The 57,287-nt window shown below is 72.2% G+C and carries 44 protein-coding genes, 1 pseudogene and 1 riboswitch (2 of these 46 only partly in view); of the genes and pseudogenes, 31 read left to right on the top strand and 14 right to left on the bottom strand.

Annotated elements, in window-relative coordinates; translation table 11 throughout:
- From ACIA8D_RS01435 to ACIA8D_RS01405, 7 genes are all read left to right on the top strand, one after another.
- Window positions 1-2,093: the 3' portion of a serine/threonine protein kinase gene (locus ACIA8D_RS01435; protein ID WP_399227877.1), read on the top strand. It extends 25 nt beyond the left edge of the window; 2,093 of the gene's 2,118 nt are visible here — the last part of the coding sequence; its start codon lies beyond the left edge, outside the window; its stop codon occupies window positions 2,091-2,093.
- A 112-nt stretch (window positions 2,094-2,205) separates the two neighbouring features.
- The gene (locus ACIA8D_RS01430) at window positions 2,206-3,858 is read left to right on the top strand and encodes a serine/threonine-protein kinase (RefSeq protein ID WP_399228053.1); all 1,653 of its coding nucleotides are present in this window, start codon (window positions 2,206-2,208) and stop codon (window positions 3,856-3,858) included.
- A 306-nt stretch (window positions 3,859-4,164) separates the two neighbouring features.
- Window positions 4,165-4,290, top strand: coding sequence for a hypothetical protein (locus tag ACIA8D_RS01425; RefSeq protein WP_399227876.1), 126 nt, complete (start codon window positions 4,165-4,167; stop codon window positions 4,288-4,290).
- A gap of 58 nt (window positions 4,291-4,348) precedes the next feature.
- Window positions 4,349-5,941: a serine/threonine-protein kinase gene (locus tag ACIA8D_RS01420; protein WP_399227875.1), complete on the top strand. Its 1,593-nt coding sequence runs from the start codon at window positions 4,349-4,351 to the stop codon at window positions 5,939-5,941.
- Between the two features lie 78 nt (window positions 5,942-6,019).
- A complete protein-coding gene (locus ACIA8D_RS01415) occupies window positions 6,020-7,702 on the top strand; it encodes a serine/threonine-protein kinase (protein WP_399227874.1) in 1,683 nt (560 codons plus the stop codon).
- A 132-nt stretch (window positions 7,703-7,834) separates the two neighbouring features.
- Window positions 7,835-9,463 (top strand): succinic semialdehyde dehydrogenase, encoded by a 1,629-nt coding sequence (locus ACIA8D_RS01410; RefSeq protein ID WP_399227873.1) that lies wholly within the window; start codon window positions 7,835-7,837, stop codon window positions 9,461-9,463.
- A 28-nt stretch (window positions 9,464-9,491) separates the two neighbouring features.
- Complete coding sequence (locus ACIA8D_RS01405) at window positions 9,492-11,285, top strand: GMC family oxidoreductase N-terminal domain-containing protein (RefSeq protein ID WP_399227872.1); 1,794 nt, start codon at window positions 9,492-9,494, stop codon at window positions 11,283-11,285.
- A 79-nt stretch (window positions 11,286-11,364) separates the two neighbouring features.
- Here ACIA8D_RS01405 and ACIA8D_RS01400 read toward each other — a convergent pair whose 3' ends face one another.
- Window positions 11,365-12,363, bottom strand: a complete 999-nt coding sequence (locus tag ACIA8D_RS01400) for a peptidase (protein ID WP_399227871.1) — start codon at window positions 12,361-12,363, stop codon at window positions 11,365-11,367.
- A 327-nt stretch (window positions 12,364-12,690) separates the two neighbouring features.
- Window positions 12,691-12,957, bottom strand: a complete 267-nt coding sequence (locus ACIA8D_RS01395) for a chorismate mutase (protein WP_399227870.1) — start codon at window positions 12,955-12,957, stop codon at window positions 12,691-12,693.
- Between the two features lie 323 nt (window positions 12,958-13,280).
- On the opposite strand from ACIA8D_RS01395, the gene guaA reads away from it, so the two are divergent.
- Entirely contained in the window at window positions 13,281-14,861 is a 1,581-nt protein-coding gene (guaA, locus tag ACIA8D_RS01390; protein ID WP_399227869.1) for a glutamine-hydrolyzing GMP synthase, read from the top strand.
- Between the two features lie 72 nt (window positions 14,862-14,933).
- Here the strand turns inward: guaA and ACIA8D_RS01385 are convergent.
- Window positions 14,934-15,312: pseudogene (locus ACIA8D_RS01385) on the bottom strand (pyridoxamine 5'-phosphate oxidase family protein).
- A gap of 118 nt (window positions 15,313-15,430) precedes the next feature.
- Between ACIA8D_RS01385 and ACIA8D_RS01380 the strand changes: the two are divergent.
- Complete coding sequence (locus tag ACIA8D_RS01380; protein ID WP_399227868.1) at window positions 15,431-16,222, top strand: class II aldolase/adducin family protein; 792 nt, start codon at window positions 15,431-15,433, stop codon at window positions 16,220-16,222.
- Between the two features lie 11 nt (window positions 16,223-16,233).
- Here the strand turns inward: ACIA8D_RS01380 and ACIA8D_RS01375 are convergent, their stop codons facing one another.
- Window positions 16,234-17,094, bottom strand: coding sequence for a DUF4429 domain-containing protein (locus ACIA8D_RS01375; RefSeq protein WP_399227867.1), 861 nt, complete (start codon window positions 17,092-17,094; stop codon window positions 16,234-16,236).
- Window positions 17,095-17,244: 150 nt separating this feature from the next.
- Between ACIA8D_RS01375 and ACIA8D_RS01370 the strand changes: the two genes are divergently transcribed.
- Together ACIA8D_RS01370 and ACIA8D_RS01365 are read left to right on the top strand one after the other, a co-directional pair.
- Entirely contained in the window at window positions 17,245-18,516 is a 1,272-nt protein-coding gene (locus tag ACIA8D_RS01370; protein ID WP_399227866.1) for a hypothetical protein, read from the top strand.
- Window positions 18,517-18,607: 91 nt separating this feature from the next.
- Entirely contained in the window at window positions 18,608-19,132 is a 525-nt protein-coding gene (locus ACIA8D_RS01365; RefSeq protein ID WP_399227865.1) for a DoxX family protein, read from the top strand.
- A gap of 351 nt (window positions 19,133-19,483) precedes the next feature.
- Here ACIA8D_RS01365 and ACIA8D_RS01360 read toward each other — a convergent pair whose 3' ends face one another.
- Window positions 19,484-20,797, bottom strand: a complete 1,314-nt coding sequence (locus ACIA8D_RS01360; protein WP_399227864.1) for a PspC domain-containing protein — start codon at window positions 20,795-20,797, stop codon at window positions 19,484-19,486.
- Between the two features lie 179 nt (window positions 20,798-20,976).
- Here ACIA8D_RS01360 and ACIA8D_RS01355 point away from each other — a divergent pair, with 179 nt between their 5' ends.
- From ACIA8D_RS01355 to ACIA8D_RS01340, 4 genes are all read left to right on the top strand, one after another.
- Complete coding sequence (locus ACIA8D_RS01355; RefSeq protein WP_399227863.1) at window positions 20,977-22,284, top strand: PspC domain-containing protein; 1,308 nt, start codon at window positions 20,977-20,979, stop codon at window positions 22,282-22,284.
- Window positions 22,281-22,964, top strand: a complete 684-nt coding sequence (locus tag ACIA8D_RS01350; protein WP_385755997.1) for a LuxR C-terminal-related transcriptional regulator — start codon at window positions 22,281-22,283, stop codon at window positions 22,962-22,964. The genes ACIA8D_RS01355 and ACIA8D_RS01350 overlap by 4 nt, the downstream gene beginning before the upstream one ends.
- A gap of 63 nt (window positions 22,965-23,027) precedes the next feature.
- Window positions 23,028-23,675: a LysE family translocator gene (locus ACIA8D_RS01345; RefSeq protein ID WP_399228052.1), complete on the top strand. Its 648-nt coding sequence runs from the start codon at window positions 23,028-23,030 to the stop codon at window positions 23,673-23,675.
- Entirely contained in the window at window positions 23,675-24,556 is an 882-nt protein-coding gene (locus tag ACIA8D_RS01340; protein ID WP_399227862.1) for an alpha/beta fold hydrolase, read from the top strand. Before ACIA8D_RS01345 ends, ACIA8D_RS01340 begins: the two co-directional genes overlap by 1 nt.
- Window positions 24,557-24,565: 9 nt before the next feature.
- On the opposite strand, the gene ACIA8D_RS01335 is transcribed toward ACIA8D_RS01340, so the two are convergent.
- Window positions 24,566-25,606, bottom strand: a complete 1,041-nt coding sequence (locus ACIA8D_RS01335) for an NlpC/P60 family protein (RefSeq protein WP_399227861.1) — start codon at window positions 25,604-25,606, stop codon at window positions 24,566-24,568.
- A 295-nt stretch (window positions 25,607-25,901) separates the two neighbouring features.
- Here ACIA8D_RS01335 and ACIA8D_RS01330 point away from each other — a divergent pair, with 295 nt between their 5' ends.
- Window positions 25,902-26,255, top strand: a complete 354-nt coding sequence (locus tag ACIA8D_RS01330; RefSeq protein ID WP_399227860.1) for a hypothetical protein — start codon at window positions 25,902-25,904, stop codon at window positions 26,253-26,255.
- Between the two features lie 31 nt (window positions 26,256-26,286).
- Here ACIA8D_RS01330 and ACIA8D_RS01325 read toward each other — a convergent pair whose 3' ends face one another.
- A complete protein-coding gene (locus ACIA8D_RS01325) occupies window positions 26,287-27,477 on the bottom strand; it encodes an NlpC/P60 family protein (RefSeq protein ID WP_399227859.1) in 1,191 nt (396 codons plus the stop codon).
- Between the two features lie 7 nt (window positions 27,478-27,484).
- Window positions 27,485-27,637: riboswitch (cyclic di-AMP (ydaO/yuaA leader) on the bottom strand.
- Window positions 27,638-27,823: 186 nt separating this feature from the next.
- Here ACIA8D_RS01325 and pcrA point away from each other — a divergent pair.
- Window positions 27,824-30,325: a DNA helicase PcrA gene (pcrA, locus tag ACIA8D_RS01320; RefSeq protein ID WP_399227858.1), complete on the top strand. Its 2,502-nt coding sequence runs from the start codon at window positions 27,824-27,826 to the stop codon at window positions 30,323-30,325.
- Window positions 30,326-30,375: 50 nt separating this feature from the next.
- On the opposite strand, the gene ACIA8D_RS01315 is transcribed toward pcrA, so the two are convergent.
- Window positions 30,376-31,947: a M23 family metallopeptidase gene (locus ACIA8D_RS01315; RefSeq protein ID WP_399227857.1), complete on the bottom strand. Its 1,572-nt coding sequence runs from the start codon at window positions 31,945-31,947 to the stop codon at window positions 30,376-30,378.
- A gap of 335 nt (window positions 31,948-32,282) precedes the next feature.
- A complete protein-coding gene (locus ACIA8D_RS01310; RefSeq protein ID WP_399227856.1) occupies window positions 32,283-33,290 on the bottom strand; it encodes a lipase family alpha/beta hydrolase in 1,008 nt (335 codons plus the stop codon).
- Window positions 33,291-33,693: 403 nt separating this feature from the next.
- Here ACIA8D_RS01310 and ACIA8D_RS01305 point away from each other — a divergent pair, with 403 nt between their 5' ends.
- The gene (locus tag ACIA8D_RS01305) at window positions 33,694-34,116 is read left to right on the top strand and encodes a cobalamin B12-binding domain-containing protein (RefSeq protein ID WP_399227855.1); all 423 of its coding nucleotides are present in this window, start codon (window positions 33,694-33,696) and stop codon (window positions 34,114-34,116) included.
- Window positions 34,117-34,235: 119 nt separating this feature from the next.
- On the opposite strand, the gene ACIA8D_RS01300 is transcribed toward ACIA8D_RS01305, so the two are convergent.
- A complete protein-coding gene (locus tag ACIA8D_RS01300) occupies window positions 34,236-35,801 on the bottom strand; it encodes a DUF5691 domain-containing protein (RefSeq protein WP_399227854.1) in 1,566 nt (521 codons plus the stop codon).
- Between the two features lie 149 nt (window positions 35,802-35,950).
- Window positions 35,951-37,360: an SWIM zinc finger family protein gene (locus ACIA8D_RS01295; protein WP_399227853.1), complete on the bottom strand. Its 1,410-nt coding sequence runs from the start codon at window positions 37,358-37,360 to the stop codon at window positions 35,951-35,953.
- Between the two features lie 178 nt (window positions 37,361-37,538).
- Between ACIA8D_RS01295 and ACIA8D_RS01290 the strand changes: the two genes are divergently transcribed.
- The 7 genes from ACIA8D_RS01290 (at window position 37,539) to sucD (ending at window position 47,556) form a co-directional block, all read left to right on the top strand.
- Window positions 37,539-38,696 (top strand): AAA family ATPase, encoded by a 1,158-nt coding sequence (locus tag ACIA8D_RS01290; protein WP_399227852.1) that lies wholly within the window; start codon window positions 37,539-37,541, stop codon window positions 38,694-38,696.
- Window positions 38,693-41,086, top strand: a complete 2,394-nt coding sequence (locus tag ACIA8D_RS01285) for a DUF5682 family protein (RefSeq protein WP_399227851.1) — start codon at window positions 38,693-38,695, stop codon at window positions 41,084-41,086. Before ACIA8D_RS01290 ends, ACIA8D_RS01285 begins: the two co-directional genes overlap by 4 nt.
- Entirely contained in the window at window positions 41,083-42,372 is a 1,290-nt protein-coding gene (locus tag ACIA8D_RS01280; RefSeq protein WP_399227850.1) for a vWA domain-containing protein, read from the top strand. The genes ACIA8D_RS01285 and ACIA8D_RS01280 overlap by 4 nt, the downstream gene beginning before the upstream one ends.
- Window positions 42,373-42,455: 83 nt before the next feature.
- Window positions 42,456-43,709, top strand: a complete 1,254-nt coding sequence (locus tag ACIA8D_RS01275; protein WP_399227849.1) for a hypothetical protein — start codon at window positions 42,456-42,458, stop codon at window positions 43,707-43,709.
- Between the two features lie 96 nt (window positions 43,710-43,805).
- A complete protein-coding gene (locus ACIA8D_RS01270) occupies window positions 43,806-45,044 on the top strand; it encodes a hypothetical protein (protein ID WP_399227848.1) in 1,239 nt (412 codons plus the stop codon).
- 430 nt (window positions 45,045-45,474) lie between these two features.
- A complete protein-coding gene (gene sucC / locus ACIA8D_RS01265; RefSeq protein WP_399227847.1) occupies window positions 45,475-46,653 on the top strand; it encodes an ADP-forming succinate--CoA ligase subunit beta in 1,179 nt (392 codons plus the stop codon).
- A gap of 21 nt (window positions 46,654-46,674) precedes the next feature.
- Window positions 46,675-47,556 carry a succinate--CoA ligase subunit alpha gene (gene sucD, locus ACIA8D_RS01260; RefSeq protein ID WP_385756027.1) on the top strand — a complete coding sequence of 294 codons (882 nt, stop codon included), beginning with the start codon at window positions 46,675-46,677 and terminating at the stop codon, window positions 47,554-47,556.
- Between the two features lie 82 nt (window positions 47,557-47,638).
- Here the strand turns inward: sucD and ACIA8D_RS01255 are convergent, their stop codons facing one another.
- A complete protein-coding gene (locus ACIA8D_RS01255) occupies window positions 47,639-48,808 on the bottom strand; it encodes a helix-turn-helix domain-containing protein (protein ID WP_399227846.1) in 1,170 nt (389 codons plus the stop codon).
- Window positions 48,809-48,930: 122 nt separating this feature from the next.
- Here ACIA8D_RS01255 and ACIA8D_RS01250 point away from each other — a divergent pair, with 122 nt between their 5' ends.
- Window positions 48,931-50,265, top strand: a complete 1,335-nt coding sequence (locus ACIA8D_RS01250) for a DUF6350 family protein (protein WP_399227845.1) — start codon at window positions 48,931-48,933, stop codon at window positions 50,263-50,265.
- 106 nt (window positions 50,266-50,371) lie between these two features.
- Here the strand turns inward: ACIA8D_RS01250 and ACIA8D_RS01245 are convergent, their stop codons facing one another.
- Entirely contained in the window at window positions 50,372-51,169 is a 798-nt protein-coding gene (locus ACIA8D_RS01245; RefSeq protein WP_399227844.1) for a hypothetical protein, read from the bottom strand.
- Window positions 51,170-51,424: 255 nt separating this feature from the next.
- Between ACIA8D_RS01245 and purN the strand changes: the two genes are divergently transcribed.
- Both purN and purH read left to right on the top strand, forming a co-directional pair.
- Window positions 51,425-52,099 carry a phosphoribosylglycinamide formyltransferase gene (gene purN, locus ACIA8D_RS01240; protein ID WP_399227843.1) on the top strand — a complete coding sequence of 225 codons (675 nt, stop codon included), beginning with the start codon at window positions 51,425-51,427 and terminating at the stop codon, window positions 52,097-52,099.
- On the top strand, window positions 52,096-53,655 hold the full coding sequence (gene purH / locus ACIA8D_RS01235; RefSeq protein ID WP_399227842.1) for a bifunctional phosphoribosylaminoimidazolecarboxamide formyltransferase/IMP cyclohydrolase: 1,560 nt from the start codon (window positions 52,096-52,098) through the stop codon (window positions 53,653-53,655). Before purN ends, purH begins: the two co-directional genes overlap by 4 nt.
- A gap of 66 nt (window positions 53,656-53,721) precedes the next feature.
- Here purH and ACIA8D_RS01230 read toward each other — a convergent pair whose 3' ends face one another.
- Window positions 53,722-54,468 (bottom strand): RDD family protein, encoded by a 747-nt coding sequence (locus ACIA8D_RS01230; RefSeq protein WP_399227841.1) that lies wholly within the window; start codon window positions 54,466-54,468, stop codon window positions 53,722-53,724.
- Window positions 54,469-54,771: 303 nt separating this feature from the next.
- Between ACIA8D_RS01230 and ACIA8D_RS01225 the strand changes: the two genes are divergently transcribed.
- The 3 genes from ACIA8D_RS01225 to ACIA8D_RS01215 all read left to right on the top strand — a co-directional run.
- Window positions 54,772-55,635: a bifunctional methylenetetrahydrofolate dehydrogenase/methenyltetrahydrofolate cyclohydrolase gene (locus tag ACIA8D_RS01225; RefSeq protein WP_399227840.1), complete on the top strand. Its 864-nt coding sequence runs from the start codon at window positions 54,772-54,774 to the stop codon at window positions 55,633-55,635.
- Window positions 55,636-55,654: 19 nt separating this feature from the next.
- Window positions 55,655-56,092, top strand: a complete 438-nt coding sequence (locus ACIA8D_RS01220) for a DUF3017 domain-containing protein (RefSeq protein ID WP_399227839.1) — start codon at window positions 55,655-55,657, stop codon at window positions 56,090-56,092.
- A gap of 254 nt (window positions 56,093-56,346) precedes the next feature.
- Window positions 56,347-57,287 carry the 5' portion of a DUF2690 domain-containing protein gene (locus ACIA8D_RS01215; RefSeq protein ID WP_399227838.1) on the top strand. 91 nt of this gene lie beyond the right edge of the window, so the window shows 941 of its 1,032 coding nt (coding positions 1-941); its start codon is at window positions 56,347-56,349; its stop codon lies beyond the right edge, outside the window.

Below are 57,287 nucleotides of genomic sequence, written 5' to 3'. Positions count from 1 at the left end.
TCGCCGGCCGGTACCGGCTGCCGGTCCTCTCCTCCGACTCGTACGAATCCGGGGCCGAGACGCGGGCCTTCGACACGTACAGCGGGCAGGAAGTCCTCGTGCGGCAGGTGCCGTTGCCCGAGGTCGTCGAGGCGGAGGTGCTTGACGCCGACGGACTGCCGGAGGGTTTTCGGCCCGAGGGCGAGCCGGGGCGGGAGACCGCCGAGCCGACCGTGGCGCGGGCCGTCGAGGCCGTGCAGGCCGCCGCGCGCATCCCCGACCACCCCGGCCTCGACCAGGTCTTCGACGTGTTCGCCGAGGGCGGTTCGCTGTGGATCGTGAGCGAACTGGTGGCGGCGCGGCCGCTGTCGGCGCTGCTCGCCCGTGGACCGCTCAGTCCCTACCGGGCCGCCGAGGTCGCCGCCGACGTGCTCACCGCGCTGCGGGCGCTGCACGCGCACGGGTGGGTGCACCGAAATGTCACGGCGCGGACCGTGCTCGTCTGCGACGACGGGCGGGTCATGCTGACCGGGCTCGCCGTCGGGGCGGCGGAAGAGGCGTTGTGCGGGTACGACGTGGTGCCGGCGTTTCCGGACGAGGTGGATGACTTCGTCGATGAAGCGGAACCCGTCCCGGGGGTGGGGGATTATCGGGCGGCCCGCGCCGGGGCGGTCGCGGCGTATCGTGCGGGGGCCGTGGCGGGGCGTGCGGCACCGGCGGGTGCCGCGTTGCCCGTTCAGCCGTCCCGCTGGCGGGAGTTGATACCCGAGGCCGATGGGGATCACGGCTCGGGGCTCCGCCCCGGACCCCGCGCCTCAAACGCCGGCGGGGCTGTCTCGGCCGAGCGGTCCCGGCAGGTGCGCATGACCGTCGTCGGGCCCGTCACCGAGCGGTGGGCGCCCGAGCAGGCCCACCCGGTGCAGGAGAACTGGCAGTTGGCGGCGCCCGTCGGGCCCGCCACCGATCTGTGGGCCCTCGGCGCGCTGCTGTTCCGCGCCGTGCAGGGGCACGCGCCGTACCCGGAGGAGTCCACGCCGGAGCTGGTGCGGATGGTGTGCGCCGAGCCGCCCGCGTTCGCCGAGGAGTGCGGGCCGGTGCGGCCGGTCGTCGAGTCGCTGCTGCGCCAGGACCCCACCGAGCGGCTCGACATCGAGGAACTGCGCGGCTGGCTGCGTTCGCTGGTGCGCTCCGCGCCGGAGCCGGAGGCCGGGGCGAACGTCATCCCCGCGCCCCCCTTCGACGCGGGCCGGCTGCCCGTCGTGCGCCGCAGGGGCGAGCTCGTCCGCAAGCGCCGGGTGCGGGTTCCGGCCACCTCGGCGCAGCACGGTCGGCACAAGCGGGGCCGGGCCGTGCAGCGGGCACCGCGTCCCGCGCGCGCTCCCCGGGAGCGGCGGCCCAGATCCCTCGGGCGCTGGCTGCTCGTACTGATCCTGCTCGCGCTCGTGGGCGCGGTGGCGTACGCGATGGTGTTCATGCCGAAGGCGGGGCAGGGCACGGGCGCCGGGGCGGCGGGTGCCCGGCAGGAGAACGCCGTGGGCGGCGCGCCCTCCGCCTCGTCCGAGCAGCGCGGCGAGCCGTCGCCGGAGCCGTCGAAGCCCGCCGAGTCGCCCGGCGGCAAGCGCAGTTCGACGCCCTCCTCCACGGAGCCGCAGTCCGACGTGGCCCCAGGATTCGTGCTCCGTGAGGACGACGCGGGGTTCGAGGTCGCCGTCGCCAAGGGGTGGCAGCGGACGGGGAAGAACGGTCGGGGCCAGGTCGTGTACGCGCACGGCGCGTTCGAGCTGATCGTCGTTCCCGGGCGCGACTCCACGGCCACGTACGGCAAGGACCCGATGAAGTACCAGCGGGAGGACGAGCGGGAGTTGCAGCCGTTCCGGGACTCCACCTGGGCCACGTCGAGCGGCATGAAGAGCATCGACGTCGGCGGACGGACCATGGCCGAGGGGCAGTTCACCTGGCAGGGGTCCGACGGGCGCGAGATGTACGTGCGCAATCTCGCGATGGTGATCGGCGGCAAGTACCACGTGGTGCAGGTGCGCGGTCCGGAGGCCGAGCGGGACGAGGTCACGCGGCTGTACCAGCAGGCGTACTCGACGTATCGCCACGGTGGTTGAGCCCGCGACAAAGCGTCACAGTGCGGTCTCTGTGGGACCCCGGCTGTTCCGTGCGCGGTGCCTGATCCCTAGTGTGAAGCGGTCGACACATTAGCGGGGAAACGTGAATCAGATGCAGGGCGAGGTCCTCGCCGGCCGGTATCGGCTCGGTGAATCCATAGGTCGCGGCGGCATGGGCCGGGTGTGGCGCGCCCACGACGAGGTGTTGCACCGCGTCGTCGCCGTGAAGGAGCTGACGGCCGCCCAGTGGGTGGCCGAGGCGGACCGGGCCGTCCTGCTCGCCCGTACGCAGACGGAGGCGCGCGCCGCCGCGCGGATCAACCATCCCGCCGTCGTCACCGTGCACGACGTGCTGGAGCACGACGACCGGCCGTGGATCGTCATGGAGCTGGTGGAGGGGCGTTCGCTCGCCGACGCGGTCAAGGAGGACGGGCGGGTCGATCCCGCGGAGGCCGCGCGGATCGGCCTGTGGACGCTGCGGGCGCTGCGCGCCGCGCACACCGCGGGGGTGCTGCACCGGGACGTGAAGCCGGGCAATGTGCTGCTCGCGAGCAACGGCCAGGTCAAGCTGACGGACTTCGGCATCGCCCAGGTCGAGGGCGACTCCACCATCACGCGGACCGGCGAGATAGTCGGCTCGGTCGACTACCTCGCGCCCGAGCGGGTGCGGGGGGCCGATTTCGGGCCCGCCGCGGACCTGTGGGCGCTGGGCGCGACGCTCTACACCGCCGTGGAGGGGCTCTCCCCGTTCCGGCGCACGTCGCCGATCGCCACCATGCAGGCCGTCGTCGAGGAGGAGCCGGAGGCACTGGAGAACGCCGGGCCGATCGGACCCGTCATAGGCGCGCTGCTCAGCAAGGACCCGGCCGCGCGGCCGGACGCCGACGCGGCGGAGGCGATGCTCGCGGAGGCGGCGGAGGGCCGCCGGGCGAACGCGGCGCAGGCATACGTCCCGACCCAGGTCCACGTCCCCGCCCAGCCAACCGGCTTCACCCCGCCTCCACCCACACCGATGAGCACGGCGGACACCACGACGGTGACACCCCCGGGCCTCGCCCCGGCCCCCGCTTCGACGACCAGGGCGCGGCGCTGGCCGAAGGTGCTCGCCGTCGTCCTCGCAGCCGCGCTCGTCGGTGGCGGAGGCGCGTTCGCCGCCCTGTACTACACCGAGCACCGCAGCACCGGGACGGATGCCACGTACGACCAGGACGGCGCGCAGCGAAAGGGCTCGGGCGGGGACGAGTCGGGGAAGGCCGGGTCGGGGAAGGGCGGGAAGGGCACCGCCAAGTCCGGTTCCGTTCCCGCGAGTTGGGAGCGGGTGTCCGGCGCCGAGGGCTTCAGCCTGATGCTGCCGCCCGGCTGGCAGCGGCAGATGGACAGCAACCAGATCGACTACTCGCCGGACGGCGGACAGACGTTCGTCCGCATCGCCATCGACGAGCAGACCGACTGGCAGGACTCGCACCAGCACCAGTTGGACCTGGAGAAGACCCTGCGGCGTACGCTGCCCGGCTATCAGCGGGTGAGCCTGAACGCCAACACGTTCCGGGACCGGCATGGTTCGCTGTGGGAGTTCACCTGGACGGCCGGGACGAAGGACGCGTCGGCCGGCCCCCGGCACGCCATAGAGGAGACCTACCGGGCCGAGGACGGCACGGAGTACGCGATCTATCTGGCGGTCCCGGCGGAGAAGTGGAACGGGAACCGGACCCGCGAGACCTTCGACGCGATACTGCGCGGCTGGCGGGAGCCGCAGGCGGGATAGTGGACCCGTCCTGATCGAAAAGATCAGGCCATGGTCGGGTATGTCCCTGACGTGCACAGCACCTGAATGATCTCCTTGCGCCTGACCAAATGACCACCTCGAGCGCGCCGTTGGGCGCGCCGCGAGGGTCGAAAAAACGGGGTGCTTGACGATGACGCGAGTGAAGAGAGCTCTTGCCGCGGTGAGTGTCATCGCTGCCACGGGAGTCGTGCCGATCGTGACGGCGGCTCCGGCGTCGGCGGACATCTCGCTGTGCAAGAGCTATCTGTCGAAGTAGTACACGGTGGGCCCGAAGGTCACGAAGGCGTGCACCAGGGGACGTACGACGGCGCCGGGGTCTCCGACTGTGCCCACCAGCTGGTCGCGATCGGCGTGACGCGTTCGCGCGCCAACAACGCCTGCAGCTACGCGCACATGATCGAGGGGAGCTAGGGCCCCCTGACCGGAAGCGAGGACTCGGTCCGCACACCCGTGCGGCATGATGGGGCGCATGGGGACCGAGGGGGACAACGCCCGTGTGATCGCCGGGCGTTACCGACTGGAGGCCAGGATCGGGCGCGGGGGCATGGGCGTCGTCTGGCGGTCCTCCGACACCTTGCTCGGGCGGCAGGTCGCCGTCAAGGAGCTGGCCGTCGACGAGACCCTCTCCGACGACGAGGCGCAGCAGCAGCGGGAGCGGATGCTGCGCGAGGCGCGGGCGGTGGCCCAGCTGCAGCATCCGAACGTGATCGTCGTGCACGACGTGGTGCTGTACGAGGGGCATCCGTACATCGTCATGGATCTGGTGGGCGGCGACTCGCTTGCCGACCGGATCTCCCGAGAGGGGCCCGTCGAGCCGCTGGAGGCCGCGCGGATCGGGCTCGCGCTGCTCGGCGCGCTGCGTGTCGCCCATGCCGCGGGCGTGCTGCACCGGGACCTGAAGCCCGCGAACGTACTCCTGGAGAGCTCGACGGGCCGCGTCGTCCTCACCGACTTCGGGATCGCCCAGGTCGAGGGCGCCACCACGCTCACGGAGACCGGCGGATTCGTCGGCTCGCCGGAGTACACGGCGCCGGAGCGGATGGCGGGGGAGCGGACAGGCGCCGGGGCCGACCTGTGGTCGCTCGGGGCGCTGCTCTGCGCGGCGATGAGCGGCGAATCCCCGTTCCGCCGCGACTCGTTGGGCGGCATCCTGCACGCCGTCGTCTACGACGAGATAAGACCGCCCGAGGAGGCCGAGCCACTGCTCCCGGTGATCCGCGGCCTGCTGGAGCGGGACCCCGTGCTCCGGATGGACCTGGACGAGGCCGAGCGGCTGCTGCGCGCGTACATCGCCACCGGGGCGACGCCGCAGCCCGCGCTCCCGATCCCGCTCGTGCCGCGGGTGCTCTACACCCCGACGCAGCTCAACGTGGAGACGGCGCGGCGCAAACGTGTCGTCTCGACCCGGGCGCTGCTCGTCGCCGCGGCGCTCGTGGCCGCGCTCGCGGGGGCCGGGATCGCCACCGCGGTGCTGCTCGCCGGGGACAGCGGCAAGACGCCCGCGCCGCCGCCGACGACCACCGTCTCCGCCTCGACCCGTACGCCGTCGCCCTCCGCCTCGCCGACCTCCACCGTCACCGTGACCCGGCCGGGGACCCGCACACCGGACGCCGGCACCCCGCAGGGCTATCGCACGGTCACGGACCCCGAGGGCTTCCGCCTCGCCGTGCCCGAGGGATTCACGCGCTCCGTGGACGGGCCGCGGATCTTCTACATGTCGCCCGGCGGGACCTACCGCATCGGCATCAAGACGGGCGGCACGGCGGGCGGCGGCCCCGGCGCCGTGCAGCGCCGCTCCGACGCAGACGGGCCCGAGAACAATCCGGGCTACCGCGACTCCAAGGTCACCGACACCTCGCACAACGGCCACGACGCCGCGCTGTGGGAGTTCACCTGGGACGGGTTCAGCACCGCCGAGGGCGCCCGGCAGACCGTCGACCTGTGCTGGGAGGAGGGCGGTCGGATGTACGACGTGTGGGTCTCGTCCCCCGTCGACAAGGCCGACCGGGCCCGCGCGCACTTCGACGCGGCGGTCGACACCTTCCGAGCACCCGGACGGTAGAGCGCGCTCGCATCAGCGTGGTCACAACTCCGTGATCCCAGTGGAACCACCCGTCTCCCGCGCGGTACTGATGGACCCATGAGTGACAACGGGGGACCCGCACACGGCCCGAACGATCCCACCAGCTTCGCCCTGCAACCGCCGCGACAGCCGCACGTGCCGCACCCGGGCAACCCCTACGCCCAGCCCGCGCAGCCCGCGACCGCGCAGCCCGCGACCGACCAGGACGCGACCGAGCGGGCCGCGACCGCGCCGCAGGACCCCGGCGCGGGCCGCCTCGTCGCCGGGCGCTACCGCCTGCTGAGCAAGCTGGGCCACGGCGGCATGGGCACGGTGTGGCGGGCGAAGGACGAGACGGTGGACCGCGAGGTCGCGGTGAAGGAGCCGCGCCTGCCCGACCACCTGCCTGAGCGGGAGCGGGCCAACGCCTTCGAGCGGATGCGCCGCGAGGCCCGCGCCGCGGCCCGGCTCGACCACCCGTCGGTCGTGAACGTGCACGACGTCGCGGTCGAGGACGGCCGGCCGTGGATCGTCATGGAGTTCGTGCAGGGCCGCTCGCTCGGCGCCGTCCTCCAGGAGGGCACGCTCGGCGTCCGCGAGGCCTCCCGCATCGGCCTTGAAGTGCTCGGCGCCCTGGAGGCCGCGCACGCGGCGGGGATCCTGCACCGCGACGTGAAGCCGGACAACGTGATGCTCGGCCGCCACGACCGCGTGATCCTCACCGACTTCGGCATCGCCCAGATCGAGGGCGAGACGAATCTGACCGACACCGGCGGCTTCGTCGGCTCGCCCGAGTTCATCGCCCCGGAGCGGGTCCTCGGGCAGCGCCCGGGACCCGCATCCGACCTGTGGTCGCTCGGCGTCGTCCTGTACGCGGCGACCGAGGGCGTCTCCCCGTTCCGCCGCACCAACACCCCTGCCACGCTCCAGTCCGTGCTCAACGCGACACCGGCCGCGCCCGCCGCCGCGCAGGGCCCGCTGGCCGACGCCATCAACGGCCTGTTGCAGAAGGACCCGGCGCACCGGCCGAACGCCGCGCAGGTGCGCGCCCTCCTGGAGAAGGCCGCCGAGCCCCCGGCGCAGGCACCCACCCAGGTCGTCCAGATCGGCTCAGCGCAGGGCGGCCTGCGGCTCGGCCGCAAGACCCTGCTCGGCATCGGCGCGGGCGTCGTGGTGGCGGCCGTCGCGGCGTACCTGGTCCTCGCGAAGCCGTTCGCGGGCCCGCTGCCGGACGGCTGGAAGGAGTTCCGGGCGGGGGCGCCGCTGAACACGACCCTCGGGCTGCCGGCCTCGTACGTCCCGATCCCGGACGAGGACGACAAGTCCGTGATGACGTACGCGGACCCGAGCGGCGCGATCACGGTGAACCTGGCCCGCTGGGACCACAAGGAAGAGACGTCCGACATCGCGGGCACGGCCGACGCCGAGGCCTTCAAGGACTCCGACGACATCAAGGGCGGCACGTTCAGCGGCGCCGGGGTGTCGATGTCGAGCGACACCGAGAACACCAGCAGGACCGACTCCAACGTCACCTACCGGGACCGCGACGCCGCGCTGAACACGATCACGTATGGCGTGCGGAGCATCGGAACGGACTTCGACAAGGACGTGCCGCGCGAGGCCAAGGCGTTCTATTACAGGACCAAGGCCGGCGACATGTACCGGCTGTGGGTCGACTATCCGGGCAAGGGCGACTTCACCGAGCGCGGTCGCGAGGTCGCCAAGGGTGCCTTCGCCAACCTGGGGCTCAAGAAGCTCTGAACCGGCGGGCGTTGGCGGCAAAGCCCTGATCAGCGGCTTTGCTGCCAGCGATCACTGGCGCGGTGTGTGCACTCGGTGAAACCTGTTACCGACGGGTACCGAAAGCGGACGCCCGGACATACGCTCGCCGGTATGACGCAGTCGCAGGCCACCCCCGAGCACGTAGCCGAGAAGACCCGCACGAACCCGGTCGCGGCCGCCCCCGAGGGCGCCCGCACGGCCGCCGACGTCGTGACGCCCGACCTGATCGCCCGCCTCACGCGGGACGTGGTCGGCTCGGGACGGACGGCGAACCACACGCCGTTCACCGGCGAGAAGCTCGCCGACCTGCCGGAGTCCACGCCGGAGGATGTCGCGACCGCGTTCGAGCGGGCCCGCGCCGCCCAGGAGGTCTGGGCGAAGACGCCTGTCCGCAAGCGCGCCGCCGTGCTGCTGCGCTTCCACGACCTGGTGCTCGCCCGCCAGGCCGAGGTGCTCGACCTGATCCAGCTGGAGACCGGCAAGGCCCGCCTGCACGCGCACGAAGAGGTGCAGGCCGTCGCCGTCGCGTCCCGGCACTACGGCCGCAAGGCCCCCGCGTACCTGAAGCCCAGGGGGCACACCGGCGCCGTCCCGACGCTGACCAAGGTCACCGAGCTGCGCCAGCCGCGCGGAGTCGTCGGCCAGATCGCGCCGTGGAACTACCCTCTGGAACTCTCCGTCGGCGACGCGCTCCCCGCCTTCGTCGCGGGCAACGCGGTCGTCATGAAGCCCGACACGGAGACCTGCCTGACCGCCCTGTGGGCGCGCGACCTGCTGATCGAGGCGGGCCTGCCCTCCGAGGTCTTCCAGGTCGTCCTCGGCGAGGGCCCGGTCGTCGGCCCCGAACTGGTCAAGCACGGCGACTACGTCTCGTTCACCGGCTCGACCCGCACCGGCCGCGAGGTCGCGCAGGGCGCCGCCGCCCGCCTCGTCGGGGTCTCCCTCGAACTGGGTGGCAAGAACGCCATGCTCGTCCTGGAGGACGCCGACGTGGAGAAGGCCGCGGCGGGCGCCGTGCGGGCCTGCTTCTCGTCCGCGGGCCAGCTGTGCATCTCCATCGAGCGGCTCTACGTGCACGAGTCGATCGCCGACGAGTTCGTGGCCCGGTTCGCCGCCCGCACCAAGGCGATGCGGCTCGGCCGCTCCCTCGCGTACGGCGCGGAGATGGGCTCGCTCGTCGGGGAGCGGCAGCTGGAGACGGTGACCCGGCACGTCGACGAGGCCGTCGCGAAGGGCGCCACGCTCGTCGCGGGCGGCGTCGCGCGCCCCGACATCGGCCCGTACTTCTTCGAGCCGACGATCCTGGACGGCGTCGAGGCCCCGATGGCGGTCTGCAACGAGGAGACCTTCGGCCCGGTCGTCTCCATCTACCGTTTCACCGACGAGGACGAGGCGGTCTCGCTGGCCAACTCCACGCCGTACGGCCTGAACTCCTCGGTCTGGACGAAGAACGCCAAGCGTGGCCACGAGATCGCGGCCCGCCTGCGCACCGGCACCGTGAACATCAACGAGGGCTACGCCCCCGCGTACGGCAGTGTGCAGTCGCCCATGGGCGGCATGAAGGAGTCCGGCCTCGGCCGCCGGCACGGCTCCGAGGGCATCCTCAAGTACACCGAGGCCCAGACCGTCGCCCACCAGCGCGTGATGCCGATGGCGCCCTCGTTCGGCATGGACGACGAGGCGTACGCCAAGTTCATGAGCGTCAGCCTTTCCGTTATGAAGAAGTTCCGCCTGAAGTAGCAACAGCCGTTCAAAGGAGAACGCACAAGTGACGCAGGACGGCTACGACTACGACGTGGTGATCGTCGGATCCGGCTTCGGCGGATCCGTCTCGGCCCTTCGCCTCTCCGAGAAGGGCTACAAGGTCGGGGTCCTCGAAGCGGGTCGCCGCTTCACCCCGGAGACCCTCCCCAAGAACTCCTGGGACCTGAAGAACTACCTCTGGGCGCCGAAGCTCGGCATGTACGGCATCCAGCGCATCCATCTGCTCGGGAATGTCATGGTCTTGGCAGGTGCGGGCGTCGGCGGCGGTTCGCTGAACTACGCCAACACCCTCTACGTGCCGCCGAAGCAGTTCTTCGACGACCCGCAGTGGGCGCACATCACCGACTGGCAGGACGAGCTCAAGCCGTACTACGACCAGGCGCAGCGCATGCTCGGCGTACGGATCAACCCGACGATGAGCCCCGCCGACGTGCACCTCAAGGCGGCCGCCCAGTCGATGGGCATCGGCGACACCTTCCACCTGGCCCCGGTAGGCGTCTTCTTCGGCGACGGCAAGGACGCCGGCGGCGAGTCGAGGGTGGCCCCCGGCACGCAGGTCGAGGACCCGTACTTCGGCGGCGCGGGCCCCGCCCGCAAGGCCTGCACCGAGTGCGGCGAGTGCATGACGGGCTGCCGGCACGGCGCGAAGAACACCCTCAACGAGAACTATCTCTACCTCGCCGAACAGGCGGGCGCGGCCGTCCACCCGCTGACCTCGGTCGTCTCGGTGACCGACGACTCGCGCGGCGGCTACGCGGTCGCGACCCTGCCCACGGACAACAAGAAGGCGAAGGGCCGCACCTTCACCGCGCCGAAGGTGATCGTCGCCGCGGGCACGTACGGCACGCAGACCCTGCTGCACCGCATGAAGGCGAACGGCCAACTGCCGCACCTGTCCGAGCGGTTGGGCGAGCTGACCCGCACCAACTCCGAGGCGCTCGTCGGCTCCCAGACCACCAACCGCCGCTACAAGAAGAAGCACGGCGTCGAGAAGGTGGACTTCACCAAGGGCGTCGCGATCACGTCCTCGATCCACCCGGACGAGAACACGCACATCGAGCCGGTCCGCTACGGCAAGGGCTCGAACTCGATGGGCGGCCTGTCGATCCTTCAGGTCCCGTACGCGGAGGGCTCGTCGCGGGTCGCGGGCTTCCTGGCGAACGCGGTCAAGCACCCCACCCAGCTGGCCCGTTCGATCTCCAACCGCCGCTGGTCGGAGAAGACCATCATCGGCCTCGTGATGCAGTCCCTCGACAACTCGCTGACCACGTACCTGAAGCAGGACGGCGTCGGCAAGGGCCTGCTCACCGCGCGGCAGGGCCACGGCGCCCCCAACCCGAAGCAGATCAAGGCGGCGACGGAGGGCGCGTCGGCCATCGCGGCCGAGATCAACGGGTTCGCGGGCTCCAACATCGGCGAACTGGTGGGCACCCCGCTCACCGCCCACTTCCTGGGCGGCTGCCCGATCGGCGACTCGGCGGAGACCGGCGTGATCGACGCCTACCACCGGGTCTACGGCTACCCCGGCATCTCGGTCGTCGACGGCGCCGCGGTCACCGCCAACCTCGGTGTGAACCCGTCCCTGACGATCACGGCGCAGGCCGAGCGGGCCCTGTCGTACTGGCCGAACAAGGGCGAGGAGGACACCCGCCCGGAGATCGGCTCGGCGTACCGGCGGCTCGCGCCCGTCGAGCCGAAGAACCCGGCGGTCCCGGCGTCGGCCTTCGGCGCGCTGAAGCTCCCGCTCCTGGCGGTGCCCGAGGTGCCGCCGAAGAAGGAGCCGCTCCAGTCCAGCTGACCCTCGCGGCGGCACGAGCGATACGAGAAGGGCCCGCACTCCCCCTCCGGGCGCGGGCCCTTCTCGTACGTACGGACGGCTACGCCTCGTTGCTCACCTTGCGGCGACGCACGGCGTACATGACCCCGCCGCCCGCCACGACGGCGACACCGGCGGCCGCGCCGAACACCGGCAGCGTGGAGCCGGCCCCGGTCGAGGCGAGCGAACCGTCGACCGGGGTGCTGCTCGCCTGCGGCGACGGCTTGCTGGACGCGGAGGCCGTGGCCGAGGTGGTGGCCGAGGGCTTCGGTGAGCCCGTGTGACCACCGGCCGGCGGCACCTGGCCGGTGGCGGTGCCCGCGGCGAGGATGTCGAAGTCCCAGTACGCGTCCTCGGGCACGCTGTTCCCGCAGCCGCCCTCGGGGTCCACGCTCACCGCGAGGGCGAGCCCGGCACCGGCACCGGCCGGGGTCTTCGCGTCGACCGAGATCCGCAGCTTCACGTCGGAGTGCGCACCACGGGCGAGGGATCCCGAGGCCGGGAACGACGCGTCGTGCTCGACGTTGTTGTCGAGGTCCCGCCACGCGGTCCCGTCGAACCACTGAAGGCGCAGATACCGGCTGGTGTCGGCCTCGTCCTCGTACGCGAAGGAGAACGCGTACACCTGCGCGCGGGCCGACGCGAAGTCCTGGTCGGTCATGTTGGTGACGCGGAACGTGAAGCCGTGCCACCCGGAACCGGCGACGATCTTCGACGGGAGCCCGCGCAGCTCGGCGAGGGTGCCGGGGCTGTCCTCGGCCGCGGTGCACTCGTCGGACGGCTCGGTCTTCCCGGTCGTCGGGCCGTCCGCCTTCTTCGCCCGCGGCGCCTCGGGCGTCGACGTGGCGGGGCCGGGCGATGCGGTGGTGGCCGACGCGGACGGGCTCGGCGAGGTGCTCGGCGCCGCGCTGCTCACCGAAGGGCTCGGCGCGACGGTCTCGGTGGAGGTCGTGGTGTCCGTGGGCGCCCCGTCCGCGAAGGCGGCCGGGGCGGACAGCAGAGCGAGCGGGGCGAGCGCGGCGGTCGCGGCCGCCGACGCCAGTGCGCGTCGAAGTTTCATCGGGTCCTCAGAGGGCTGGGAGATTCCGCTGAAGTGACCCGCGATGGCGAGAAAGGGTTGTACTGAGGCCGGTCGGCCCCGGGCGTCCCCGAGGCCGACCGTTCTCTGGTGTGACCGGGCTGCTGTCCCCTGCCGTCCGGTCACTGGTCTGGAGCGAGGTCCCACGACGCACGGCATGACCGATACGTCTCAACGCTCCAGCGGAGCCACGCGTGGTTCGGTTGGCCCGCCCCTGGCTGGCACGGACACCGGGACCAACGAAGCCTGTGCCAACGGGTCACGCGCCGTATGGGTGAGGACGCAACCGAACTGAGGTGCCCCCGTCGATCAGACCCGGCCCCGGGACAGTTCGAGCAGCGTCATGGCGAGCTCGGTGCCGGGCTTGCCGAGGGCGTCCCTGTAGCGCCCGAGCACCTCGTTCTCGCGCGACAGGTGCACCCGCCGACCGCCCGAGGCGATCCGGGCCTCCTGGACGACGGCGGAGACGGCCAGCCGTTCCTGGACGAGCCCGATGATCCGGTCGTCGAGCGCGTCGATGCGCTCGCGGGCGCCGGAGATGACGTCGGCGGTGGTGTTCTCGGTGGTGGCGGACATGAGGGCTCCTCGGTGTGGTGGAGGCGGCCCCGGACCGGCAAGCCCCGGAAACGCCAGACGCCCCGGACCTTGTCGGCCCGGGGCGCCTGGTGAAGTGCTTGTCAGTGGTTCAAGCAGCACGACCATGGCATCCGGCGGGCCGGCTGCCATAGGTAAAGACGAAGGTCGTGAGCGAGAACATGGGAGCGAGTATAGCCACAGATCAAGCCCCTGCGGCGATTGAGCAGCGGGGCCCGGGGCAGAGCCCCGCGACGCCGACCACGGGTGACGTACCCGGTAGAATCGGCCACACGACCCCCTGCTAAGCCGCCGGAAGGCAACCCGTGTCATCAGCGACTTCCGCTGCCGCCGCCCCCGACACCGTCCTGGTCGTCGACTTCGGTGCGCAGTACGCCCAGCTCATCGCCCGCCGCGTCCGTGAGGCCCGGGTCTACAGCGAGATCGTCCCGTCGACCATGCCGGTCGAGGAGATGCTCGCCAAGAACCCGGCGGCGATCATCCTCTCCGGCGGCCCCTCGTCGGTCTACGCGGAGGGCGCCCCGCGCCTGGACCGCGCGATCTTCGAGGCCGGCGTCCCCGTCTTCGGCATGTGCTACGGCTTCCAGCTGATGGCCACGGCCCTCGGCGGCACCGTCGACGACAACGGCGCCCGCGAGTACGGCCGCACCCCGCTGACCGTGTCGAAGGGCGACTCGACGCTCTTCGAGGGCACGCCCGCCGAGCAGCCCGTGTGGATGTCGCACGGCGACGCCTGCTCCGCGGCGCCCGAGGGCTTCACCGTCACCGCGTCCACGGACGTCGTACCGGTCGCCGCCTTCGAGAACGACGAGAAGAAGCTGTACGGGGTCCAGTACCACCCCGAGGTCATGCACTCGACGCACGGCCAGCAGGTCCTGGAGCACTTCCTGTACCGCGGCGCCGGCATCGAGCCGAGCTGGACGACCGGCAGCATCGTCGAGGAGCAGGTCGCCGCGATCCGCGCCCAGGTCGGCGACAAGCGCGCGATCTGCGGTCTGTCCGGCGGCGTGGACTCCGCGGTCGCCGCGGCCCTCGTCCAGAAGGCCATCGGCTCGCAGCTGACCTGCGTGTACGTCGACCACGGCCTGATGCGCAAGGGCGAGACCGAGCAGGTCGAGAAGGACTTCGTCGCCGCGACCGGCGCGAAGCTGAAGGTCGTCGACGCGAGCGAGCGGTTCCTGAAGGCGCTCGCCGGGGTCTCCGACCCCGAGGAGAAGCGCAAGATCATCGGCCGTGAGTTCATCCGCGTCTTCGAGCAGGCGCAGCTGGAGATCCTCCAGGAGGACGGCCCGGAGGTCGCCTTCCTCGTGCAGGGCACGCTCTACCCGGACGTCGTCGAGTCCGGCGGCGGCACCGGCACCGCGAACATCAAGTCGCACCACAACGTCGGCGGTCTGCCCGACGACATCGAGTTCGAGCTCGTCGAGCCGCTGCGCCAGCTGTTCAAGGACGAGGTCCGCGCGGTCGGCGCCGAGCTCGGCCTGCCGGACGAGATCGTCCAGCGCCAGCCGTTCCCCGGTCCGGGGCTCGGTATCCGCATCGTCGGCGAGGTCACCAAGGACCGCCTCGACCTGCTCCGCGAGGCCGACGCCATCGCCCGCGAGGAGCTGACCACGGCCGGCCTCGACCGCGAGATCTGGCAGTGCCCCGTGGTCCTGCTCGCGGACGTCCGCAGCGTCGGCGTCCAGGGCGACGGCCGCACGTACGGCCACCCGATCGTCCTGCGCCCCGTCTCGTCCGAGGACGCCATGACGGCGGACTGGACGCGGATGCCGTACGACGTGCTCTCGAAGATCTCGACGCGGATCACGAACGAGGTCAAGGACGTCAACCGGGTCGTGCTCGACGTGACGTCGAAGCCCCCGGGCACCATCGAGTGGGAGTAGTCCCCACGCCGTGACCGTGTGAGAGTGCCGTCCGCCTTCGGGTGGGCGGCACTTTCGTTCGTGCGCGTTCGCTCACGTGCGCTTCATGACCCGGATCCCCTCGCCCGGCGTCCACACCCGCACCACCAGGTACGTGGCGTCCTCGACGGACGTCCTGGTGACCTCGGTCAGCTCGGTGCGGAACAGGTGGAAGTCGTCCGGGTGGATTGGCCTGCATCGCGAACCGCGGGTCGCGCAGCAGGTCGCGGGCCTTGAGCGAGCCGGGCATCATGCCGAGCCAGAACTCCCCGTTCAGGAACCGGACCTCCAGGCCGCTGGTGCGCGGCGAGCCGTCCTTGCGGAGCGTGGCCAGGACGTGGTGGGTGTGCTGCCCGAAGCGGTCCTCGACGGTCTTGGCGAGGTCCGGTTCGGCTTCGGTGAAGGTGGCCCAGGTGGCCGCGTCCGACGTCATGGAGCGAGTCTCGCGCGCAATCCCGACGACCTGTGTCCGGTATCCCCGCGCGTTTCGCCGCATTCTTTTCACACATCGGCCCTGTCACCTTGCGGGTCACGGAGGTACCTTCCGCACCATGTCGACGCAGAACCCCGCCCCGATACCCCACGACCAGCTCCAGTTCGCGATGCCGCCGCAGCACGACAACCACGCCGACGAGCGCAGGTACCGCAAGGAGCGGCTGGCGGGCGCCCTGCGCGTCTTCGGGCGGTTCGGCTACGAGGAAGGGGTCTCCGGGCACATCACCGCCCGCGACCCGGAGTACGACGACTGCTACTGGGTCAACCCGTTCGGCGTGCCCTTCAAGCACGTCACGGTGAGCGATCTCGTCCTCGCCAACGGGGACGGGCAGGTCGTGGACGGCCGCTTCCACGTCAACCAGGCCGCCTTCACCACGCACGTCGCGGTGCACCGCGCCCGCCCCGAGGTGGTCGCGGTCGCGCACTGCCACTCCACGTACGGCCGCGCCGTGGCCGCGCTCGGTGAGCTGGTCGAGCCGATCACGCAGGAGGCATGCGCGTTCTACGAGGACCACGCGCTGCTCGACGAGTACACGGGCGTCGGCGTGGACCCGGAGGAGGGCAAGCGGATCGCGGTCGCCCTCGGCTCGAACAAGGCGCTCGTGCTGCGCAACCACGGGCTGCTCACGGTGGGCGACTCGGTGGACGCGGCGGCCTGGTGGTTCATCGCCCTGGAGCGGGCCTGCGAGGTGCAGTTGGCGGCGCGCTCGGCGGGCCGTCCGGTGCTGCTCGACCGGCGTCAGGCGCTGGCGACCCGCGAGCAGACGGGCGCCGATCTCGTGGCCTGGATCAATTACCAGAGCCTGTGGCAGGACATCACGCGCAGCGAGCCCGAGCTGCTGTCCTGACGTCCGGGTGATCAGCGGAAGTCGCGCAGCACCGCCCGCTTCGTCAGTTCGAACTCCTCGTCCGTGAGCACCTTTTCGCGGTGCAGCTCGCCCAACTCCCGCAGCCGCCGCAGCAGGACGTCGTGGTCGGCCTGCCGGGGCAGCAGCGCGGGAGTACCGCGGGGCGCCGAGGGGTGCGGGAGCCGGGCCGTGACCGCCGCCGCGACGAGGGCGGTCAGCAGGTCCTTGCGGGCGTTGCCCCACAGATCGAGGGCGTACGAGTCCTTCTCCGGCGGCAGCTTGGAGTACGGGGAGCCCTTGGGGACGAAGCGCAGGACCCCGTCCTCGTAACCGGAGTTGGGGACCCACTCCACCTCGTCGAGGTCGTCGAGCGCGATGACGCGCGGGCCCGTGGCGCGCTTCACGCGGTCCGAGGTCTCGCTCCAGTCGATGCGGACCCGGCTCCCGTCGAAGGAGACGAGGCCGTCGCTGGAGCGCACCGAGACCGGCACGGCGGGGCCAGGGACGAGATACGAATCGGCGGGCCCCGGCGGGAGCTGTTCGAGCAGCAGGGCCTGGCGGATCTCCTCGGCGACGTACTCGGCGACGCCGGAGCGGTCCGCGTCGACCGTGAGCCGGTAGGGGTCGGCGGTGTCCGGGAGGCGGCCGCCGGTGGCCTGGAGCAGCGGGTCCGCGGCGTCGCGCAGGGTGAGGCGGAGGCGGCCGCGTCTGCGCTCGGGTTCGTAGGCGACGCCGGAGACGGCGGTGAGCGGCACGTCGATCTCGCCGTACGTCTGCCGCAGCAGCGCGACCGATCGGTGCAGACCTGGGGTGATGCGGACCGTGGTCCCGTCGAAGGCCCAGGTTCCGTCACGCTGGATGATCTCGGCCATACGGAAATTCTCGCAGCGACGTCAACACTCCGGTCAATGCAGGTCAAAGCCATTCACCCGGGCGGGGTGAGCCCGTGCGACGGCACGCGCCCGGCGTGCGGCACAATTCGCCTTCAGGACACGGAAGTTGATGAGGGTGGGGCGGCTGCGGTGGCGGTGCAGGAAGCGCGGAACGACCGGACGGCGCACGAGGGCGGGTGCACCTGCGGCGACTGTCCGCGGGGGGCGCGCGAGGGGCACCGCAGGGCCGTCGCCCGATTCGCCGCGAAGCGCGACGAGTTGGCGGCGGGCCAGGGCCTGCCCGCGGCCGTCGCGCATTCGGCGGGGGCGTCGCGGCAGTGGATCTCCGACGAACTCACGCAGTCCGCGCGGGCGATGGCCGACCGCGGCCGCGAGGAGGGCGTCGCGTGGTTCAGCAGGCTGTGGCCGCGCACGCTGTACGTGGTGTGGGGCGGTGTGGCCGCGCTGCTGCTCGGCCAGTCGCTGACCGCGATCGGCGCCGGCTGGACCGTCGCCCGGACGGCGGGGCTCGTGGCCGCGGTGGTGGTGGCGGGGCTGCTCGGCGTGGCCGGGTATCTGCACCGGGCGCGTGGCGGCGTGCTCGCGCCGCTGATCGGCGAGGACAACCGCCTGTCGACCTCGCGCGCGGTGGCGTGCGGCGTGCTCCTGCCGACCGTTTACGCGGTGCTCGTCCTCGCCGGTGAGCTGGCGCTGGCCTCGGGGCCCGGGAGGCGTGACGCGCTCATCGACGGGCTCGAACTGGCGCGTGGAGCCGGTCTGTTGACGGTGCTCGCGGTGGTGTGCGCGGTGGCCGTCCTGGTGCGCCGTGTGGTGGGGGTCCGCGTCGGCGGGCAACGGCTGCAGAAGCTGCGGGCGCCCCGGCCGCGCGCCGCCGACCTGCTCACCGACGACTCCGGGCGCGGCAGCTTCACCGACATCCAGTACGTCGCCGTGGGCGCGGCCGTCGTCGTCTGGGCGGTGGTCCGCCTCGCCCGCCGGCCCGACCAGCTGCCGGACCTGCCGTGGTCGCTGGTCGTGCTGGTGGCGGTGTCGGCGGCGACGTACCTCGCCGGCAAGTACGCCGAAGGCGGCCGTCCCGCGATCCTCTCCGTGGTGCGGGCCCGGGAGGCCGGCGACCTGGACGCGCCGATCCGCACCGGCGACGACATCGAGATCCGCGGCTCCGGGTTCGTGCCGCCCGGCGCGAGCACCGTGGACCAGCTCGCGCGGGTCGCCGTGCGCATCGGCCCGGTCCATGTCCATGTGCCGCTCGTCCCGGTCCCCGGCGGCTTCACCAATCCGACCGACGCGCTGCTCACGGTGCCGGTCCCGGTCGATGTGGAGCCGGGGCGGGTCGAGGTGCAGGTGATCACTGCGGCGGGCGTCGAGACGAACCGGTGCGGCATCGACGTGGTCGACTGAAGCGGCCGATCGGCCGCTGTACTGAGCCGGGGCGTGCTCTCGTACGTATGGTCAGGTAAAGACACCAGGCGCGAGAGGCGGCGGAGCGGCTATGGCGCACGGCATGCGATCCGACCTGACCACGAACTACGGGCACCCGTCCGGGGGCTGGCGAGAATCCGCCCAGCGGTACGCGCTGGTGCCGCTGCGCGTCTTCCTCGGCGTCACGTTCATCTACGCCGCCTTCGACAAGCTCACCGACAGCGCGTTCTTCAAGGCGAGCGGGGGCGGCTCGATCGGCGACCAGATGCGGGGCGTGCGGGACAGCTCCGCGATCCCGGAGCTCGTCGACCTCGCGCTGAAGTCGCCCGCGGGGTTCGGCTACGCGATTGCCTTCGGCGAGCTGGCGGTCGGGATCGGCACGCTCCTCGGCGTCCTCGCGAGGCTCGCGGCGACCGGCGGAGCGCTGATCTCGCTGAGCCTGTGGCTGACGGTGAGCTGGGCGACGGAGCCGTACTACCTCGGCAACGACCTGGCGTATCTGATGGCGTGGCTGCCATTGGTGTTGGCGGGGGCGGCGGTGTGGTCGCTCGATTCGTGGTGGCGCGGCCGAAGGTTCAGGTCGTCCGAGTATTGAGGCGGGTGCGGGTGCGGGTGCGGGTGCGGGTGCCGGTGCCGGGGTTGCGGTCGCGGGGCTCCGCCCCGGGCCCTGCGCCTCAATCGCCGGCGGGGCTTGATTCCTCAAGCCCCGGCGGAGGTCGGTTATGGGAGCCCCTGCGGCGATTGAGCAGCGGGGTCCGGGGCGGAGCCCCGGGAGCGGGTTGCCAGTCGCCGGATCGTTCCCACGACCGCCGCCAGGCACAGCCCTCCGCACACCAGGGGAACGCCGACGAACCACGGCACACGCCACTCACCGATCGCGTCGCCGAAGTAGACGACCGCCGTCCCCATCAGAACCAGTCCGGCGACCAACCGACCCGGATGGAATTCACTTCGCACGGTCCACCTCCACCTGTCCGAGCCCGACCTCGACGTGCAACTCGATCGTGCCGGAGGCCTTGTCGCCGCCCTTGGCACCCGACGGCGCCAACGTGACCGTCTGCCGCTGGTCCGGGCGCACGTCCACGTCACGCGTGGGGTCACCGGGCAGCTTGATGTCCCCTACGCCGACCTCCGCCCGCAGCCGCGCCGTCTCGTCCGAAGGCAGCACGATCCGCACCTTGCCCGCCCCCACCTCCACATGCGTGGCGAGGGTCTTGCCCTCGGCCACCGACACCTTGGAGAGGTCGAGCGTGCCGACACCCGAGCCCAGTTCGTACTGCGGCCGCACATCCGCTGCGCGCGCGGGCGTCCAGTCCGTGCGGGCCCACTGCGTGCTGATGTTCGCGGGCAGCGCGGCGGACGCCGTGAGCAGACCCGCCGTGATCAGCGCGAGGAGGATCGAGCCGACCCCGGTGCGCCCCCGGAAGGCGCTCACCGCGATGCCCAGGCCGAACACGGCGAGCGCGCAGGCGAGTCCGGTCTGCAGGCTCTCGGCGAGGGTCCGCTCGTCCCACGTCACGCCCGTCCCGATGCCGCCCGCGATCAGTGCGCCGAGGAACGTCAGCGCACCCATGCCGCGCGGCCCGGCGGGCTGCGGCGGCGCGGCGGGCCGGGCGACGACGGGCCCGCGCCAGGAGCCGAGCCGCGCCGCCGCCGGGCGGTCCTCGGCTCCGGGCGGGCCCCAGAGGTAGCCGGTGCCGCCCTCGTGCGTGCCGTCCTTCACGATCGGGTCGCGCCACCAGGAGGGCGCGCGCGCGACCGGCGGCGCCTGCGCCTCCGGCGGCGCGTCCGCGACGGCCTGGGCCGCGACCGGGTCCGGGGCGGCGGTGCGCCGCGCCGTCGACCAGTAACCGGCCCCGGCGAGCAGCAGGGCGAGCACGACGGCGAAGGTCAGCGCGCCCCCGTTGTTGAGCATGGAGAGGAACACCCCGCAGCCGACGAGCGCGGTGACGATCGCGGCGAGCCCGGGACCGTCCACCCGCCCCGTGAGGAGCTTGCGGAACTCGTTCTCGTCCTCGTCGTCGTACGGCGCGAACAGCCACGCGAAGCCGTAGAAGATCAGCCCGACGCCGCCGGTCACCGAGAGCACCGACAGGCCGATGCGGAAGATCACCGGGTCCATGTCGCACTGCCGGCCCAGGCCCGCGCACACCCCGCCCAGCGTCTTGTACCGCCGGTCCCTGCGGAAGCCGCGCAGCGGCCTGGCCGGGGGCGGTTCGGGCGCCACGGTGTCCGTGTCCTGAGAGGGCTGCTCCGTCATACGTACATCGTGACGGCCGGGACCCCCCGACGGCAGTCGGGACAACCCTGGACGAACCCTGAGATCGTCCCTGAGGCCCCCGGCCCCGCCCGCCGCGCCGGCCCCCGACCCGAAGATCAGGGAAGTATCCGGGGCCGACCCTGATGCCCGGCCCCCTACCGCATGTGACGATCGGTGGCATGCCGGAAGCAGCGCCCGCCCCTCTCGCCGAAGACCGAGACGCCCCGCGGCCGCCGCGCAAGCTCTACCGCAGCAGTGACGGACGCTGGCTGGGCGGAGTGGCGCGGGGCCTCGCGGGCCATCTCGGCCTGCCGGTGATCTGGGTGCGCCTGGTCTTCGTCGGCCTGTTCATGGCGGACGGGCTCGGTGCGCTGCTGTACGCGGCGTTCTGGTTCTTCGTGCCGCTGGGTGTGGGCGGCGTCGGCGCGGACCGGCCGCCCGTCCTCAGCACGGAGACGTCCCCCGACGGCCGCCGCCGCCTCGTGACGCGCAAGCCGGACAAGGGCCAGATCCTCGCACTGCTCCTGATGGTCGTCGTAGCGATGATCTTCGTGGAGAACGTGAACCTGACCGGCAACACCAAGGCGTATCTGATCCCCACCGTGCTCGTCGCGGCGGGCGTCGCCCTGGTCTGGCGGCAGGCCGACAACGCGCGCAGGGCGCGCTGGATGGAGGTCGGCCGCCGCAGGCGCACGCTCAGCCTGGCCCGCGCGGCCTCCGGAGTGCTGCTCGTCGGCGTCGGCGTCACCGGCATCTTCGTCACACAGGGGGCCACGGAACACATCGGCCCGATCCTCCAGGCGGCGCTCGCCGTCCTCGTGGGCATCGCGCTCCTCGCCGGCCCCTATCTGATCCGTATGACGCAGGACCTCTCCGAGGAGCGCCTGATGCGCATCCGCGCGCAGGAGCGGGCGGAGGTCGCGGCCCATGTGCACGACTCGGTGCTGCACACGCTCACCCTGATCCAGCGGGGCGCGGACAACCCGGCCGAGGTGCGCCGCCTCGCCCGCGCCCAGGAGCGCGACCTGCGCGCGTGGCTGTACAAACCGGCCGCCGCGGAGAACCCGCAGGAACCGGAGACGGTGGCGGAGGCGGTGAAGCGCAACGCGGCGGAGGTCGAGGACAAGCACGGCGTCCCGCTGGAGGTCGTGGTGGTCGGCGACACCCCGCTCGACGAGCAGCTGTCGGCACAGATGCAGGCCGCGAGGGAAGCGATGGTGAACGCCGCCAAGTACGGTGGCGGGGGCGGCGCCGTCCAGGTGTACGCGGAGGTGGAGGGCGACGTCGACGGGGACACGGTCTTCGTGTCCGTACGCGACCGGGGCCCCGGCTTCGACCTCGAATCCATCCCGCCCGACCGCATGGGCGTAAGAGAATCGATCATCGGCCGGATGGAGCGCAACGGCGGGACGGCCCGGCTGCGGGCGGTCCCGGACGGCGGCACGGAGGTCGAACTGACCATGAAGAGGGCGGAAGGGACGTCATGACCGACGAGGCAGCTCAGACACGACGGGTACGAGTGGTCCTGGTCGACGACCACCGGATGTTCCGCACCGGCGTCCAGGCGGAGATCGGCCGCACCGAGGAGACGGGCGTCGAGGTGGTCGGCGAGGCCGCCGACGTCGACCAGGCGATCACGGTGATCGCGGCGACGCGGCCCGAGGTCGTCCTCCTCGACGTGCACCTCCCCGGCGGCGGAGGCGTCGAAGTGCTGCGCCGCAGCGCCCAGATGATGGCGGACGCGGAGAACCCGGTGCGCTTCCTGGCTCTGTCGGTCTCGGACGCGGCGGAGGACGTGATCGGCGTGATCCGCGGCGGCGCCCGTGGCTACGTCACGAAGACGATCACCGGCACGGACCTCGTGAACTCCATCTTCCGCGTCCAGGAGGGCGACGCCGTCTTCTCGCCGAGGCTGGCGGGTTTCGTCCTCGACGCCTTCGCCTCCACCGACGCGCCCCCGGTGGACGAGGACCTGGACCGCCTCACCCAGCGCGAGCGGGAGGTCCTTCGCCTCATCGCGCGCGGGTACGCGTACAAGGAGATCGCCAAGCAGCTCTTCATCTCCGTCAAGACGGTGGAGTCGCACGTCTCGGCGGTGCTGCGCAAGCTCCAGCTCTCCAACCGGCACGAGCTGACCCGGTGGGCGACGGCGCGCCGGCTGGTGTGAGCGCCGGCCGGCCGGGGCGAAATCCGCTTGGCGGAAGGCGCCCGCCGTGCCTCAATGGACCCCATGATGTCCGCCGACCGTCTCCTCGCCTTCGCGGCGATGTCCTTGCTGCTGATCGTCATCCCGGGCCCGAGCGTGATCTTCGTCGTCGGCCGCGCCCTCGCGCAGGGCCGCCGCGCCGCGCTGACGACGGTCGCGGGCAACACCCTGGGGGCGTACGTCCTCGTGATCGCCGTGGCCCTCGGCATCGGCTCGCTCGTCGAGCGCTCGGTGGCGATCTTCATGACGCTGAAGCTGGTGGGCGCCGCGTACCTGATCTACCTGGGCGTCAAGGCGTTCCGGCAACGGCGGTCGCTGCGCGCGGTGTTCGAGGAGGAGCGGAGCCAGGCGGGACGCGGCAGCACGCTGCGCACTCTCTGGGAGGGCTTCGCGGTGGGCGTCGCGAACCCCAAGACGATCGTCTTCTTCGCGGCCGTGCTGCCCCAGTTCGTCGACCGGGAGGCGGGGCACACGGTGCTCCAAATGCTGCTCCTCGGCCTGGTGTTCAACGTCATCGCGATCGCCTCGGACAGCCTCTGGGGCCTCGCCGCGGCCACGGCCCGCACCTGGTTCGCCCGCTCCCCACGCCGCCTCGCGGCGGTCGGCGGCACGGGCGGGCTCGCGATGGTGGGCCTCGGTGTGACGGTGGCGCTCACGGGGCGGGCGGAGTAGTGCCGATCGTCGACGTGTCGCCCGAGGTCTCGCTCGCGTACGACACCTTCGGGAACCCGGCAGACTCGGCCGTGCTGCTCGTGATGGGCTTCGGTGCCCAGCTGATCGCCTGGGACGAGGACTTCTGCGCGGAGCTCGCGGGGCGCGGCCGGTACGTGATCCGCTTCGACAACCGGGACTGCGGTCTGTCGACGAAGTTCGACGCACACCCTGTGAACATGGGTGAGTTCATCGCCGCGGTGAGCGGCGGCGACCTCCCCACCGCCCTCGCGATGATCCCGTACCGCCTCCAGGACATGGCCGACGACGCCTTCGGCCTGCTCACGGCGCTCGGCATCGAGCAGGCGCACGTGGTCGGCGCGTCCATGGGCGGCATGATCGCCCAGACGATGGCGATCTCCCGGCCGGAGCGCGTCCTGACGCTGACCTCGATGATGTCGACGACGGGCGAGCCCGAGTACGGGCAGTCCTCGCCGCAGGCGCAGGCCGCGCTGTTCGCGCCGAAGCCGTCCGACCGCGAGGGCTACGTCGCGGCGGCGGACAGCTCCCTGCTGTGGGCGTCCAAGCGCCACGGCGATGCGGAGTACCTCCGCGACCTGGCGGCGCGCGGCTACGACCGTGCCTACTACCCGGCAGGAGTCGGGCGGCAGCTCGGGGCGATGGTCCTCAGCGGCTCCCGCGCGGACGGCCTGCGGAAGCTCAAGGTGCCGACGCTCGTGATCCACGGCCTGGACGACACACTGATCGACCCCAGTGGCGGCCGCCGCACCGCGGAACTGGTGCCCGGAGCCGAACTCCTGCTGCTGCCCGACATGGGCCACGACCGCCCCCGCGAGCTGTGGCCGGAGATCGTCGGGGCACTGGCGGCGCACACCGCCTGACGGCGCGGCTCACGCCACCCGCGTCGCCCCCGCGAACGGCATCTCGTCGATCGGGGCCACCCGCACCGGTGCGCTCGGGTTCGGGGCGTGGATCATCTTGCCGCCTCCGATGTAGAGGCCCACGTGGCTGATCGAGGAGTAGAAGAAGACCAGGTCGCCGGGTTGGAGCTGGGACTTCGGGACCCGCTGTCCGGCGTCGATCTGGCTGTAGGTGGTCCGGGGGATCGAGACCCCCGCCGCCTTGTACGCGGCCTGCGTCAGGCCCGAGCAGTCGAAGGCGGAGGGACCGGTGGCGCCCCATACGTAGGGGCTGCCAAGGGCGCCGTAGGCGAAGGAGATCGCGGCCTTGGCGCGGGAGTTGGGGGCCTGGGAGAGGTCGGCGCGCTCCGCGGAGCGTGAGGCGTGCCCGCTCTGTGCGGCGGAAGAGGTGCGCTCTTCGGGGGTGAGGCGGTCGAGGAGGCGGCGGGCCTCCGAGAGTTTTCGCTTCACCTTCTTCTTGTTGTCCGCCAGCTCCGCCTTCTTGGCGCGCAGTTCGGAGAGCGTGCCGTCGGCGTCGCCGCGCAGCTGGTCGATCTCGCGGAGTTCGCCCTGTACGCGGGTGACCGCGGCGGCCTGCCGCGCGCCGATGCGCTCCGTGAGCGAGGCCTTGTCGAGATAGGCGTCGGGGGAGGAGGAAAGGAGCAGCTGGACCGACGGGTCCACGCCTCCCGTGCGGTATTGGGAGGCCGCCACCGAACCCAGCTTCGCGCGCTCGGAGTTGAGGGACTCGGTGCGCCGGGACGCCTCGTCCTGGAGGGCGTCCACCTTCTTGCGCGCGCCGTCCGCCTGCTCCTTCGCGCCGTTGTACTTCTGGGTGGCGACCTCCGCCTCCTGGTACAGCCGGTCGACCTTCGCCTTCACCTGGGCGGGGCTGAACTCAGGCTCCGCGTGCGCCGCCCCGCCGTCGAGGGCGGTGACGCCGGCCGCGGAGGCGAGGGCGAGGGTGGCCGCGGTGCGGGCCCTGCCGGCGCTGAGCGGACGCGGTCGGGGCTTGCGGTGTGCTGCCGGCACAAGGTCCTCCTCTGGGGGCCGCCCGCGAACCGCACGAGCCCCGGTCGCGCGTCCGGCGGCGGCCCGCACAGGGGGAGCGGGTCGCCGCCGGACCTTTCTCGGCGGTGGTGTCCGACTGCCGCCCCTGGCCCGGGCGGCGGTGGGGAGCCGGTCACCTGAGCAAGGACGCTAAACCTCCGCGTAACGGGTTGGTGGCTGATTGTTCGCAACTGGCCCATTTGTTACGGGTGGTGGCAGAGGGTGACCGCTGGGCCTCCGAAGTGGTCCGAAACGGGCCCAAGTAGGCTCCGGCCCCATGGACGTACTCATCAACCTCTTCGTCGGTCTGCACATCATCGGCATCGCCTCGCTGCTCGGCGGCTTCCTCACGCAGATGTCGGCGATGAAGGAGGGCACGGCCCGCTTCAACAAGGCGATGCTGCACGGCGCCCTGACCATGCTGGTGACCGGTGTCGCCCTGGTCGGCCTCAACCAGGCCGACGGCAGCACCGTCAACAACATCAAGATCGGCGTGAAGCTCGCCATCCTGATCGTGATCCTCGGCATCGTCTATGTGAAGCGGGACGAGGAGAAGGCGGAGAAGGGCCTGTTCGCGACGGTCGGCGCGCTCACCGTCGCGAACATCTTCATTGCGGTGCTCTGGACCTGATCACTGGCGTCATCGGCAGCGCCGGCCGGGCTCAGGCAGGCCGCACCACGCTGTGGATCGACGACGTGCCGTCGTAGTAGATCGACTCCTCGCGCACGACCGCGCCCGGCTTCGGCGCGTGGACCATCATGCCGTCGCCCATGTATAGGCCGACGTGGCTGATGTCGTCGTAGAAGAACACCAGGTCACCGGGTTGGATGTCGGAGAGCGGCACCGTCTTGCCGATCTCGACCTGGTCCCAGGTCGTGCGCGGCAGCGAGATCCCCGCGGACTTCCACGCCGCCGCCGTCAGACCCGAGCAGTCGTACGAGTCCGGTCCCGTGGCACCCCACACGTACGGCTTGCCCTCCTGCGCCTTGGCGAACGCGAGCGCCTGCGCGGCCTTCGTCGCGTACGAGGCGTCCGAGGAACCGGACGAGGATCCGGAAGAGGAACCGGAGGACGAGCCGGACGACTGCTCCTGCTCCCTCGCCCGCTCGGCCGCCTTCCGCTTCGCGTCCTCCGCGGCCTTCTGCTTGGCGGCCAGCTCCGCCGCCTTCTTGCGGGCGGCCTCCTCCTTGGCCTTCTCGATCGCCGCGAGCCGCGCCTTCTCCTCGGCGGTCAGCTTGGACAGCAGCTGCCGCGCATCGGAGAGCTTCGTCTGCACGGTCTCCTTCGTGGACCTCAGCTCCGTCTGCGAGTCGGTGAGGTCCTCAAGGCTCGACTGCGCCTCGGTGCGCTTCTTCGCGGTCTCGCGCGTCTGCTTCTGATAGTCGTCGATCGACTTCTTCTGCTCGTCGGTCAGCCGGCTCATCAGCTGGCGCTGCGAGAAGTAGTCCTCCGGGTCGTCCGCGAGGAACATGGTCGCGGTGTCGCTCACACTGCCCGAGCGGTACTGCTCAGCGGCGTATCTGCCGAGCTTCTGGCGGGCCGTGTTCATGTCCTCCGTGCGCTGCGCGACATCGTCGAGGAGCTTGTCGACCTGCTGTTTCTTGGCGTCGGTCCGTTCCTTCGCCCCGTTGTACTTCTGGGTGGCGACCTCGGCCTGCCGGTAGAGGGTGTCGACCTTCTTCTGCACCTCTTCGAGGCGCGGCTTGGACGACGGCTGCGCGGGCGCGGCCTGTGCGGTCTGCGAGAGCAGGGCCACGGAGGTGAGGGCGGCGGTGGTGATGCCGACCGCGGGGGTCGTGCGGAGGCCGCCCGTCATCCGGGACCGGCTGCGGGGCTTGCGGTGCGACGCCAAGGCAGGCGACTCCTTCCGTCGTCCGCCTACCGGGTTAGCTGTCGGGTTCGGGCGTGGTGCGCGGAAGGCTGCCCTACGGTCGGCTGACCGATTCACCCCAAGGTCGGTTGGGTCCCCGGTTCCCTGCCTCGCGGCGTACGGGACTCGGCGGGGGCTTCCCGTTCGCCGCGACATTCGCGGACGGGGGGACGGGCTGCCCGGCTGCACCGTAGCCAACTCGTGTGGCTGCTGTGAAGGTTGATGTTCGATATGCCCGATACATTTTCGTGATCTGCCCTCCGGCGGGCTCTTGGAGTTCCGAAGGCAGCCACAGGTTGTCAGTGGGGCGGCCTAGACTCGTAGAGCGATGAGCAGCCTCTTTGACGACAGCTTCCTGACCGGCCTCCAGAAGGGCGCGCCCGGCTCTCCGAGCGGTGAGCAGGAACCCCCGCCGCCGCCTCCGGACCCCGAGTACGACGACGGGGCCCCGGAGCCGATGCCGGACGGGCTGTTCGGCGTGCCCCCGGAGCGGGACGCGTACTACCGGGACGGCGCCCCGCGCCCCGTCCTCGACTCGGCGACCCTCCTGGAGGGGCTGAACGAGAACCAGCAGGCGGCCGTCGTGCACGGCGGCACTCCGCTGCTCATCGTCGCGGGCGCCGGCTCCGGCAAGACCCGCGTCCTCACGCACCGCATCGCGTACCTGCTCGCCGAGCGCGGCGTGCACCCCGGCCAGATCCTCGCGATCACGTTCACGAACAAGGCCGCGGGCGAGATGAAGGAGCGTGTCGAGGACCTGGTGGGCCCGCGGGCGAACGCGATGTGGGTCTCCACCTTCCACAGCGCGTGCGTGCGCATCCTGCGCCGCGAGTCGAAGAAGCTCGGCTTCACGTCCTCCTTCTCGATCTACGACGCCGCCGACAGCAAGCGGCTCATGGCGCTCGTCTGCCGCGACCTGGACCTGGACCCGAAGAAGTTCCCGCCGAAGTCCTTCAGCGCCAAGATCAGCAACCTCAAGAACGAGCTGATCGACGAGGAGGACTTCGCCGCGACCGCCGCCGACGGCTTCGAGAAGACCCTCGCCCAGGCCTACGCGATGTACCAGGCACGCCTGCGCGAGGCGAACGCGCTGGACTTCGACGACCTGATCATGACGACGGTCAACCTGCTGCGCGCGTTCCCGGACGTCGCCGAGCACTACCGCCGCCGCTTCCGCCACGTCCTCGTCGACGAGTACCAGGACACCAACCACGCGCAGTACGCGCTGGTGCGCGAGTTGGTCGGTCCCGCCGAGGGCGAGGGCGCCGACCCGGCCGAGCTGTGCGTCGTGGGTGACGCGGACCAGTCGATCTACGCCTTCCGCGGCGCCACGATCCGCAACATCCTCGACTTCGAGGACGACTACCCCAACGCGAAGACGATCCTGCTGGAGCAGAACTACCGCTCCACGCAGACCATCCTCAGCGCGGCGAACGCGGTGATCGAGCGCAACGAATCGCGCCGCCCGAAGAACCTGTGGACCAACGAGGGCCCCGGCGCCCAGATCACCGGCTACGTCGCGGACACCGAGCACGACGAGGCGCAGTTCATCGCCGACGAGATCGACCGGCTCACCGACGCGGGCGACGCGCTCGCGGGCGACGTCGCGGTCTTCTACCGGACGAACGCGCAGTCCCGTGTCTTCGAAGAGATCTTCATCCGCACCGGCCTGCCCTACAAGGTCGTCGGCGGCGTCCGCTTCTACGAGCGCAAGGAAGTCAGGGACGTCCTGGCCTACCTGCGGGTGCTCTCCAACCCCGAGGACTCGGTGCCGCTGCGCCGCATCCTCAACGTGCCCAAGCGCGGCATCGGCGACCGCGCCGAAGCGATGATCGACGCGCTCTCCCAGCGCGAGAAGATCTCCTTCCCGCAGGCGCTGCGCCGCGTCGACGAGGCGTACGGGATGGCGGCCCGCTCGGCGAACGCCGTGAAGCGGTTCAACACGCTGATGGAGGACCTCCGCACGATCGTGGAGTCGGGCGCCGGCCCGGCCACGGTCCTCGAGGCGATCCTGGAGCGCACCGGATACCTCGCCGAACTGCAGGCCTCCACCGACCCGCAGGACGAGACCCGGATCGAGAACCTTCAGGAACTCGCCGCCGTGGCGCTGGAGTTCGAGCAGGAGTCCGCCGCGGGCGAGGAGACGGCGGAGGGCGAGACCGCGACGAGTGGCGGAGGGCTCTCCGACTTCCTGGAGCGCGTCGCCCTCGTCGCCGACTCCGACCAGATCCCTGACGACGAGGAGAACAGCGACGGCGTCATCACGCTGATGACGCTGCACACCGCCAAGGGCCTGGAGTTCCCCGTCGTCTTCCTGACGGGTCTTGAGGACGGCGTCTTCCCGCACATGCGCTCCCTCGGCCAGGCCAAGGAGCTGGAGGAGGAGCGCCGCCTCGCGTACGTGGGCATCACCCGCGCGCGCCAGCGCCTCTATCTGACCCGTGCCTCGATGCGCAGCGCCTGGGGGCAGCCCTCGTACAACCCGCCGTCCCGGTTCCTGGAGGAGATCCCGGCCGGGCACCTGGACTGGAAGCGCACCGGCCCGTCCACGCCCGCGGCCTCGACCAAGAGCATCGGTGGCGGCATCGCGGCATCCCTGTCGTCCTCGCGCTCCCGCACGGGCTCGACGCCGGCCTTCGCCACGAGCCGGGCGAACTCCAAGCCGGTGGTGGCCCTCGCCGTCGGCGACCGCGTCACGCACGACCAGTTCGGGCTCGGCACGGTGGTGGGCGTGTCGGGCACGGGCGACAAGGCGGAGGCGTCGATCGACTTCGGCGACCCCAAGCCGAAGCGCCTGCTGCTGCGGTACGCGCCGGTCGAGAAGCTGTAGCCGTCCTACGGACGTCGTAGCCGCCCCACAGGGGTGGGGCGGCGGGCGGCTCAGTTCGGGTCGAGGCCGTGGCCGCGCAGCCACGGCAGCGGGTCGATCGCCGCGCTCCCGCCGGGGTGCACCTCGAAGTGCAGGTGCGGGCCGGTCGAGTTGCCGGAGTTCCCGGACCGCGCGATCACGTCACCGGCCTTCACCGGACCGTTCATCACGGTGTGCGAGGACAGGTGGCAGTACCAGGTCTCCGTGCCGTCCTTGGCCGTGACTATGGCCATGTTCCCGTAGGCGCTGTTCCACTGCGTCTTCACGGTGCCGTCCGTCGCGGCCATCACCGGAGTCCCGTACGAGACGGGGAAGTCGATGCCGGAGTGCTGGGACATCCAGTTGACGCCGGCCTGCCCGAAGAAGGCGCTCAGCCCGTGCTGCTTCACCGGCAGCACGAACTTGGGCCGCGCCGCCTCCTTGCGCGCGGCCTCCTCGGCGGCCTGCTTCCGCGCCGCCTCCTGCTTCGCCCTGAGGTCGATCCGCTCCTGCGTGCGGCTCGCCCGGTCGGCGAAGTCGCCGGCGTCGGCGGACAGGTCCTTCAGCTGCGAGTCCAGCTTGTTGTTGGCGACGGCCGGCTTCACGGCCTGCGCCTCCGAAGCGGCCGCGGCCTGCGTCTCCTTGCCGTCGTCCTCGCTGCCGCCGCCGACGCTCGCCGCGGCGATCCCGGCGACGCCGACCACACAGACCGACGGCACGACGACGGTGACGAGCGCGGACCGCTTGGCCGGACGGCGACGGCCGGCGCGACCGCGGGAGACGTTCTTCCCGGCCCTGCGCGTCGTGGGCTGCGGGGCCGCGGGGGCGGGTTCGGGCGTGGGATCGGGCTCGGGGGAGTGGTCGAGGTCGAGGACGGGCCCGTGCGCGTGGTCCGCTTCGGGGGCCTCCGTGACAGGCTCTGGCTCGGGCTGGACCTCGGTCTCCGCGGTGCCGACGGCGTCGGAGGCGTTCCACTGCGTGGCGTCGTACGCACCCGTGTCGTACGCGGTCGCACCGAAGACGGGGGACTGGAAGGTGTGCGTGAAGCCCTGGGTGTCGTGCGTGTCGTGCGTGCTGAAGCTCTGCGTCTCGAAGCCCTGCGCCTCGAAGTGCTGCGCCTCGAACTCCTGGAACTCAAAGCTCTGGGTCTCGAAGCTCTGGGTCTCGAAGGACTGCGTGTCGAACGACTGCGTATGCGTCTGCGCGTCGAGGGACTGCGTGTCGAAGGTCTGCGCGTCGAAGGTCTGGGTGTCGAAGGTCTGCGTCCCGAAGGACGGGGCCTCGAAGCCCTGCGTGTGGGGGTGTTGAGCCGCGTACATCTGCGTCTCGTACGCCGAGGTGTCCCACTGGCCCGTGGCGTGCTGCTCGGCCATCGACCGGGGCTGCTGCGCCGGGATGTCGGCGGCCTGCCCGTACCCGCCGGTCGCCCAGGCGCCGGTCGTGTCGTAGGAACCGGTGTCATAGGGGCCGGTGGCGAAGGCGCCGGCGTCGTAGGTGCCGGTGTCGTAGTACGAGGAGGCGTAGGGGTCGGCGTACTGCTGCTGGGGGGCCGTGTGCCACTGGCCGGTCGCATGAGAGCCCGGTTCGTACGGGTCCTCTGCCATGTCGCCGAAGAGAGGGTCGCTTGCGAAGCTGGTCGCGGAGTGACCGTCGTACGCCGCGTAAGGCACGGTCCCCGACGGATTGCGGTCGTTCACCAACTTCTCTTTCGCCTCGACAACAGGGGCTGCCAGAGCAGTGCGGTGACTGTACCCGTCGGTATGAGGGCGCGACAATCTTCGTCGGGTTTCCGGCCCGGGGGAAACGGGCAATCAACCGCCTTTGGGTGGACTGCGGACAGTTCCTTGGCTCTGAGTTCGAGATCCGTTCGACGAAGCGGACACGGATGGACGCGGACGGGCGGGGGTGGACACCGATCGGGCGGGCCGGGATCAGGTGGTCAGGCGACCGTCAGGCCGCCGCCGGTCTTGTCGGCGGCACGGGCTCCTTCCGCGGGCTCCGCGTCGAGGGCCTGCCGGATGCCGGTCGCGACGGCCGGGTGCACCGGCAGCGCGAGATGACCGATGCCCGTGACCCGTACGTTCTGCGCGAGCAGGTCCGCGTGGTCCACGCACGCCGTCTCGAGCGGGAGCATCAGCTGGTCGAGGTCGCTCCAGAAGCTCACGAAGCGCGTACGGCACCCGGGCGCCGGCCGCTTCAACTCCTCGACGACCGATGAGCCGGGCCGCATCTGCCGGACGATCGGGTGCGCGTCCGCGAGCGGCGCCACGCGCGTGCCGCCGTGCGGGGTGCCCAGCGTCACGAGCGTGCGCACCCGCGTGTCGCCGCCGAGGCACTGCACGTAGTAACGGGCTATGAGGCCGCCCAGGCTGTGCCCCACTATGTCGACCCGGTCCCGGCCCGACCGCTCGCACACCTCCTCCACGTGCCGCGCGAGGAGCGCGGCGGCGGCCCGGATGTCGCAGGTGAGAGGGGAGTAGTTGAGCGATTCGACGTGCTGCCTGCCGTGCTGCGCGAGGGAACGGCGCAGCAGGACGAAGACCGAGCGGTTGTCGATGAAACCGTGCAGGAGCAGGACCGGGGGCTTGGCGCGGGTGGGCAGGCGCGGGCCATCCGCCGCCGTGCCCAGCGGGGCGTCCTCCATGTGGACCCCGGCGTCCGCGTCGTCCGCATCGGATCCAGTGCCGGAGTCGTCCGGGGCGGTGGTTGCGGCCAGGGCGTCCAGCGCGTCCAGGGTTTCCGAGGGCGGCGAGGTCGAGGGGTGGCGGGGCAGCGCCAGGGGCTGCCTTCGTTCCGGGAGGATGCCCGAGGGATAGAGGAGCAGGTGGCCCGCGAGGATGGCCAGCTCCAGGGCGGTCGCCTTCAGGAGCGCGATCGAGAGACCGGCCAGTCTCGTGGGCAGCAGGTGGCAGAGGGGGCGAAAGGGCAAGGTCCTCGTGACCTTCATCGGTCAACCTCCCGTCGGCACACGGGAGGACGCCTCTGTCCCCCGTGTGCGCTCATGAGAGCCGGCCAAAGCGGCCTGGCGGCGCCGGTCGTGCCCGATGCGCCGACTCATCGGTCCGAACGGCAGCCGGAAGCACCGTGCCACCGTGCCGTGCGGCTGTCGGCGCGGTGGCGCGGCGACCTCGAAGCGGCTCCCTCGCGCCTGTCCCGGATGTGGCGGTGAGTCCCGCCTGTGGCAGTCGCGGCGCGCAGCGAATGTGTCCCACCGTGTGATTTCCCCCTCGGTCCGCACCGTGAAACGGCCGCTTGCGGGATGCTGTCGATAACGTTCGTTCACTTCGGGCATCAGTCTTTTGAACAGTCGCTTCAACTTTTGCTTGAGCAGTCGTTTCAGGGAGGCAGTGATGGGTGTGGCAGCCGGGCCGATCCGCGTGGTCGTCGCGAAGCCGGGACTCGACGGCCACGATCGAGGGGCCAAAGTGATCGCGCGGGCGCTGCGCGACGCCGGTATGGAGGTCATTTACACGGGCCTGCACCAGACGCCCGAGCAGGTCGTGGACACCGCCATCCAGGAGGATGCCGACGCGATCGGCCTGTCCATCCTCTCCGGCGCGCACAACACGCTCTTCGCCCGCGTCATCGAGCTCCTCGCCGAGCGCGACGCCGCGGACATCAAGGTCTTCGGCGGCGGCATCATCCCCGAGGGGGACATCGCGCCGCTGAAGGAGAAGGGCGTCGCGGAGATCTTCACCCCGGGCGCCACGACGGCCTCCATCGTCGACTGGGTCCGCGCCAACGTCCGCCAGCCGGCGCCGTCCGGCGGCTGACCGGGCTGTTTCCTCGCCGCTGGGGCAGCTCCAGCCCCTGCGGCGATAGAGCAGCGGGGTCCGGGGCGGAGCCCCGAGACCGCAACTCCGGTGCCGCGCAACAGGAACGCGAGGCCGGTTCACGGCGGGTTCAGCTCGTCCCGCATCGCCCGGCGCAGCCGAAGCGTGCCGGCGAGGCGCTGGAAGGCCTCCGTCCAGTACCCCCCGGCCCCGGGCGCCGAGCCCTCCGGTTCCTCCACCGCCGCCGTGAGCCCGTCGAGGCGCACGACCTCCTCCGGGTCCAGGCACCGCTCCGCGAGCCCCGTCACCCCGCTGAAGCTCCACGGGTAACTCCCCGCGTCCCGCGCGATGTTCAACGCGTCGACCACGGACCGCCCGAGCGGCCGCGCCCACGGCGTGCCGCACACCCCCAGCAGCTGGAACGCCTCGGACAGCCCGTGCGCCGCGATGAACTGCGCCACCCAGTCCGCCCGTTCCGCCCCCGGCAGTGCCGCGAGCAGCTTCGCCCGCTCGGCGAGCGACACCGCCCCGGGCCCCGCCGCGTCCGACACCGTCGGCGCCCCGAGCAGCGCCCGGGACCAGGCGATGTCCCGCTGCCGGACCGCAGCCCGGCACCACGCCGCGTGCAGTTCCCCGCGCCAGTCGTCGGCGACCGGCAGCGCCACGACCTCCTCGGGGCCCCGGCCCCCGAACCTGTCCGGCCACCGGCCGAGCGGCGCCGCCTCCACCAACTGCCCGAACCACCACGCCCGTTCGCCACGCCCCGCGGGCGGCTTCGCCACGACGCCGTCCCGCTCCATCCCCGGGTCGCACTCGTGCGGCGCCTCCACGACGACCGTCCCGTCCGCACGGTCGAGCGCCACGCAGGTCAGCGCCCGGTCCGCCATCCGCGCGGCGAGCGCCGAGCGGGGGAGCGCGGAGAGCAGCTCGGCCGCCGTCGCCCGTACGTTCTTGCTGCGGTCGGTCAGCGCCTGCTCCAGGAACGGCTCGTCCGCGTCGCCGAGCCCCGTACGCAGCGAGTCGAGGAACATCAGGCGGTCCTCGGCGCGCTCCGTGCCCCACGTCCCGGCCAGGAGCGCCCGGGCCGCGCCCGGATCGTGCGCCCGGACCGCGGCGAGCAGCGCCACCCGCTCCGCGAACAGGCCCTCCTCCCACCGCAGCCGAACCTGTTCGCTGTCCCCCGGCGGCGGCAGTACGGCGCCGACGCCCGGTGTGGCACGCAGCGCGAACTTCCAGTCCGGGTTGAGCCGGGCCAGCCACCGGGCGCGCGGCCCCGCGAACGTGAGGGCCGGCGGGCGCAGATCGGTGCGGCCGCGCGCCGCGTCGAGCAGCGCGGGCAGCAGCTCCGGTGGGGGCGCGTACCCGTGCGCGTTGGCCGTGGCCAGCCACTGCGGGAGCAGTTCGAGGAGGTCGGGGGCGGTGCCGCGGCGTGAACCGGTGCCGCTGGAGCGGTCGGTGAGCAGGAGTGCGAGGCGCTGCCGCGCGGCGGTCGGCAGCGGGGGGCGCGGGTCGTCCTCGGTGCGGTCGGGCGGCGCGGTGGCAGCGGCGGGGCGCAGACCGGCCCTTCGCCGGACGGTGTGGACGGCGGCCTCGTCGAGGAGGGCGAGTGGGGGGCGGTCGGGGCGGCGGTCGGTTCCGAGCAGGGCGGCGCTGACCAGGTCGTCCCAGGTGGTGGTCGTTGTCATGGTCCTCTCCGTGGTGCGCGCGGTGGTTGTTGGGCGGGGTTTGTGCGCCGGTACCGGGGTTGCGGTCGCGGGGCTCTGCCCCGGGCCCGCTGCTCAATCGCCGCAGGGGCTTGATTTGCGGCACCGTTTGATGGGCGATACCGGGGGTGTCAGCACAGGGCCAGGACCTCTCCGGTCTTCGTCGGCCACGTCGCCAGTGGGCGGAAACCGGTCGGGCCGCATTCGCCGAACACTGTCACCGGTGCGCCTCCGGACACGGCGACCAGGCGCCACAGGCCGGGGGACGACGCCGCGTGTGTGGTGAGGGGGAGTGCCGATTTGCCCCCGGCGTCCGCCAGTTGCCAGTGGCCGTCCGGGTCCCGGGCCGGTATCACCTCCGCGAGCGTCACCGGCCAGGAGTCCAGCCAGGGATCGGCCGTGAGCGCGGCACCGTAGGCGGCGAGGCCGGCGGTGACGTCAACTCCCTCCGGGAGCACGGCACCAGGGCGTATGTCGTCCGACTCCGCCACGGCGAACTGCTCGCCCAGCTCAGCCCTGAGCGTCCCCGCCCCCGGATACGCCGACACCGCGGCGTCGAGCACCCGTCCGGTCGGCAGGGCGAGCGATGGAGCGCGGCCGGCCGCCCCGTAGGAGAGGAGCAGTATGGTGCGCGCGCTCTGCGTGCCGTACAGCCATATGCGGCGCGTGGTGAGGTGGCCGTCCGCCGTGTCGTACTGGGAGAGGACCAGCCAGCGGTCGCGCACGGGCGGTTCCCTGTCCGCCGAGGGGAGGCCCACGCGCGAGCGGACCGTTGCCGCCAGGTCCTCGGGCAGGGCGTCTCGGCGCAGCCAGCCCTGGTCGAGGAGGTGGAGCAGGGCGCATGCCTCAAGCAGCCGTACCGGCCAGCCGGGCCCGGACGCCGGGATCGCCCCCAACTCTCTTACCCGCGCCGCGAGTCCGGGTGCCTGCGCGTCGACCATCCGCGCGGCCGTCTCCTCCCACAGCCCGTAACCCGACTGCTCCGCCTGCGCGAGGCCGCCGCGCAGCAGGTCGGTGAGGCGCTGCTCCAGCTCCGTCGCGCCCGCCGTGATCCGCTGGGCGCGCCGCTCGGCTCTGCGCCGGGCCCCCTCCGGATCCGCCGGGGCGCCTCCCGTGCCGGGAGCCGACGCTGCGGTCTGCTGGGAATCCGCCCGCTTTCGCCGCCCCGCCAGCCAGGGCTCGGCCCACTCCGGCGGTGACTGGCCCGCCGCCACCTGCGCGTCCCCGCCGGCCCAGAGCAGCAAGAGCCCGAGCGCGTGCTTGCACGGGAACTTGCGGCTCGGGCAACTGCACTTGTACCCCGGCCCGTTCGAGCTCGGGGCGCCCCCGCCGATGTCCACGATCGTCTGGTACGGCTTGCTGCCGCTCCCCTTGCACAGTCCCCATACCGCCCCCTCGTCCGTATCCTCCGCGCCCGCGGAACTCCCGGTTCCCGACCACGGGCCCGGTCCCCCGAGCTTGCTTCCCGCCTTGCGTGACGCGGCGTCAGGCGCCAGTGCGAGCACCTGATCCGTCGTCCAGCGCACCCCCAGCTGATTCATGTCCTCGACGGTAGATCCCGCCACTGACAATCGCCCCGACAACTGCTCTGACCTGCGCAGATGTTGACGCCGGGGTCGATTGTCAGTGGCGTGGTGCACCGTGGAACACATCACGCGGCGAGAGCGGTCGAGGGCTCGTCGTGACGGTTCGAGTTGGGCGAGTTGGAGGGGGACAGCCATGACCATTTCCGTCGAGAGCCGGACCGGGAATCAGACCGAGAGCCAGGGCGGGAGTCAGGGCGGGGGGCAGGCCGCGGACGAGGCGCTGCGGCCGCACGCCGAGGAGGCGTTCGCGGAGGAACTCGCGGCGCTCGCCGCCCAGGACGACCGGCCGCGGCCGGCCCGCTGGCGCCTGTCGCCGTGGGCCGTCGCGACGTATCTGCTCGGTGGCACGCTGCCCGACGGCACGGTGATCTCGCCGAAGTACGTGGGTCCGCGCCGCATCGTCGAGGTCGCCGTGACGACGCTGGCGACCGACCGGGCGCTGCTCCTGCTCGGCGTCCCCGGCACCGCCAAGACCTGGGTGTCCGAGCATCTCGCGGCCGCCGTGAGCGGGGACTCGACGCTGCTCGTGCAGGGCACGGCGGGGACGCCGGAGGAGGCCATCCGCTACGGCTGGAACTACGCGCAGCTGCTCGCCAACGGCCCGAGCAGGGAAGCCCTCGTGCCGAGCCCGGTCATGCGGGCGATGGCGGAGGGGATGACCGCGCGCGTCGAGGAGCTGACGCGCATCCCGGCCGATGTGCAGGACACGCTGATCACGATCCTGTCCGAGAAGACCCTGCCGATACCGGAGTTGGGGCAGGAGGTGCAGGCCGTGCGCGGCTTCAACCTCATCGCCACGGCCAATGACCGGGACCGCGGGGTGAACGATCTGTCGAGCGCGCTGCGGCGCCGGTTCAACACCGTCGTGCTGCCGCTGCCCGCGAGCGTGGAGGACGAGGTCGACATCGTCTCGCGCCGGGTCGAACAGGTGGGTCGCGCGCTGGAGCTGCCCAGCGCGCCCGACGGGATGGACGAGATCCGCCGCGTCGTCACGGTCTTCCGCGAGCTGCGCGACGGCGTGACGGCCGACGGGCGGACGAAGGTCAAGTCGCCGAGCGGCACGCTGTCGACCGCCGAGGCGATCTCCGTCGTCACCAACGGCCTCGCTTTGTCGGCCCACTTCGGGGACGGCGTGCTGCGCCCCTCGGACGTGGCCGCCGGAATCCTCGGGGCCGTGGTGCGTGATCCGGCGGCGGACCGCGTCGTCTGGCAGGAGTACCTGGAGGCCGTGGTGCGCGAGCGCGACGGCTGGAAGGACTTCTACCGGGCCTGCCGAGAGGTGAGCGCATGACGACACCGACCACGGGCCCCGCGCTGCTGGGCGTGCGGCACCACGGGCCCGGCTCCGCGCGCGCCGTGCGCACCGCGCTCGACGCCGCGCGGCCGCGGATCGTACTGATCGAAGGGCCGCCGGAGGCCGACGGCCTCGTGCCGCTCGCCGCCGACGCCGGCATGCGACCGCCGGTCGCGCTGCTCGGGCACGTCGTGGACGAGCCGGGGAGGTCGGCGTTCTGGCCGTTCGCCGAGTTCTCGCCCGAGTGGGTCGCGATCCGCTGGGCGTCGGCGCACGACGTGCCGGTGCGTTTCATCGACCTGCCGGCCGCGCACAGCCTCGCGATGCGGGCCGAGGAGGAGGACGCGGCGGAGGAGATCGCGCCGGAGAAGGGGGAGTCGGAGGAGAGGGAGTCGGAGGAAGGGAAGCCGGAGGAAGCAGGCGCGCAGAAGGAAGGCGCGCAGAAGGGGGCCGTTCGCGTCGATCCCATCGGCGTCCTCGCCGAGACCGCCGGATACGACGACGCCGAGCGCTGGTGGGAGGACGTCGTCGAGCACCGGGACGGCGACGCCTTCGCCGCGCTGGGTGAGGCGATGGGCGCGCTGCGGGAGACGTGCGGGGACGGGGGACACGGGCGCGACCTCCTGCGCGAGGCGTACATGCGACTCCAAGTGCGGGTGGCGCAGCGCGAGTTCGGGGACGACGTGGCCGTCGTGTGCGGGGCGTGGCACGTACCCGCGCTGCGCAAGAAGACGACCGTCGCGGCCGACCGGGCCCTGCTCAAGGGCCTGCCGAGGGCGAAGGTCGACATGACGTGGGTGCCGTGGACGCATCGGCGGCTCGCTCGCGCCAGCGGATACGGGGCGGGGATCGACTCGCCCGGCTGGTACGGACATCTGTTCAGCGCACCGGACCGGCCCGTGGAGCGCTGGCTGACCAAGGTCGCCGGGCTGCTGCGCGCGGAGGACCGCATCGTGTCCTCCGCCCATGTCATCGAGGCCGTGCGGCTCGCGGAGACCCTCGCCGTGATGCGCGGGCGGCCGCTCGCGGGGCTCACCGAGACCACCGACGCGGTGCGGGCGGTGCTGTGCGAGGGCTCGGACGTACCGCTGTCGCTCATCCACGACAAGCTGGTGGTCGGGGACGTGCTGGGGGAGGTGCCCGAGGCGGCGCCCGCGGTGCCGCTGCAGCGCGACCTCACGCGGCAGCAGCGTTCCCTGCGGCTCAAACCGGCCGCGGCGGAGAAGGAGTTGGACCTCGACCTGCGGGGCGACACCGACGCCGCGCGCAGCCGCCTGCTGCACCGGCTGCGGCTCCTGGGCGTCGCCTGGGGGGAGCCGGCCAGATCGGCGCGCGGCTCCACCGGGACCTTCCGCGAGTCGTGGCGGCTGCGCTGGGAGCCGGAGCTGTCCGTGCGGGTCGCGGAGGCCGGGGTGTGGGGGACGACCGTGCTCGCCGCCGCAACCGCCAAGGCGGAGTCGGACGCGGTCGCCGCGAGCGCGCTCGCCGACGTCACGGCGCTCGCCGAGGTCTGCCTGCTCGCGGGCCTCTCGGACGCGCTGCCGACGGTGATGCGGATCCTCGCCGACCGCGCCGCTCTCGACGCGGACGTCGGACACCTCGCGGGCGCCCTTCCCGCCCTGGTCCGCGCCCTGCGCTACGGCGATGTGCGCGGCACCGACACCGGCGCCCTCGCGGAGGTCGCGGCGGGCCTCGCCGAGCGGGTCTTCGTCGGCCTCCCGCCCGCGTGCGCGGGGCTCGACGCGGAGGCGGCGGGGGAGATGCGCGGCCATGTCGACGCGGTGCACTCGGCCGTCGCGCTCCTGGAGGACGCCGGGGTGCGCGAGCGCTGGCGGACCGTGCTGCGCACCCTCGCCGAGCGGGACAGTGTGGCCGGAGTGATCCGCGGGCGGTGCGCGCGCGTGCTGCTCGACGAGGGCGTGCTCGACGAGGACGACGCGGCCCGGCTGATGAGCCTCGCCCTCTCGCCCGGCACGGCGCCGGCCGAGGCGGCGGCGTGGATCGAGGGCTTCGTCGGCGGCGGCTCGGGCGGCGGACTGCTCCTGGTGCACGACGAACGGCTCCTGGGGTTGGTCGACGCGTGGCTGACGGGGGTGTCGGGCGACGCGTTCACGGACGTACTGCCGCTGCTGCGGCGCACGTTCTCGGCGTACGAGCCCGGCGTGCGGCGGACCTTGGGCGAACTGGTCGGACGCGGCCCCTCCGGCGGCGGGCAGTCCCCGGCCACGGGTGGCCCGCGCGGCTTCGCCGAGGACCTGGACACGGAGCGCGCGGACGCGGTGCTGCCGGTGCTGCGTCTCCTGCTCGGCGCGGGCGCGGGTGCGGTCGCAGGTACCGGTGGCGGAAACGACGAGGGCGACAACAGCCTTGAGGGGGCGGTGGCATGACCACCATCGACACCAGCACCAGCACCAGCACCAGCACCAGTACCAGCACTAGTACCAGCACCAGCACCAGCACCAGTCGCGGGACCGACACCGAGGCCGGGGTCGGCACGGACGAGCGGTTGCGGCGCTGGAGGCTCGTGCTCGGCGGAGACTCCGCGGACGGCACAGGTTGCCAACTGGCGGGGCAGGACGCCGCGATGGACGGAGCCCTCGCCGCGCTCTACGGCTCGGGCAAGGGCGGGAACCAGCAGCCCGGCGGCAGCCGCAGCGCCGGGCTCGGGGCGTCCGCCCCCGCCGTGGCCCGCTGGCTGGGCGACATCCGGACCTACTTCCCGTCCTCCGTCGTCCAGGTCATGCAGCGGGACGCAATCGACCGGCTCGGGCTCTCCACGATGCTGCTCGAACCGGAGATGCTGGAGGCCGTCGACGCGGACGTGCACCTCGTCGGCACGCTGCTCTCGCTCAACAAGGCGATGCCCGAGACGACGAAGGAGACGGCGCGCGCCGTCGTGCGCAAGGTCGTCGAGGACCTGGAGAAGAAGCTCGCCACGCGCACCCGCGCCACCCTCACCGGCGCCCTCGACCGCAGTGCCCGCGTCCAGCGGCCGCGCCACCACGACATCGACTGGAACCGCACGATCGCGGCCAACCTCAAGCACTACCTGCCCGAGTACCGCACGATCGTGCCCGAGCGGCTGATCGGTTACGGGCGGGCGGCGCAGTCCGTGAAGAAGGAGGTCGTCCTCTGTATCGACCAGTCGGGCTCGATGGCGGCGTCCGTCGTCTACGCCTCGGTCTTCGGGGCGGTGCTCGCCTCCATGCGCTCGATAGCGACGCGGCTCGTCGTCTTCGACACGGCCGTCGTGGACCTGACGGACCAGCTGGACGACCCGGTCGACGTCCTGTTCGGTACCCAGCTCGGCGGCGGCACCGACATCAACCGGGCGCTCGCGTACTGCCAGTCGCAGATCACCCGCCCCGCCGAGACCGTGGTCGTCCTCATCTCCGACCTCTACGAAGGGGGCATCCGCAACGAGATGCTGAAGCGGGTCGCCGCGATGAAGGCGTCCGGCGTCCAGTTCGTGACGCTGCTCGCGCTCTCGGACGAGGGCGCGCCCGCCTACGACAGGGAGCACGCCGCGGCGCTCGCGGGTCTGGGCGCGCCGGCCTTCGCCTGCACCCCGGATCTGTTCCCCGACGTCATGGCGGCGGCCATCGAGAAACGCCCCTTGCCGATACCGGACGCCGCATCGGAAAAGGGTGCACCCGCCGCGAACCGGATATGAGTACCCATCGGTAACAGGGGGAACAGGGGGCTTGCGCCGCCTCCCTCGCCCCGTGCGAGGATTCGGCCACCGTGACTTCCCCGATGGCACTTCCCGCCCCCGTCGCGCGCCTGGCGCGTGCGACGGCAGGGCGGCGTGCGCTGCAACTGGCGCTGCTGTTCGGCGGATTGTTCGTCCTCGGGATCCTGTGCGGCGGCCGGGCGCAGGCGGACGGCCTGTCGGACGCGGGCGCGTCCGGTGCCGATTCGCTCCGGGCGGGGCACGCGGCCGTGCGGGAGCATGTGGCCGACTCCGTGCGAAAGTTGCGCGGGACGGGCTCCCGCGAGGCACCGGCTACCGCCGAGTCGACCAGCGAGCCGACCACGGAGCGGCCCGCCCAACCGGCCGCCGAGCCCGAGCACATGCATGCGAAGGCCCCCGCGACGCCCGCGCCCGCAGCGGTGCCCGCGCCCCCGCGGGACCGCATCGCGACGCCGGAGCGACAGGCCGCGCCTGCCGCCACTCCGTCGCCTGCCGACGCCCCGTCGTCCACCGATGCGTCGTCGTCCGCCGATGCCCCGTCGCCCGCCGCCGACCTCGCGTCGATTTGGGCCGTCGAGCAGGCGCCGACCCCCGTCGACGTACGGCACGCAGCGCACGCCGTGCGGCACAAGGCCTCGGTGTCCGCCGAGTCCCTGTCCGCCGAATCCCTGCGGGAGCGCCTTGAGTCCGTCCGGGGCGAGTCCCTCGGCGACGGGCGGGCGCGCCTGGGGGCCGCGGTCGACGCCGTGCGGTATCTGACCGCCCCGGTCGGTGCCGCGGTGCACCGGCTGACCGGTCCGGTCGAGGAGTTGGCGACGCGCGCCGTCGCCGATCTCGTCGCCGTGGTGCCGGGGCAGCTGCCGGACGTCGGCCTCGGCGGGCTCGTCGACGACATCGTGGACCCGGCCAACCACCAGCCGCAACCGCCCGCCGCCACCACGCCGCACGAGGCGAACGCCTCGGCGGAGCGGGAGCACGGCGAGCGGCCCACCGCGGCGCAGGCCACGGACCGTTCGCACGCCGCGGCGAGCGACCCGCAGGCGTACGACGTCGCGCGGTTCGGCGACGGACAGAAGGCGGAAGCCGGTGCGCGGGCCGAGGCGCGGCCCGCGGCGCCCGTCGTACCGCAGCGTCCCGACGGAGTGCCGTCGGCGGGCGCGAGCGCGGGCGACGGCGGCTCCTCGCGCCACGGCGATCTGCACGCGGCGGCCTTCGGCGACCGTGCGCCCGTTCTGCTCGCGTCCGGCGCCACGGCGTCCGGCGGCACCGCGCCGGTGGTCGACCGGCTTCGCGAAGTTCCTGAATTCCCCGGCTAGGCAGCCAGTTCCCCGCTCGTGACCTGCCGCGCGGGGGCGGAACAGGTCTGCCCAGCCGTGAAGTGAATTCAGGAACTCGAAGGAACTGACGTACCCATGAACAAGAACATCCGCCGCTCCATCGTCATAGCCGCCGGCGTCTCCGGTGCCTGGGCCCTCGGCTCCGCCGTGGCCAGCGCCGACGAGCTGCCCGCGCACTCGGTGTCCGTGCCGGACGTCGCCGGTGACACCGTGTCGGACGTCCAGAACGTCACCTCCGACGTGCAGGGCACGGCCTCGAAGGTGACCGACAAGGTCGCCCACAACCAGGTCACCGACCAGGTCACCGACAACAAGATCACCGACAAGGTCGACCACACCAAGGTCGCCAACAGGGCCAAGGCCACCGCCCAGCACGCCAAGGCCCAGGTCCAGTCGAAGGCCCACCAGGCCCAGGCGCCCCAGGTCCAGGCCCCGGACGTCCAGGTCCCGAAGGTCTCCGACGTCGCCGGTGTGAAGGACCAGGCCGCGGGCCACGTCGCCGACGTCCAGGGCCGCGCCCAGGAGGGCGTCGACTACCTGTTCGGCCCGCTCGACGCCTTCGCCCCGCAGCTCCAGCAGGAGCTGACGCAGGCCGCGGCCCAGGCCCCCGCCTACGTGCAGGACAACGCGCAGGGCACCGCCCAGGGCGCCGTCGACAACGTCCGCACGAACACCGCCCCGGCCGTCGGCGAGACCGCCGACGCCGTGCTCCCGCCCGTGGCGAACACCGCCGTGCAGGGCGTGCTCCCGGTCGTCGGCCAGGCCGTCGGTGACGTCACGACCCTCGCGGGCGGCGCGGTCGGCGACGTGACGCCGTTCGCGCAGACCGTCGTCGGCGACAACGTCGCGCCGTTCGCCGCCGGTGTCACCGGCCAGGTCCAGCCGCTGGCGCAGGGCGTCGCGGGCGACAACGTGGCCCCGTTCGCGCAGAGCGTGGTCGGCAACGACGTCACCCCGTTCGCGGGCGGCGTCGTGGACGCGGTCCAGCCGCTCGTGCAGACGGTGGTCGACCACGTGCAGCCGGTCGTCGGCGGCGTCGGCACCAGCGCCCACGGCCTGGCGCAGGGCGTCACCGGTGACGTCCAGCCGCTCGCGCAGGGCCTGGTCGGCGACAACGTGGCCCCCTTCGCCCAGACCGTGGTCGGCGACAACGCCGCCCCGCTGGCCGGTGGCGTGACCCATGAGGTCGCCCCGTTCGCGCAGGACCTGACCGGCACGGTGCGCGCCGACGCCCAGCCGCTCGCGGGCAACGCCGTCACCGGTGTGCAGGGTGTCGCCGGTTCCGTCGCGCCCAGCTACCTGCCCGGCGTCTGACCGACGCGACCGTGCCCGGACGGCCGAAAGCCATCGGTCGGATCGGGTCGCTTTCCGGGCATGACAGCGGGTGGTCCGCTTGGGGACGTGACCACCCGCTGACCTGCGGCCTCACCGGGCGTACCCCCGCCCGGTGAGGCCGTTTCCATTCCCGGTCCTGATCGGCAGCACCGCAGATAGCACCACAAACGGGACGCTCTGTGATGGGTATCACCGCTCAGGTGTGATCTGCGATTTAGAAGCCGTCGCTGAGCGGCGATAGCCTGCGAGACGGACATGCCGCGTACTCGGTCACCGTGTACGCCTCCCTAGTGACAGCAAGTGGTGTCGGCGACGGCACCCGTCACGTGTGACAGCGGAGTCACGTTGCCCCTCGCGGCACGCCCACGCAGATAACGAACCGCGAGATCACTGATAGGGACGGACGCGCGTGGACCTGTTCGAGTACCAGGCGAGGGACCTCTTCGCCAAGCACGGTGTACCGGTGCTGGCCGGTGAAGTCATCGACACGCCTGAGGCGGCCCGCGAGGCGACCGAGCGTCTTGGCGGCAAGTCCGTCGTCAAGGCGCAGGTGAAGGTCGGCGGCCGCGGCAAGGCCGGCGGCGTGAAGCTGGCTGCCACCCCCGACGAGGCCGTGCAGCACGCGACCAACATCCTCGGCATGGACATCAAGGGCCACACGGTCCACAAGGTGATGATGGCCGAGACGGCTCCGGAGATCGTGGAGGAGTACTACGTCTCCTTCCTCCTGGACCGCACCAACCGCACCTTCCTCTCCATCGCCTCCGTCGAGGGCGGCGTGGAGATCGAGGAGGTGGCGGCCACCCGCCCGGAGGCCGTCGCCAAGACGCCGATCGACGCCAATGAGGGCGTGACCCCCGAGGTCGCCCGCAAGATCGTCACGGACGCCAAGTTCCCGGCCGAGGTCGCCGACCAGGTCGCCGAGATCCTCCAGACGCTGTGGAAGACCTTCATCGAGGAGGACGCCCTCCTCGTCGAGGTCAACCCGCTCGCGAAGGTCGCCTCCGGCAAGGTCATCGCCCTCGACGGCAAGGTGTCCCTCGACGAGAACGCCGGCTTCCGGCACCCCGACCACGAGGCCCTTCAGGACAAGGACGCGGCCGACCCGCTCGAGGCCGCTGCCAAGGAGAAGGACCTCAACTACGTCAAGCTCGACGGCGAGGTCGGCATCATTGGCAACGGCGCCGGTCTGGTCATGTCGACGCTGGACGTCGTCGCGTACGCCGGTGAGAACCACGGCGGCGTGAAGCCGGCCAACTTCCTCGACATCGGTGGCGGCGCGTCCGCCCAGGTGATGGCGAACGGCCTGGAGATCATCCTCGGCGACTCGGACGTCAAGTCCGTCTTCGTCAACGTCTTCGGCGGCATCACCGCCTGCGACGAGGTCGCCAACGGCATCGTCCAGGCGCTTGCCCTCCTCGAGGAGAAGGGCGAGAAGGTCGAGAAGCCGCTCGTCGTCCGCCTCGACGGCAACAACGCCGAGCTGGGTCGCAAGATCCTCTCCGACGCCAACCACCCGCTGGTGCAGCGCGTGGACACCATGGACGGCGCGGCCGACAAGGCCGCCGAGCTCGCGGCCGCGAAGTAAGGGACGAGGGACAGAACAGCCATGGCTATCTTCCTCAACAAGGACAGCAAGGTCATCGTCCAGGGCATGACCGGTGCCACGGGCATGAAGCACACCAAGCTCATGCTCGCCGACGGCACGAACATCGTCGGCGGTGTGAACCCGCGCAAGGCCGGTACGTCCGTCGACATCGACGGCAACGACATCCCGGTCTTCGGCTCCGTCGCCGAGGCGATGGAGAAGACGGGCGCCAACGTGTCCGTGCTCTTCGTCCCGCCGGCCTTCTCCAAGGCCGCCGTGGTCGAGGCCATCGACGCCGAGATCCCGCTCGCGGTCGTCATCACCGAGGGCATCGCCGTCCACGACTCCGCCGCGTTCTACGCGTACGCGAAGTCGAAGGGCGACAAGACCCGCATCATCGGCCCGAACTGCCCCGGTCTCATCACGCCGGGCCAGTCGAACGCCGGCATCATCCCGGGCGACATCACGAAGCCGGGCCGCATCGGCCTGGTCTCGAAGTCCGGCACGCTGACGTACCAGATGATGTACGAGCTCCGTGACATCGGCTTCTCGTCCGCCGTCGGCATCGGTGGCGACCCGGTCATCGGCACGACGCACATCGACGCGCTCGCCGCGTTCGAGGCCGACCCCGAGACCGACCTCATCGTCATGATCGGCGAGATCGGCGGCGACGCCGAGGAGCGCGCGGCCGACTACATCAAGGCCAACGTGACGAAGCCGGTCGTCGGCTACGTCGCGGGCTTCACGGCGCCCGAGGGCAAGACCATGGGCCACGCCGGCGCCATCGTCTCCGGCTCCTCCGGCACCGCGCAGGCCAAGAAGGAGGCCCTTGAGGCCGCCGGCGTCAAGGTCGGCAAGACGCCGACCGAGACGGCGAAGCTGGCGCGCGAGATCCTCTCGTAAGCACCTGCTCTCCGCACAGCAGTGGGCCCGCACCGGTGACGGTGCGGGCCCACTGTCATTGCGCTACTCCGCCATCGCGCTGCTACTCCGTGCGGGGCGCGAGCCGCTCAGGGCCTCCGCTCAGCTTCTCCCGCAGCTCCTTGCGCAGCTCCAGGTCGGCGGGCGTCAGCCGTTCGGGACCCGTCAGCGGCGGCACGCCCGCGATCGGGGAGCCCGGCGCGGGGACCGGCTCGTAGTGCGTGGGCGCCACCCGCACGGTCAGCGCCGTCGCGCCGATGATGAAGACCGTGAACGCGACGGCCGCCCGCGTCCAGAACCGGGTGCGCTTCTCGCCGCCGCTGCGCACCACCGTGGAGACCGGCGCGTCGAGCCGCTCCGAGCCCGCCAGCTCCGTGAGCCGCTGGTGCAGCTGCTCGGGGACGGCGAGGTCGGGCAGCCGCTGGGCGACCGCCTCACGGGCGTGCAGGATGCGGTTGGCGGCGGCCGGCGTGCTGGCCTCCGTCTCCGCCGCGGTCTCCGGCAGATCCAGGCCCACCCCGTCGTACAGCATCAGCGTGCGCCGGTAGACGGGCGGCAGGTCGAGGAGCGCGCCGAGCAGCTCGCGGTCCTCCGGGGTGGCGGGCGGCGCCTCCGGCTGGCGCTTGCCGGGGCGCAGGCCGTGCCAGGGCGACATCGCGTACTCGTACGCCGCCGCCCGCACCCAGCCCGCCGGGTCCGGGTCGACCGCCACCTCGGGCCAGTTCTGCCAGGCCTGCTGGAAGGCGCGCTCGACGGCCTCGCGGGCGAGGATCCTGCGCCCGGTGAGCAGATAGGTCTGCCGGACGAGGAACGGCGCGGCGTGCGTGTAGAGCGCGTCGAAGGCCTCGGCGGCGGTACGGGCGGGCAGGCCCGCCGCGACGGGTTCCGGCGCGGCGGCGGGCTCCGGCTCCGCCACGGCGACGGCGGTGGCCCCGGCGGTCGGCGGCGCGGGTTCCTGTATCGCGGCGGTGGCCGCCGGGAGCGGACCGGCCGTCGACGGTGCGGCCGCCGCGGTCGACGGCTGCTCCGGCGCGGCGATCAGCTCCGCGAGGAGCTGTGCGTACGCTTCCCGCTTCTGACCCTTTGGAGTGGTGCGGCCCGCCTCCCAGCGGCGGATGGTCTCGCGGGTCACGCCGACCCGCTCGGCGATCTCGTCACGGGAGAGCGAACCGGCCTCGCGGAGCCTGCGGCGCTCCTTGGGCGGCGGCAGTGGGGTGGCAGCGCCCTGCGTCATCGTGAACTCCACACACCCTTTCGTGCGAAAAAGAACATAAACGTATCTTGTGCGACACATCCGGGCTTCGCCTGTTGCGCGAGGTAAGGGCGTGTCGTTGGGAGCATGGTCCGGTGACCCAAATGACCGGCCGTGGACTGTCGTTGCCCCTGCTCGTGACCCGGCTGCGGGAACGCGCCCCGGGACCCGTCGGGAGCGCGCTGCGCGGGGCCCTCGCGGCGGGGCTCGGCCTCGGGGCGTGCGCCGTGCTCGTGATGGTGCTGTGGATCAGCTCCCCCTTCCCCGACAGCGGGTCCAGTGGCGCCCTGCACACCGCCGCCGCGCTGTGGCTCCTGGCGCACGGCGCCGAGGTGATCAGAACGGACACCCTCTCCGGGGTGCCCGTCCCGCTGGGCGTCAGCCCCCTGCTGCTGCTCGCGATGCCGGTGTGGCTGGTGCACCGGGCGGCGCGCGACGCGGCGGAGGAGTCCGAGTCCGTGGCGGGCGCCTGGGCCGGAGTGGCGGTCGGCTATCTGTCGGTGGCGGCCGCGGCGGTCTCCTACTGCGCGGGTGGCGAGCTGCGCCCCTCATGGGTGAGCTGTGCGGCGCATCTGGTCGTGCTCGCGGCGGCCGCGGCGGGATTCGGGGTGTGGACGGCGCACGGCCGGCCGTATGGACCGTTGCCGGGCCCGCTGTCGGGTCTTGTCCCCGAGGGGCTCGTACGGGAGGTGGCGCCGGTCGCCGTGCGGGCGGCGGTGGCCGGGGTGCTCGCGCTGGTCGCGGGCGGGGCGCTGCTGGTCGCCGGGATGCTCGTGTGGCACGGGGAGGCGGTGCGGGAGTCGTTCCTGCAGCTCACGGGGGCCTGGTCGGGGCGGCTCGCGGTGCTGCTGCTCTGCGCGGGCCTCGTGCCGAACGCCGCGATCTGGGGGTCCGCGTACGCGCTCGGGCCCGGGGTCGTGCTCGGGGTCGGGCACACCGTGGGGCCGCTGGGGAGCTCGGGGGCGGCGATGCTGCCGGCGTTTCCGCTGCTCGTGGCGGTGCCGAAGGCGGGGGACGGGGCGCCGCTCAGCTGCGCGGTGGCGGCGGTTCCCGTGCTGGCGGGAGCGGTCGTGGCGGGGTTCGTGCTGTCGGGCGGGGCGGACTGGGGATGGCGGCGGATCGCGGGCACGGTGGTCGTGGCCGGCGCGCTGTGCGGCGCGGCGATGGGATGCCTGGCGGGAGCCGCCGGCGGGGCGCTCGGCCGTTCGGTGCTCGCGGAGTTCGGCCCGGTGGGCTGGTTGACCGGAGCGGTGGCCGCGGGCTGGGTCTGCGCGGTGGGAGTCCCGGTGGCCTCGGCGGTGTGGTGGTGGCGCGGGCGTCGCGACCGGCCGGCCGAGCCGGAATCGGAGCCGGAGGTCGGCCTGGAAGCGGTCGCCTCGCCGGAGTCGCCGCTGGAGCCCTACGACTTCTTCGACGAGGCCTTCCGCCCAAAGCCGTGACCGTCGTCCCCCACCCAGCCAATCGCCGGAGGGGCTTGATTCCTCAAGCCCCTCCGGCGATTGAGGAGCGGGGTCCGGGGCGGAGCCCCGGGGGCGCAACCCCCGCTCAGCGCTCGCCGAGCAACGGCCGCAGTTCCTTCGGCAACAGGTCCTCGCACGACTTCTGCGCCGCATTGGTCAACGCATCCGCCCGGCACTCGTAATAGTCGGAGTACACGAGCTTCGCCGTGAACAGCGACGCCACCATCGCGAGCGCGAGCGCCCCCGTGACCAGGCCACTGATTGCCGCCGTCGTCTGCGGGCGCGCGGCCTCCGAGCCCGCGGTGCCCGCGGGGCGGGCCGTCGCGGGCGCCAGGGCGTCCGGGGCCGCCGGGCGGGACTTCATGCGCAGCGCGCTGACGCCCCAGTACAGGGCGAGCACGCCGAGCAGCAGCGCCACGTACGGCCAGCTGAACAGGGCGAAGAAGAAGCCCCACATGCCGGAGAGCAGTGCGAAGCGCGCGCGGCGCTGCGCCGGGTCCGTCGGGTCCCAGCGCATGCCGCCGGGGCCGGGGCTCTGCCCGCCGTTCTGCCCCTCCGGTCCGCCGTTCCCGCCGTTGTTGCCCGGACGGTCGCCGAAGCGGCCGCCCTGCGCGCGGCCCGGCTGACGGTCGCTCCACTGGCCGCCCCAGGGGGAGCTGCCGCCCTGTCCGGAGTCGGAACCGGAACCCGAGTCGGAGTCGGAGCCCTCCGGACGGCGCGGCTGCCACGGCCTGTCGGGCGCGTCCTCGGCCGGCGGCGCGAACGGATTGCTGTCCCGGGGCTCGTCCGACTCCTTGGACGGCGGCGACGGCGGCGTGGGGCGGCCTTCGCGCGGCAGGACGGCGCCGGTGGGCAGCGTGAGGCGAAGGCTTCGGTCCGGCATCAGCTGTGCGTCTTCCCCTAGGTCGTCGGTCACGGCGCCGCTGGCGCGGCTCGGAGTGGCGTTCTTCACGTCAACGTCCGATGGCCGCCCAGCGTTCCGTCGGCCGCTCGGCGTTCCGTGCCGCCGACGCTACCTGTAGGCCCGGCCCCCGTCCCGTGGGGGCCGTCCGCGGTGCCGGTATCGTTGCAGCCGGTCGGCCGCTTCGTAGGGTTCCCCGTATCGGGGAAGGCGAAGCGTTCATGCGAACGCACAAAGATGCTGCCGCAGGGGCCGACCGCGCACCGTAGCTCCCCTAGAAAGGGCCCCGTCGTGGCCAAGGCCAAGCGCCTCGTCGTGCTGGTCTCCGGATCAGGAACGAATCTGCAGGCACTCCTCGACGAGATCGCCGCGCAGGGAACCGACGCGTACGGCGCCGAGATCGTGGCCGTCGGCGCCGACCGTGCGGGCATCGCGGGCTTGGAGCGCGCCGAGCGCGCGGGCCTGCCCACGTTCGTGTGCCGCGTGAAGGACCACGCCACCCGCGAGGAGTGGGACCGCGCGCTGGCCGAGGCCACCGCCGCGTACGAGCCGGACCTGGTGGTCTCGGCGGGGTTCATGAAGATCGTGGGCAAGGAGTTCCTGGCCCGCTTCGGCGGGCGGTTCGTGAACACGCACCCCGCCCTGCTGCCCAGTTTCCCCGGTGCGCACGGCGTGCGGGACGCGCTCGCGTACGGCGCCAGGGTCACCGGCTGCACCGTCCACTTCGTCGACGACGGCGTCGACACCGGACCGATCATCGCCCAGGGCGTCGTCGAGATCCGGGACGAGGACGACGAAAGCGCTCTGCACGAGCGCATCAAGGAAGTCGAGCGCACGCTGCTCGTCGATGTCGTGGGGCGGCTCGCCCGTCACGGCTTCAGCATTGAGGGACGAAAGGTAGTTATCCCGTGAGCGCCGAGAACAAGCGGCCCATTCGCCGTGCATTGGTGAGCGTCTACGACAAGACCGGTCTGGAAGAGCTCGCGCGCGGGCTGCACGAGGCGGGCGTCGAGCTGGTCTCCACCGGCTCCACCGCCGGGAGGATCGCCGGAGCGGGCGTTCCGGTCACCAAGGTCGAGGAGCTCACCGGCTTCCCCGAGTGCCTCGACGGCCGCGTGAAGACGCTGCACCCGAAGGTGCACGCCGGCATCCTCGCCGACCTGCGCCTGGAGGACCACCAGAAGCAGCTCGCCGACCTCGGTGTGAAGCCCTTCGACCTGGTGGTCGTGAACCTGTACCCGTTCAAGGAGACCGTCGCCTCCGGCGCGAGCCCGGACGAGTGCGTCGAGCAGATCGACATCGGCGGCCCCTCCATGGTCCGCGCCGCCGCCAAGAACCACCCGTCGGTCGCCGTGGTCGTGAACCCGGCCGCGTACGGCCAGGTGCTGAGCGCCGTCGCGGACGGCGGCTTCGACCTGACCGCCCGCAAGCGCCTGGCCGCCGAGGCGTTCCAGCACACCGCCTCGTACGACGTGGCGGTCGCCTCCTGGTTCGCCGACGACCATGCGGCGGCCGACGACTCCGGATTCCCGGACTTCATCGGCGCCACGTACGAGCGCAAGAACGTCCTGCGCTACGGCGAGAACCCGCACCAGGGCGCGGCTCTCTACGTCGACGGCACGCGCGGTCTCGCCGAGGCCGAGCAGCTGCACGGCAAGGAGATGTCGTACAACAACTTCACCGACACGGACGCCGCGCGCCGTGCCGCGTACGACCACGCCGACCCCTGCGTCGCGATCATCAAGCACGCGAACCCCTGCGGCATCGCCGTCGCCGGGAACGTCGCCGAGGCGCACCGCAAGGCCCACGCCTGCGACCCGCTGTCCGCGTTCGGCGGCGTCATCGCCGTGAACCGGCCGGTCACCAAGGAGATGGCGGAGCAGGTCGCCGAGATCTTCACCGAGGTCATCGTCGCGCCCGACTACGAGGACGGCGCCCTCGAAGCCCTCACCAAGAAGAAGAACATCCGCGTGCTGCGCGCCCCGAACGGCCCGGCCGCCAAGGTCGAGACGAAGCAGATCGACGGCGGCGCGCTGCTCCAGGTCACCGACCGCCTCCAGGCGGACGGCGACAACCCGGCCTCCTGGACCCTCGCGACCGGCGACGCCCTCTCCCAGGGCGAGCTGGACGAGCTGGCGTTCGCCTGGAAGGCCTGCCGCGCGGTGAAGTCCAACGCGATCCTGCTCGCCAAGGACGGCGCCTCGGTCGGCGTCGGCATGGGTCAGGTCAACCGCGTCGACTCCGCGAAGCTCGCCGTCGAGCGGGCCGGCGAGGAGCGGGCGCGCGGCTCGTACGCCGCCTCCGACGCGTTCTTCCCGTTCCCGGACGGCCTGGAGATCCTGACGGCCGCGGGCGTCAAGGCCGTGGTCCAGCCGGGCGGTTCGGTCCGTGACGAGCTGGTCGTCGAGGCCGCGAAGAAGGCGGGCGTGACGATGTACTTCACGGGCACGCGCCACTTCTTCCACTGATCCACGGCATCGCACGACGAAGGGCCCGCCGGTCGAGACCGGCGGGCCCTTTCGTTGCGGACTGCGTCAGGAGTTCGTGACGACGGCGGTCTTCGCAGCCTTGTCGTGCCAGCCCTGAAGGCGGCCCGACTTGTCCCAGAACGGGGAGAGGAAGACGAGGAGCTGGCCGACGAAGCAGACGATCACACCGGCGATCGGGATCAGGATGCGCACGAGCGCACCGCCGAAGCCCGGCTTGCCGCCGGTCTCGGAGTTGACGACGCGGATGCCGACGGCCATCTTGCCGAGCGTGGCGCCGACGGTGGCGATCATCAGCCATTCGTAGAGGAACATGATCAGGTACACGACGCCGAGGATCGCGAAGCTGGCGGCCAGCACGCCCGACGAGGCGTCGTCCACGCAGGACTGGTAGTCCGACGCGTACGGGTCGCAGTCGCTGATCGAGGACGCGGAGCCCACGACGCCGACGAAGGACAGGATGGCGTTGATGATCCCGATCAGGACGCCGTCGATGAGGCGGGCGCCGAAGCGGCGGCCCATCGAGGCGGGGGCGCCGGGCCCCGACTGCGGGAAGTAACCGCCCGGGCCACCCTGCTGCGGGTACGCGCCGTACTGCTGCCCCGGCTGCTGCTGGGGGTACCCGTAGGGCTGGCCGGGCGGCTGCTGCTGCGGGTAGCCGTAGCCCTGCGGCGGCACGCCCTGCGGCGCCTGCTGGGGGTACGGCCCCGGCTGGGGCGGCTGCTGCCCGTACGGGTTGTTCTGCGGCTGCTGCGGCTGCTGGCCGTATGGGTTGTTCGGATCGCCGAAACTCATGGCGGGGGTTCCTCCGTTGATGACGCGGGGACGACGCGGACAGCGAAGAGGAACGGGCCAGGTACCTGGCCGCGCGAGTAACTGACTCCCCCGAGCTGCCCCCTGCCGCCGCCTCCCAGACACTCCCCGCGGCAATGCACCGGTCATGTTCCCGCGCGCGCGGGAAGGCTGTCCAGCCGACGGATGTACTTGTTGTGCAAGTGCAATGTGGGACGCCCGGAAGAGTGCGGTGTCAAGCAAAGGTACGAGACGGGGGCAGGGGCGAACTTGGGCCATGACACACCGCCCTGCGAGAATGGCCGCATGACCGCCCAGATTCTCGATGGCAAGGCCACCGCAGCCGCGATCAAGTCCGATCTGACCGCCCGCGTGGCGGCGCTGAAGGAGAAGGGGGTCACGCCGGGGCTCGGCACGATCCTCGTGGGGGAGGACCCCGGAAGCCAGAAGTACGTCGCGGGCAAGCACCGTGACTGCGCGCAGGTCGGCATCGCGTCGATCCAGCGCGAGCTGCCCGCGACGGCCACGCAGGAGGAGATCGAGGCCGTCGTCCGCGAGCTCAACGAGGACCCGGCGTGCACCGGCTACATCGTCCAGCTCCCGCTGCCCAAGGGCATCGACGAGAACCGCGTCCTGGAGCTGATGGACCCGGACAAGGACGCCGACGGCCTGCACCCCATGAACCTCGGCCGTCTCGTCCTCAACGAGCCGGCGCCGCTGCCCTGCACCCCGTACGGCATCATCACGCTGCTGCGTAAGCACGGTGTGGAGATCAAGGGCGCGGAGGTCGTCGTCGTCGGCCGTGGCGTCACCATCGGCCGTCCGATGCCGCTGCTGCTCACCCGCAAGTCCGAGAACGCCACCGTGACCCAGTGCCACACCGGCACCCGTGACCTGGCCGCGCACCTCAAGCGGGCCGACATCATCGTCGCCGCCGCGGGCGTGCCGCACCTGGTCAAGCCGGAGGACGTGAAGCCCGGCGCGGCCGTGCTCGACGTCGGCGTCTCGCGCGACGAGAACGGCAAGATCGTCGGCGATGTGCACCCCGGCGTCGCCGAGGTCGCGGGCTGGATCTCGCCGAACCCGGGCGGAGTCGGCCCGATGACCCGCGCCCAGCTCCTCGTGAACGTGGTCGAGGCCGCCGAACGGGACGCGAACGGTGTCGGCTGAGGCGGCCGGGAGCGCGGCGATGGGCGCAGCTGAAGGCGCCGCGCCCGAAGACGCCCAGGATGCGAAGAAGCCCGGCAGCCGGCGCTTCCCGCGGATCACGCGCGACACCGCGCGCCCGGAGGGCGGCGGCCGGGCCGCCGGCGGGGACGCGCCCGCGCCCGCCCGGCAGTGGCCGCTCATCGCCGTTCTCTCGGTGACCGCGCTCGGGCTGCTGCTCACGGCCTTCGGTCTGTTCCGCGTCGGCACGATCCTGGTCGGCGTCGCGCTGCTCGGCGGGGCCGTGCTGCGCTGGCTGCTGCCGGACGTCGGGATGCTGGCCGTGCGCTCGCGCTTCACCGACATGATCACGTGCGCGGGCCTCGGCCTCGTCATCGTGCTGCTGGCGATGATGGCGCAGCCCGACCCGTGGCTGAAGATTCCGTTCCTTCAGGACACCCTGCACTTCACGGTGCGGTGAGCCACTGACGACCCCAAGTGACGGGCGGGGCCTCCCCATTGGAGGCCCCGCCTCCTTTTGTGGTGATCTCCGGCACGTTCTCTGCGTTTTCCGCACGCAGGGCCCGCCGCACGCTGTCGAATGACCCCATACGCCCCCGGACCGGGAACTGACATCCTGGTTTCCCGCATCCCAATGGGTAGCCAGTGGGGGCCGAAGCGCGACGCGCGGCGCGGGGGAACAGGGCTCGCGGGGGGAATAGGGGGAAGGGCGATATGCCTCGTTGGAAGGCGCTTCCGGATGAACTCGACCCACAGGTCAGGGAGTTCGCCGGACAGCTGCGCCGGCTTGTGGACCGCAGCGGCCTGGGGATCGCCGCGCTCGCGGACCGGACCGGGTACAGCAAGACGTCCTGGGAGCGGTATCTGAACGGGCGGCTGCTCGCACCCAAGGGCGCCATCGTCGCGCTCGCCGAGGTGACCGGCACCAATCCCGTTCATCTGACGACGATGTGGGAGCTCGCGGAGCGTGCCTGGAGCCGTTCCGAGATGCGCCACGACATGACCATGGAGGCCATCCGGATATCCCAGGCGCGGGCCGCGCTGGGCGAGTTCGGGGGGCCGGGGCAGGCGACGCAGACCAAACCCGCCAAGCCCGCGAAGCAGGCCGGGCCCGCCAGGCAGGCCGGTCCCGCCGGGCCGGGCCGCGCGAAGGGCCCGACCGTGCCGCAGCAGGCGGCGGCGCCGAGCGTGGACCAGTTCGGCCCGGCGCCCGTGCTGACCCCGCAGGGACCCCCGCGGGGCGCGGTGCCGGGAGGCGGGGGCGGCCGCCGCAGGCTGCTGATGTTCGGGGCCGGGGCGCTTGGCGCCGCCCTGATCATCGCCGTCGGCTTCTTCACGCTCAGCGGGAAGGGCGGCGAGCCCGAGGCCAAGAAGTCGCCCTCGCCGAGCGCGAGCGCGCCCCAGCTGCCCGCGGGCGTCAAGTGCGTGGGCGCGGGCTGCGGCGGCAAGGACCCGGAGGCCATGAACTGCGGCGGCGACCTCGCCCTGAACTCGACGGAGGCCGTGGTCGGCTCCGTCACCGTCCAGGTCCGCTACAGCAAGACGTGCAAGGCGGCGTGGGGCCGGATCCAGGGCGCGGCGCCCGGGGACGTCGTCCAGCTGGCGAAGGGCGCCAAGAGCTCGAAGAAGGGCACGGTCAGCGCCGCGGACACGGA

The organism is Streptomyces sp. NPDC051684 (assembly GCF_044453445.1).
GTDB lineage: Bacteria > Actinomycetota > Actinomycetes > Streptomycetales > Streptomycetaceae > Streptomyces.
The sequence above is the reverse complement of the archived record's forward strand: the minus strand, read 5'-3'. Positions and strand labels throughout refer to the sequence as shown.

What these genes read in the sequence shown, in the direction of transcription:
- ACIA8D_RS01430 (WP_399228053.1), top strand. Translation starts at nt 2,206, where the DNA reads ATGCAGGGCGAGGTCCTCGCCGGCCGGTATCGGCTCGGTGAATCCATA.
- ACIA8D_RS01420 (WP_399227875.1), top strand. Translation starts at nt 4,349, where the DNA reads ATGGGGACCGAGGGGGACAACGCCCGTGTGATCGCCGGGCGTTACCGA.
- ACIA8D_RS01415 (WP_399227874.1), top strand. Translation starts at nt 6,020, where the DNA reads ATGAGTGACAACGGGGGACCCGCACACGGCCCGAACGATCCCACCAGC.
- ACIA8D_RS01410 (WP_399227873.1), top strand. Translation starts at nt 7,835, where the DNA reads ATGACGCAGTCGCAGGCCACCCCCGAGCACGTAGCCGAGAAGACCCGC.
- ACIA8D_RS01400 (WP_399227871.1), bottom strand. Translation starts at nt 12,363, where the DNA reads ATGAAACTTCGACGCGCACTGGCGTCGGCGGCCGCGACCGCCGCGCTC.
- ACIA8D_RS01395 (WP_399227870.1), bottom strand. Translation starts at nt 12,957, where the DNA reads ATGTCCGCCACCACCGAGAACACCACCGCCGACGTCATCTCCGGCGCC.
- ACIA8D_RS01380 (WP_399227868.1), top strand. Translation starts at nt 15,431, where the DNA reads ATGTCGACGCAGAACCCCGCCCCGATACCCCACGACCAGCTCCAGTTC.
- ACIA8D_RS01375 (WP_399227867.1), bottom strand. Translation starts at nt 17,094, where the DNA reads ATGGCCGAGATCATCCAGCGTGACGGAACCTGGGCCTTCGACGGGACC.
- ACIA8D_RS01365 (WP_399227865.1), top strand. Translation starts at nt 18,608, where the DNA reads ATGGCGCACGGCATGCGATCCGACCTGACCACGAACTACGGGCACCCG.
- ACIA8D_RS01360 (WP_399227864.1), bottom strand. Translation starts at nt 20,797, where the DNA reads ATGACGGAGCAGCCCTCTCAGGACACGGACACCGTGGCGCCCGAACCG.
- ACIA8D_RS01355 (WP_399227863.1), top strand. Translation starts at nt 20,977, where the DNA reads ATGCCGGAAGCAGCGCCCGCCCCTCTCGCCGAAGACCGAGACGCCCCG.
- ACIA8D_RS01350 (WP_385755997.1), top strand. Translation starts at nt 22,281, where the DNA reads ATGACCGACGAGGCAGCTCAGACACGACGGGTACGAGTGGTCCTGGTC.
- ACIA8D_RS01345 (WP_399228052.1), top strand. Translation starts at nt 23,028, where the DNA reads ATGATGTCCGCCGACCGTCTCCTCGCCTTCGCGGCGATGTCCTTGCTG.
- ACIA8D_RS01330 (WP_399227860.1), top strand. Translation starts at nt 25,902, where the DNA reads ATGGACGTACTCATCAACCTCTTCGTCGGTCTGCACATCATCGGCATC.
- pcrA (WP_399227858.1), top strand. Translation starts at nt 27,824, where the DNA reads ATGAGCAGCCTCTTTGACGACAGCTTCCTGACCGGCCTCCAGAAGGGC.
- ACIA8D_RS01315 (WP_399227857.1), bottom strand. Translation starts at nt 31,947, where the DNA reads ATGGCAGAGGACCCGTACGAACCGGGCTCTCATGCGACCGGCCAGTGG.
- ACIA8D_RS01310 (WP_399227856.1), bottom strand. Translation starts at nt 33,290, where the DNA reads ATGAAGGTCACGAGGACCTTGCCCTTTCGCCCCCTCTGCCACCTGCTG.
- ACIA8D_RS01305 (WP_399227855.1), top strand. Translation starts at nt 33,694, where the DNA reads ATGGGTGTGGCAGCCGGGCCGATCCGCGTGGTCGTCGCGAAGCCGGGA.
- ACIA8D_RS01300 (WP_399227854.1), bottom strand. Translation starts at nt 35,801, where the DNA reads ATGACAACGACCACCACCTGGGACGACCTGGTCAGCGCCGCCCTGCTC.
- ACIA8D_RS01295 (WP_399227853.1), bottom strand. Translation starts at nt 37,360, where the DNA reads ATGAATCAGCTGGGGGTGCGCTGGACGACGGATCAGGTGCTCGCACTG.
- ACIA8D_RS01290 (WP_399227852.1), top strand. Translation starts at nt 37,539, where the DNA reads ATGACCATTTCCGTCGAGAGCCGGACCGGGAATCAGACCGAGAGCCAG.
- ACIA8D_RS01285 (WP_399227851.1), top strand. Translation starts at nt 38,693, where the DNA reads ATGACGACACCGACCACGGGCCCCGCGCTGCTGGGCGTGCGGCACCAC.
- ACIA8D_RS01280 (WP_399227850.1), top strand. Translation starts at nt 41,083, where the DNA reads ATGACCACCATCGACACCAGCACCAGCACCAGCACCAGCACCAGTACC.
- ACIA8D_RS01275 (WP_399227849.1), top strand. Translation starts at nt 42,456, where the DNA reads ATGGCACTTCCCGCCCCCGTCGCGCGCCTGGCGCGTGCGACGGCAGGG.
- ACIA8D_RS01270 (WP_399227848.1), top strand. Translation starts at nt 43,806, where the DNA reads ATGAACAAGAACATCCGCCGCTCCATCGTCATAGCCGCCGGCGTCTCC.
- sucD (WP_385756027.1), top strand. Translation starts at nt 46,675, where the DNA reads ATGGCTATCTTCCTCAACAAGGACAGCAAGGTCATCGTCCAGGGCATG.
- ACIA8D_RS01255 (WP_399227846.1), bottom strand. Translation starts at nt 48,808, where the DNA reads ATGACGCAGGGCGCTGCCACCCCACTGCCGCCGCCCAAGGAGCGCCGC.
- ACIA8D_RS01250 (WP_399227845.1), top strand. Translation starts at nt 48,931, where the DNA reads ATGACCGGCCGTGGACTGTCGTTGCCCCTGCTCGTGACCCGGCTGCGG.
- ACIA8D_RS01245 (WP_399227844.1), bottom strand. Translation starts at nt 51,169, where the DNA reads ATGCCGGACCGAAGCCTTCGCCTCACGCTGCCCACCGGCGCCGTCCTG.
- purN (WP_399227843.1), top strand. Translation starts at nt 51,425, where the DNA reads ATGCTGCCGCAGGGGCCGACCGCGCACCGTAGCTCCCCTAGAAAGGGC.
- ACIA8D_RS01230 (WP_399227841.1), bottom strand. Translation starts at nt 54,468, where the DNA reads ATGAGTTTCGGCGATCCGAACAACCCATACGGCCAGCAGCCGCAGCAG.
- ACIA8D_RS01225 (WP_399227840.1), top strand. Translation starts at nt 54,772, where the DNA reads ATGACCGCCCAGATTCTCGATGGCAAGGCCACCGCAGCCGCGATCAAG.
- ACIA8D_RS01220 (WP_399227839.1), top strand. Translation starts at nt 55,655, where the DNA reads ATGGGCGCAGCTGAAGGCGCCGCGCCCGAAGACGCCCAGGATGCGAAG.